The organism is Nocardia caishijiensis NBRC 108228 (assembly GCF_001612825.1).
Classification (GTDB): Bacteria; Actinomycetota; Actinomycetes; order Mycobacteriales; family Mycobacteriaceae; genus Nocardia; species Nocardia caishijiensis.
In genome coordinates this window covers 115,343-171,843 of sequence record NZ_BDBE01000040.1, presented here as the reverse complement: position 1 = coordinate 171,843, position 56,501 = coordinate 115,343, and the positions used below count along the sequence as shown (strand labels likewise).

Annotated in this window: 52 protein-coding genes and 2 pseudogenes (2 of these 54 running past the window's edge); 30 read left to right on the top strand and 24 right to left on the bottom strand. The window is 68.2% G+C overall.

The window, feature by feature from the left end:
- Positions 1–1,092, top strand: partial view of an AI-2E family transporter gene (locus NC7_RS23185; protein WP_067986609.1) — the 3' portion only. Its footprint begins 12 nt before the window's first position; 1,092 of the gene's 1,104 nt are visible here — the last part of the coding sequence; its start codon lies off the left edge, out of view; the stop codon is at positions 1,090–1,092.
- Positions 1,093–1,641: 549 nt separating this feature from the next.
- On the opposite strand, the gene NC7_RS23180 is transcribed toward NC7_RS23185, so the two are convergent.
- The 4 genes and pseudogenes from NC7_RS23180 to NC7_RS23165 form a co-directional block, all read right to left on the bottom strand.
- Positions 1,642–1,950: a hypothetical protein gene (locus NC7_RS23180; protein WP_067986607.1), complete on the bottom strand. Its 309-nt coding sequence runs from the start codon at positions 1,948–1,950 to the stop codon at positions 1,642–1,644.
- Between the two features lie 115 nt (positions 1,951–2,065).
- Positions 2,066–2,917, bottom strand: coding sequence for an NAD(+)/NADH kinase (locus NC7_RS23175; protein ID WP_067986605.1), 852 nt, complete (start codon positions 2,915–2,917; stop codon positions 2,066–2,068).
- On the bottom strand, positions 2,914–3,858 hold the full coding sequence (locus tag NC7_RS23170) for an SPFH domain-containing protein (RefSeq protein WP_067986602.1): 945 nt from the start codon (positions 3,856–3,858) through the stop codon (positions 2,914–2,916). Before NC7_RS23170 ends, NC7_RS23175 begins: the two co-directional genes overlap by 4 nt.
- A 64-nt stretch (positions 3,859–3,922) precedes the next feature.
- Positions 3,923–4,678 (bottom strand): annotated as a pseudogene (locus tag NC7_RS23165) (nitrate ABC transporter substrate-binding protein); the annotation flags it as partial.
- Between the two features lie 2 nt (positions 4,679–4,680).
- On the opposite strand from NC7_RS23165, the pseudogene NC7_RS23160 reads away from it, so the two are divergent.
- Positions 4,681–5,448, top strand: a pseudogene (locus tag NC7_RS23160) (isopenicillin N synthase family dioxygenase); the annotation flags it as partial.
- A gap of 38 nt (positions 5,449–5,486) precedes the next feature.
- On the opposite strand, the gene NC7_RS23155 reads toward NC7_RS23160, so the two are convergent.
- From NC7_RS23155 to NC7_RS23140, 4 genes are all read right to left on the bottom strand, one after another.
- On the bottom strand, positions 5,487–7,520 hold the full coding sequence (locus tag NC7_RS23155; protein WP_067986598.1) for an ATP-binding protein: 2,034 nt from the start codon (positions 7,518–7,520) through the stop codon (positions 5,487–5,489).
- A 37-nt stretch (positions 7,521–7,557) separates the two neighbouring features.
- Entirely contained in the window at positions 7,558–8,919 is a 1,362-nt protein-coding gene (locus tag NC7_RS23150) for an FAD-dependent oxidoreductase (protein WP_236573630.1), read from the bottom strand.
- Positions 8,920–9,030: 111 nt separating this feature from the next.
- The gene (locus tag NC7_RS23145) at positions 9,031–9,864 is read right to left on the bottom strand and encodes an SDR family oxidoreductase (protein WP_067986594.1); all 834 of its coding nucleotides are present in this window, start codon (positions 9,862–9,864) and stop codon (positions 9,031–9,033) included.
- A gap of 174 nt (positions 9,865–10,038) precedes the next feature.
- Positions 10,039–10,323, bottom strand: coding sequence for a hypothetical protein (locus NC7_RS23140; RefSeq protein ID WP_157102144.1), 285 nt, complete (start codon positions 10,321–10,323; stop codon positions 10,039–10,041).
- 241 nt (positions 10,324–10,564) lie between these two features.
- Between NC7_RS23140 and NC7_RS23135 the strand changes: the two genes are divergently transcribed.
- The 3 genes from NC7_RS23135 (at position 10,565) to NC7_RS23125 (ending at position 12,797) form a co-directional block, all read left to right on the top strand.
- Complete coding sequence (locus NC7_RS23135) at positions 10,565–11,011, top strand: NUDIX hydrolase (protein WP_067986590.1); 447 nt, start codon at positions 10,565–10,567, stop codon at positions 11,009–11,011.
- A gap of 216 nt (positions 11,012–11,227) precedes the next feature.
- Positions 11,228–12,109: a hypothetical protein gene (locus tag NC7_RS23130; RefSeq protein WP_067986588.1), complete on the top strand. Its 882-nt coding sequence runs from the start codon at positions 11,228–11,230 to the stop codon at positions 12,107–12,109.
- A 70-nt stretch (positions 12,110–12,179) separates the two neighbouring features.
- Positions 12,180–12,797: a TetR/AcrR family transcriptional regulator gene (locus NC7_RS23125; RefSeq protein ID WP_067986586.1), complete on the top strand. Its 618-nt coding sequence runs from the start codon at positions 12,180–12,182 to the stop codon at positions 12,795–12,797.
- Between the two features lie 61 nt (positions 12,798–12,858).
- Here the strand turns inward: NC7_RS23125 and NC7_RS23120 are convergent, their stop codons facing one another.
- Together NC7_RS23120 and NC7_RS23115 are read right to left on the bottom strand one after the other, a co-directional pair.
- Positions 12,859–13,500 carry a CoA transferase subunit B gene (locus NC7_RS23120; protein ID WP_067986584.1) on the bottom strand — a complete coding sequence of 214 codons (642 nt, stop codon included), beginning with the start codon at positions 13,498–13,500 and terminating at the stop codon, positions 12,859–12,861.
- On the bottom strand, positions 13,497–14,243 hold the full coding sequence (locus tag NC7_RS23115; protein ID WP_067986707.1) for a CoA transferase subunit A: 747 nt from the start codon (positions 14,241–14,243) through the stop codon (positions 13,497–13,499). The genes NC7_RS23120 and NC7_RS23115 overlap by 4 nt, the downstream gene beginning before the upstream one ends.
- Positions 14,244–14,486: 243 nt before the next feature.
- Here NC7_RS23115 and NC7_RS23110 point away from each other — a divergent pair, with 243 nt between their 5' ends.
- Positions 14,487–15,266 (top strand): IclR family transcriptional regulator domain-containing protein, encoded by a 780-nt coding sequence (locus NC7_RS23110; protein WP_067986582.1) that lies wholly within the window; start codon positions 14,487–14,489, stop codon positions 15,264–15,266.
- Between the two features lie 19 nt (positions 15,267–15,285).
- Positions 15,286–16,494 carry an acetyl-CoA C-acetyltransferase gene (locus tag NC7_RS23105; protein WP_067986580.1) on the top strand — a complete coding sequence of 403 codons (1,209 nt, stop codon included), beginning with the start codon at positions 15,286–15,288 and terminating at the stop codon, positions 16,492–16,494.
- 35 nt (positions 16,495–16,529) lie between these two features.
- Here NC7_RS23105 and NC7_RS23100 read toward each other — a convergent pair whose 3' ends face one another.
- Entirely contained in the window at positions 16,530–17,252 is a 723-nt protein-coding gene (locus NC7_RS23100) for a helix-turn-helix domain-containing protein (RefSeq protein ID WP_067986578.1), read from the bottom strand.
- A gap of 412 nt (positions 17,253–17,664) precedes the next feature.
- On the opposite strand from NC7_RS23100, the gene NC7_RS23095 reads away from it, so the two are divergent.
- The 7 genes from NC7_RS23095 to NC7_RS23065 all read left to right on the top strand — a co-directional run bounded on the left by NC7_RS23095 (position 17,665) and on the right by NC7_RS23065 (position 23,766).
- Positions 17,665–18,555, top strand: coding sequence for an NAD(P)-dependent oxidoreductase (locus tag NC7_RS23095; RefSeq protein ID WP_067986576.1), 891 nt, complete (start codon positions 17,665–17,667; stop codon positions 18,553–18,555).
- Positions 18,552–18,956 (top strand): nuclear transport factor 2 family protein, encoded by a 405-nt coding sequence (locus NC7_RS23090; RefSeq protein WP_067986574.1) that lies wholly within the window; start codon positions 18,552–18,554, stop codon positions 18,954–18,956. Before NC7_RS23095 ends, NC7_RS23090 begins: the two co-directional genes overlap by 4 nt.
- Entirely contained in the window at positions 18,953–20,029 is a 1,077-nt protein-coding gene (locus NC7_RS23085) for a maleylacetate reductase (RefSeq protein WP_067986571.1), read from the top strand. The genes NC7_RS23090 and NC7_RS23085 overlap by 4 nt, the downstream gene beginning before the upstream one ends.
- Positions 20,026–20,910 carry a hydroxyquinol 1,2-dioxygenase gene (locus NC7_RS23080; protein WP_067986569.1) on the top strand — a complete coding sequence of 295 codons (885 nt, stop codon included), beginning with the start codon at positions 20,026–20,028 and terminating at the stop codon, positions 20,908–20,910. Before NC7_RS23085 ends, NC7_RS23080 begins: the two co-directional genes overlap by 4 nt.
- 164 nt (positions 20,911–21,074) lie before the next feature.
- Positions 21,075–22,307, top strand: coding sequence for an MFS transporter (locus NC7_RS23075; RefSeq protein ID WP_067986567.1), 1,233 nt, complete (start codon positions 21,075–21,077; stop codon positions 22,305–22,307).
- A gap of 44 nt (positions 22,308–22,351) precedes the next feature.
- Positions 22,352–23,416, top strand: a complete 1,065-nt coding sequence (locus NC7_RS23070; RefSeq protein ID WP_067986705.1) for a zinc-dependent alcohol dehydrogenase — start codon at positions 22,352–22,354, stop codon at positions 23,414–23,416.
- Positions 23,413–23,766, top strand: a complete 354-nt coding sequence (locus tag NC7_RS23065) for a lysophospholipid acyltransferase family protein (protein WP_067986566.1) — start codon at positions 23,413–23,415, stop codon at positions 23,764–23,766. Before NC7_RS23070 ends, NC7_RS23065 begins: the two co-directional genes overlap by 4 nt.
- Positions 23,767–23,847: 81 nt before the next feature.
- Here NC7_RS23065 and NC7_RS23060 read toward each other — a convergent pair whose 3' ends face one another.
- A complete protein-coding gene (locus NC7_RS23060) occupies positions 23,848–24,405 on the bottom strand; it encodes a PadR family transcriptional regulator (RefSeq protein WP_067986563.1) in 558 nt (185 codons plus the stop codon).
- 118 nt (positions 24,406–24,523) lie between these two features.
- Between NC7_RS23060 and NC7_RS23055 the strand changes: the two genes are divergently transcribed.
- From NC7_RS23055 to NC7_RS23040, 4 genes are all read left to right on the top strand, one after another.
- On the top strand, positions 24,524–24,934 hold the full coding sequence (locus NC7_RS23055) for a nuclear transport factor 2 family protein (RefSeq protein WP_067986561.1): 411 nt from the start codon (positions 24,524–24,526) through the stop codon (positions 24,932–24,934).
- A complete protein-coding gene (locus NC7_RS23050; protein ID WP_067986560.1) occupies positions 24,931–26,418 on the top strand; it encodes a phytoene desaturase family protein in 1,488 nt (495 codons plus the stop codon). The genes NC7_RS23055 and NC7_RS23050 overlap by 4 nt, the downstream gene beginning before the upstream one ends.
- A gap of 17 nt (positions 26,419–26,435) precedes the next feature.
- Positions 26,436–27,572: a 2Fe-2S iron-sulfur cluster-binding protein gene (locus tag NC7_RS23045; protein ID WP_067986558.1), complete on the top strand. Its 1,137-nt coding sequence runs from the start codon at positions 26,436–26,438 to the stop codon at positions 27,570–27,572.
- 354 nt (positions 27,573–27,926) lie between these two features.
- On the top strand, positions 27,927–28,553 hold the full coding sequence (locus NC7_RS23040; RefSeq protein WP_159372897.1) for a DUF1345 domain-containing protein: 627 nt from the start codon (positions 27,927–27,929) through the stop codon (positions 28,551–28,553).
- 25 nt (positions 28,554–28,578) lie between these two features.
- Here the strand turns inward: NC7_RS23040 and NC7_RS23035 are convergent, their stop codons facing one another.
- The 3 genes from NC7_RS23035 to NC7_RS23025 all read right to left on the bottom strand — a co-directional run bounded on the left by NC7_RS23035 (position 28,579) and on the right by NC7_RS23025 (position 33,170).
- Entirely contained in the window at positions 28,579–30,792 is a 2,214-nt protein-coding gene (locus NC7_RS23035) for an MMPL family transporter (protein ID WP_067986554.1), read from the bottom strand.
- A 200-nt stretch (positions 30,793–30,992) separates the two neighbouring features.
- Entirely contained in the window at positions 30,993–32,342 is a 1,350-nt protein-coding gene (locus NC7_RS23030) for a flavin monoamine oxidase family protein (protein ID WP_067986552.1), read from the bottom strand.
- A gap of 177 nt (positions 32,343–32,519) precedes the next feature.
- Complete coding sequence (locus tag NC7_RS23025) at positions 32,520–33,170, bottom strand: TetR/AcrR family transcriptional regulator (protein WP_067986703.1); 651 nt, start codon at positions 33,168–33,170, stop codon at positions 32,520–32,522.
- Positions 33,171–33,280: 110 nt separating this feature from the next.
- Here NC7_RS23025 and NC7_RS23020 point away from each other — a divergent pair, with 110 nt between their 5' ends.
- The 3 genes from NC7_RS23020 (at position 33,281) to NC7_RS29335 (ending at position 36,594) form a co-directional block, all read left to right on the top strand.
- Entirely contained in the window at positions 33,281–34,636 is a 1,356-nt protein-coding gene (locus tag NC7_RS23020) for a flavin monoamine oxidase family protein (RefSeq protein ID WP_067986550.1), read from the top strand.
- A gap of 11 nt (positions 34,637–34,647) precedes the next feature.
- On the top strand, positions 34,648–36,351 hold the full coding sequence (locus tag NC7_RS23015) for an aldehyde dehydrogenase family protein (protein WP_067986548.1): 1,704 nt from the start codon (positions 34,648–34,650) through the stop codon (positions 36,349–36,351).
- A 99-nt stretch (positions 36,352–36,450) separates the two neighbouring features.
- On the top strand, positions 36,451–36,594 hold the full coding sequence (locus NC7_RS29335; RefSeq protein WP_157102143.1) for a hypothetical protein: 144 nt from the start codon (positions 36,451–36,453) through the stop codon (positions 36,592–36,594).
- A gap of 17 nt (positions 36,595–36,611) precedes the next feature.
- On the opposite strand, the gene NC7_RS23010 is transcribed toward NC7_RS29335, so the two are convergent.
- Positions 36,612–37,124 carry a MarR family winged helix-turn-helix transcriptional regulator gene (locus NC7_RS23010; RefSeq protein WP_067986546.1) on the bottom strand — a complete coding sequence of 171 codons (513 nt, stop codon included), beginning with the start codon at positions 37,122–37,124 and terminating at the stop codon, positions 36,612–36,614.
- Positions 37,125–37,215: 91 nt separating this feature from the next.
- Here NC7_RS23010 and NC7_RS23005 point away from each other — a divergent pair, with 91 nt between their 5' ends.
- From NC7_RS23005 to NC7_RS22990, 4 genes are all read left to right on the top strand, one after another.
- Complete coding sequence (locus NC7_RS23005) at positions 37,216–39,315, top strand: MMPL family transporter (protein WP_174550263.1); 2,100 nt, start codon at positions 37,216–37,218, stop codon at positions 39,313–39,315.
- 52 nt (positions 39,316–39,367) lie between these two features.
- On the top strand, positions 39,368–39,769 hold the full coding sequence (locus tag NC7_RS23000) for an ester cyclase (RefSeq protein ID WP_067986544.1): 402 nt from the start codon (positions 39,368–39,370) through the stop codon (positions 39,767–39,769).
- 233 nt (positions 39,770–40,002) lie between these two features.
- Positions 40,003–42,066, top strand: a complete 2,064-nt coding sequence (locus NC7_RS22995) for an AMP-binding protein (protein ID WP_067986542.1) — start codon at positions 40,003–40,005, stop codon at positions 42,064–42,066.
- A gap of 147 nt (positions 42,067–42,213) precedes the next feature.
- A complete protein-coding gene (locus tag NC7_RS22990) occupies positions 42,214–43,128 on the top strand; it encodes a LysR family transcriptional regulator (protein ID WP_067986541.1) in 915 nt (304 codons plus the stop codon).
- 20 nt (positions 43,129–43,148) lie between these two features.
- On the opposite strand, the gene NC7_RS22985 is transcribed toward NC7_RS22990, so the two are convergent.
- Genes NC7_RS22985 through NC7_RS22965 form a run of 5 tightly spaced genes read right to left on the bottom strand, consistent with a single transcriptional unit; the run spans position 43,149 to position 48,282 of the window.
- On the bottom strand, positions 43,149–43,961 hold the full coding sequence (locus tag NC7_RS22985; protein WP_067986538.1) for a carbohydrate ABC transporter permease: 813 nt from the start codon (positions 43,959–43,961) through the stop codon (positions 43,149–43,151).
- Entirely contained in the window at positions 43,951–44,901 is a 951-nt protein-coding gene (locus NC7_RS22980; protein ID WP_084458726.1) for a carbohydrate ABC transporter permease, read from the bottom strand. Before NC7_RS22980 ends, NC7_RS22985 begins: the two co-directional genes overlap by 11 nt.
- A gap of 1 nt (position 44,902) precedes the next feature.
- A complete protein-coding gene (locus NC7_RS22975) occupies positions 44,903–45,760 on the bottom strand; it encodes a metallophosphoesterase family protein (RefSeq protein ID WP_067986536.1) in 858 nt (285 codons plus the stop codon).
- On the bottom strand, positions 45,757–47,127 hold the full coding sequence (locus NC7_RS22970) for an ABC transporter substrate-binding protein (protein ID WP_084458725.1): 1,371 nt from the start codon (positions 47,125–47,127) through the stop codon (positions 45,757–45,759). The genes NC7_RS22975 and NC7_RS22970 overlap by 4 nt, the downstream gene beginning before the upstream one ends.
- Positions 47,128–47,157: 30 nt before the next feature.
- On the bottom strand, positions 47,158–48,282 hold the full coding sequence (locus NC7_RS22965; RefSeq protein WP_067986532.1) for an ABC transporter ATP-binding protein: 1,125 nt from the start codon (positions 48,280–48,282) through the stop codon (positions 47,158–47,160).
- Positions 48,283–48,480: 198 nt separating this feature from the next.
- Between NC7_RS22965 and NC7_RS22960 the strand changes: the two genes are divergently transcribed.
- Positions 48,481–49,176, top strand: a complete 696-nt coding sequence (locus tag NC7_RS22960) for a DUF8020 domain-containing protein (RefSeq protein ID WP_067986530.1) — start codon at positions 48,481–48,483, stop codon at positions 49,174–49,176.
- A gap of 96 nt (positions 49,177–49,272) precedes the next feature.
- Here the strand turns inward: NC7_RS22960 and NC7_RS22955 are convergent, their stop codons facing one another.
- Positions 49,273–49,728 (bottom strand): hypothetical protein, encoded by a 456-nt coding sequence (locus NC7_RS22955; RefSeq protein WP_067986528.1) that lies wholly within the window; start codon positions 49,726–49,728, stop codon positions 49,273–49,275.
- Positions 49,729–50,232: 504 nt separating this feature from the next.
- On the opposite strand from NC7_RS22955, the gene NC7_RS22950 reads away from it, so the two are divergent.
- Positions 50,233–51,177, top strand: a complete 945-nt coding sequence (locus NC7_RS22950; protein WP_157102142.1) for a hypothetical protein — start codon at positions 50,233–50,235, stop codon at positions 51,175–51,177.
- Here NC7_RS22950 and NC7_RS22945 read toward each other — a convergent pair.
- Together NC7_RS22945 and NC7_RS22940 are read right to left on the bottom strand one after the other, a co-directional pair.
- Positions 51,098–53,335, bottom strand: a complete 2,238-nt coding sequence (locus NC7_RS22945; protein WP_157102141.1) for a DUF8320 family protein — start codon at positions 53,333–53,335, stop codon at positions 51,098–51,100. The genes NC7_RS22950 and NC7_RS22945 overlap by 80 nt on opposite strands.
- On the bottom strand, positions 53,332–54,000 hold the full coding sequence (locus tag NC7_RS22940) for a response regulator (protein ID WP_067986522.1): 669 nt from the start codon (positions 53,998–54,000) through the stop codon (positions 53,332–53,334). The genes NC7_RS22945 and NC7_RS22940 overlap by 4 nt, the downstream gene beginning before the upstream one ends.
- A gap of 269 nt (positions 54,001–54,269) precedes the next feature.
- On the opposite strand from NC7_RS22940, the gene NC7_RS22935 reads away from it, so the two are divergent.
- The 3 genes in view from NC7_RS22935 to NC7_RS22925 are tightly spaced (at most 10 nt apart) and all read left to right on the top strand, a layout consistent with a single transcriptional unit that may run on beyond the window.
- The gene (locus tag NC7_RS22935) at positions 54,270–54,941 is read left to right on the top strand and encodes a 4Fe-4S single cluster domain-containing protein (protein ID WP_067986520.1); all 672 of its coding nucleotides are present in this window, start codon (positions 54,270–54,272) and stop codon (positions 54,939–54,941) included.
- On the top strand, positions 54,938–56,317 hold the full coding sequence (locus NC7_RS22930; protein ID WP_067986518.1) for a hypothetical protein: 1,380 nt from the start codon (positions 54,938–54,940) through the stop codon (positions 56,315–56,317). Before NC7_RS22935 ends, NC7_RS22930 begins: the two co-directional genes overlap by 4 nt.
- Before the next feature lie 10 nt (positions 56,318–56,327).
- A protein-coding gene (locus NC7_RS22925; RefSeq protein WP_067986516.1) for an AAA family ATPase crosses the window boundary here: on the top strand, positions 56,328–56,501 show its 5' portion. The gene runs 2,352 nt beyond the window's last position; only the first 174 of its 2,526 coding nucleotides appear in the window; the start codon lies at positions 56,328–56,330; its stop codon lies beyond the right edge, outside the window.

Below are 56,501 nucleotides of genomic sequence, written 5' to 3'. Positions count from 1 at the left end.
GGCACGGTCCGGCAGTTCCCCGGCGCGGCCGGTTGGTCGATTCCTCGCGGCCTCGTCGTGCTGTTGTCGATCGCCGCGATCATCATCTGCGTCGCGGGGCTCAAAGCCTTCGCCGGAGTCGTCGGTCCGACATTCCTGGCCTTGATGCTCACCATCGCGGTGCAACCGATCCAGACCCGCGTGCAGCAGCGTGGTGGCCCGGCCTGGCTCGGGATGCTGCTCGCCTTCGGCGCGGTGTTGCTCATCCTGGTGGGTTTCGGTGGGGCGCTTGTGCTTTCGGTCGCTCAGCTGGCCTCTCAATTGCCGCAGTACACCGGCCGTCTCGACGACCTGCTCGGCACGGTGCGCGGCTGGCTCGACGACGCCGGGCTCAGTCACGACCAGATCCAGAAGGCCTTGCAGGGCATCGATGTCGGCAAGCTCGTCGGGTTGCTCGACAACCTGCTCGGTGGGGTCGTCGGAGTGTTCTCGAATCTGTTCTTCGTGGTCGCGCTGTTGCTCTTCATGGCCGTCGACGGGATGACCATGCGTCCCCGGATGGCCGTGGTGGCCGCCGAACGGCCCGCCATCGCCCAGGCGCTCGGCAATTTCACCGCGGGCACCCGCAAATACCTGGTCGTGTCGACCGTCTTCGGCGCGATCGTCGCGGTGATCGACGGCGGTGCGCTGTGGCTCATGGGAGTGCCGCTGCCGGTGCTGTGGGCGCTGCTGTCGTTCATCACCAACTACATCCCGAACATCGGCTTCGTCATCGGCTTGGCCCCACCCGCCCTGCTGGCGCTGCTCGACAGCGGACCGGTCCTGATGGTGTGGGTGATCGTCGTGTACAGCGCGATCAACTTCGTCATCCAGTCGATCATCCAACCCAAATTCGTCGGTGACGCCGTAGGACTCAGCGTCACCATCACATTTCTGTCCCTGGTGTTCTGGGCCTGGGTACTCGGCGGCCTCGGCGCCATCCTCGCCGTCCCCCTGACCCTCTTGGTGAAAGCCCTCCTCCTCGACGTCGACCCCTCCACCCGCTGGGCGGACGTCCTGATCGGAGGCCCACTCCCGACGAAAAGGGACAAAGATGACGACCAACCCGGGTGAACCCAACCCGTTCGCCAGGGCACGGCCGTCGGGATCACGATGCTCGCGGCGATCCTGCTCCTGGTGGCGGGGATCATCAACCCCATCATCTGGGCCGTCGCCACTCGGCGGTCATACCGCATCTGAACATCAGGCCCGCTCGCCTGAAACGACGCCGAGCAGTCGTTCGATCTCCTCGTTCGGGTAGGGCGTGGTGCGGCTCGTCCGCTGGAACTCGAGCATGAACGCCGACATCGCGGCGGCGATCGGCGCGTAGCGGGTGATGATCGCCGCCTTTCCGCCGGGAGGTCGTGGTAGAACTGCGGCAGATCGAACAGATTCGCTGTCGACCGGACGTGCTCCGGCTGCCGTTCCAGATCGGTCAGAGGCACTCGCTTCACGAAAACCGGTGTCCCGGCCATGTCCAGCAGCGCCGCCTTTCCACCGATCCCGGTGCCGAGGGGCAAGGCCGCCTCGACGAGGTCGAGCAACGCGCGGTCGCTGTGGCGGGCCAGTGCTGTGGCGATCGTGTGGTGGGTGTGGAGGCGTTCCCTCTGCGACATCCGGGTGTCAGTCCCTTGCCTCGTCGTCCAGCCGTCTCCGTGCCTTGGTGGGATCGATGTAGAGACGAATACCCTTGTACACCACCGTATTCGGTGTGTCGTCGTCGTTGTCGGGGTCGCCGGAATCCGCCGGATCCGGCAGTTCCGCGCGTTCCTCGATCACCACCTGCGCCCGTGCCGCACCAGGATCGAACATCTCCTGGAACGGTCCGACGAACGATCCACCGAGTCCGAGATTCTTCGCCCGGACGGCCGCCCACCCGAACAATGCCAACGGACCGACGGTGGCGATCAACAGCAGCAAGTCCCCGCCCATCCCACGAGGGTAGCGACGCCGCGAGGAGCACCCCCGAGCTCGCGCCGAGAATCGGAACCGTGCTGCTCAGCCCATCGGCTGCGAGTTCGCTGTGTGCGAACCGATCCGGTGGGCGTCAACGCACGAGGCGCAGGCATGTGGTGGCGAGTCCCACGGTCAACCGCTGCCCCCAGCCGAGACGCAGAGCATCGTGCTCGATGCCGTCGCCGAAAGCCACCAGTCCGTCGGACTCCACGTCGACGGGCAACCCGTCGGCGGTGATCTCGCCTTCGGTGTGCGCGATCCCGGTGACCGGGGACGGCCAGGCTTCCCGCACGAACCACACGAGCCGACGTTCGGTCGGAGCGGGCAGGGACACAGTGCTTTTCCGTTCGCGGTGCACGGACAGACACCAACCTGTCGCACCCGTGCCGCTGCTCACGAGGATGCCCGAGGACGCCTGGCGCTCGTCGCGGAGGCGATAGCGGCTGGTCTGGTGGCTCGGATGGCCGAGGTAGATCTCGTTGAGCGCGCGCAGGGTCGCGCCGTCGTCCGTTCTCGCCTCGACCATCGTGCGCTCCTCGACCGTGTCGGTACTGCGCAGGAGTTCGGCCGCGTCGGTGGGGGAGTGCTCGGCGAGCACACCCGGTTCCGGGCCGATGCCGATCACGGGCTGGCCGTCGAGGTACTTGGCCACGTTCGCGACCAACCCGTCCTGCCCGACGATCACCACGATGTCCTCGGGGCCGAACAGGAACCGCGACAGGTCTTCTCGCTCGACCATGCCGCGACGCCAGTCCAGGGGAATCGCGGCACCGACCGCCCCGATCGCCGCCCGGGTCCGCCGGTCGCGCTCCGTCACTTCGTTGAGTGACCGGCCACGCGAGGCCAGGAAGAACTCCACCTGTCCGCGTGTGCCGTGCCGCGCCAGCAGTTCGGACAGCTCGGTTCGCCGATGTACCAGCACGATTCGGGGAGCCAGGCTCATCGGGTGAACCGTTGCAGGATCGGCGCGATCATGTCCGGGGTGAGGGTGAGGCTCCCGATTTCCGGCAGGTTGCCCGCGAGTTCCTTCGCCGCCAACGCGTAGAGCGTTTCCCTCGGGACATCCCGGTAGGCGTCCAGACGTGCCTTCTCGCCCGCGGCTCGAGCCTCGGCGAGCTTGCGGATCCCGTCGGCCTTGGCGTTGTCGGCGATCCGGCCCGCTCTGGCCTGGCTCTCGGCCTGCTCGAGCGCGTTCGCGCCACGCTGGACGAGCAGGAGCTCCTCGCGTTTCGCCAGCTCGATCTGGTTCTGCAGTTCGTTCTCGCTGATCGCGCGCTCCCGTTCGACGGCAAGCGCGCGCCGCTCGTAGGTCGCCCGGTCCGCTTCCTGCTGAACCTTTTCCCGGACGGTGGTCTGCAGCGCCTTCTCCATCGCCGCGTCCGGGCGGATCGCGACGACGCGAACATCGATGATCTCCAGCCCGATGTGCGCGGCGCTCACCCCGCGGGTGGCCTCCTTGACCTGGTCGACACCGGTGCGAATCGCGGTCTCGAGATCGAGGGTGGCGAGGATCCCGAGGGCGTGCTGCTGGGTGTTCTCGGTCAGCGTGTTCGCGATCTGGCTCAGCGGGTCCTGCCGCCAGGTTCCCGAGTCGGGGTCGATCGAGAAGTCGATTCGGGTCGTCGCGACGGCGGGATCGGTGCAGCGGTAGGTGACCGTCAGCTGGACCGTGACGTCCTGGTAGTCCCGCGTGCGGGCGTGGAAGAGCATCGGCAGCTCCCGGTCGTCCACCGGGACCTCGCTGAGCACCGCCGTGCCGGGTCGGAACCAGAAGCTCAGCCCCGTGCCGTCGTGCAGGACCTTGCCCTTGCGGACATGCCGGACGTGGATCGTCGGAGCTCCCCGCAGGTGCCGCAAACCGGGGTAGCTGGTGATATCGGCCATCGCCGCCTCCTCTGTTCTAGTCGTATAGACTATAACAGAGCCGGACCGCCGCCCCGGTGTGCGTCTACCGGACCTCGGTGCTGACGAATCGGTTGGTGTACAGCTCGTTCAGTGGCAGCGGACGGGGTAGGCGTGGCGCGCCGTCGGCTTCGAGAAGTGCGGCGATGTCGTCGCTGATCGGTTGGATCCTGGTCAGGTCGTAACTGCCGTACACGCCGTCGGGGCCGGGGGCGATCACCTCCTTGTCGGCTAGCAGGCGCGCCGAGTACGCGGCCTCGCCCTCGCTGTACGGGGTGAACGGCATGTCGCGGTCCACCCAATCCACGATGGTGGCGTTGACGGCGTCCGGGCCGGTCACGTAGTTCTTGCCGGTCCGCTGGATCCTCGGGACCACCTTGCTCAAACACGGCGCCAGGTCCTCGAGCGCGTCCGCGCGGACCGTGACGTTGGAGGCGTACGCGTCGTAACCGGCGTCCTTGACCATCGCGTAGGCCACCGGCTTGTTCCAGTGCGGTGTCTCGTGTTCATAGGTGTAGGGCTCGGAATTGGCGAAGCCCTGCTGGGCGATCGCGGGATCGCCGACGAACCGGGCCGGTGCGCCGTCGTAGCTGGTGTCGAGTTGCGACGATTTCAGCAGGCCCTTGGCGACGAGCCACTGCGGGAAGATCTGATCCTTGGAGACCACGACGGTGGGCATGGCCGGGTTGTACTGCAGCAGCGGGGTCACGCCGACGACGCGCTGTTCGGGTGCGGCCGCGATGAGCTGATCGCCGTGTACGAGGCCGAGGTGTATTCCGTTGTCGGTGTACATCTTCGAGGGGCGCCGAAGCCGCCCGTGCCGATGCCGCTCGCGAACTCGACACCGCCTGCGGCAGTGTCGGTTTCGTGCAGATCGTCGGACACGGCATCGATCCCTCGGTGGTCACCGGGTTGACCGACCCCGCCAACACCTGGCCGGAAATCGTTCCCGACTTCCGCACCGCGGTCGAGTCCTGGTTCGGTGCGGCCCGCACCGTGTCGCGGGCGCTGCTCGTCGCCTGCTGTGACGCTTTGGGTTTGGCGCCGGGACATTTCGACACCATGACCGATCACTTCATCGATGCGCTGAAAATGAACAACTACGCCCTCCCCGACGGCGAGATCGACGTCGCCGAGGAGCTGACCGGAATGGGCGCGCACACCGACTTCGGCATCCTGACGCCGACCAGGTGCCTGGCCTGCAAGTGCTCGATCAGGACGGCGAGTGGCACGATGTCCAGCGCCCGTCGACGGCGCCCTGCTGGTCAACCTGGGCGACGCGATGGCACGGTGGACCAACGGCCGCTGGCGTTCGACCGTCCACCGGGTGAACCCGCCAGTCGTCGAGGACGCATCCTGCGCCGCCGCTTCGCGGCGTTCTTCTTCGACGGCAACCACGACGCCGTCATCGAAACCCTGCCCGGCTGCGCACACCCCGACCGACCGGGTTACCCGCCGATCACCGTCGCCGACGACATCAACGCGAAACTGGCAGGCATGAAATCCGGCATCGCTCCGCAGGGCACCGCCGACCGGGAGGCCGCGCGCGTGCTCGCCGCGACCGGCGGGTGAGATTCACTCGGTGATGCCCCTGAACAACCGAGGCCCGATCACTCGGGGGCCGACGGTCGCGCACCGTAGAGCTCGCGTTCCCACAGTTCGGCCACCACCCGCTCGATTGCCTGGGTGAGGTGGCGCCGATAGGTCGAGAAAGGGAGCCCGAGCACTTCGGCCGCGCGCTCCTGGGTGGGGGCCGGTCGGAAGTAGGTGCGGTCGAGGACTCGGTGCAGTTTGGCGCCGCGGGGGTCGGCGCGCAGGGTCTCGACCACGTCGGTGATCAGATCGCGCAGGCCGTCACCGGACGCCGACCGTGCGCGCACGACCCGGGATCGGTGCAGCGGATTGCGGTCGAGGCGGCCACCGTTCTTCCATTCGCGCAGCGCCGCACGGACCGCGTCGGTGAATTCCTGGTGGGAGAGAACCAGTTCGGGCTCAGGCGGCTCGGGGCGGGGCAGCGGTGGACCGACGACACGGTCGTTGGTCAGCTCGAGCCAGGCCGCGATCCCGACCCGGCGCCAGTCGTGGGCATAGACCGCGTAGCGCCGCCCACCGACCGTGTAGGCGGTGGCATGGTGGAAGTCGATGTGGCGCATGAACGGTTCCCAGGACTCGGACTCCGCGAACGCGCCGATGAAGTCCCAGGCGGCGCCCCGCTGCGACAGCCACGCATGGGTGGAGAAGGCGGTCACCGTGTTCATCGTCGGCGACGGCAGCTGATCGGCCTCCGCGTCGACGAGGAAGCGTCCGGCGTACACCGGCTCGTCGGGCCTGGTCCGTCCGTAGCGGCAGGCGTGGTCCCACATGCCGCGGGTTCCCGGGTCCGCGGCGAGGTCGGCCTCGGTCGCCTCGTGCAGGGCCAGGCGGCAGAAGAACCCGATCGGGGTGCTGCCCGAGCCGCGCACGGCGACGAACCGATCGGGCTGACGGGCGAGCCAGAAGTCGACCAGCTCGGCCTGTTCGGGTCCCTGGTGGCGCTTCGTCATCGCCAGGACCGCTTCCCGGTCGGTCGGCCGGAACCGATCGGGGAAGGCGCGGCCGAAACTCGACCAGTCCCAGTAGCCCGAGATCGTCGGGTTGTGCCGGTGCAGGAACACCAGATCCGCGACCGACGGCGCGTCGTGTGCGGCACTGTCGAGCCGCCCGAGCAGATGCGCACGCACCCGCTGATGGATGTCGAGGTAGGAACTCGGATCACGCCAGCGCAGGTCGGCGTCGAGCACATCGCGGGCGATGTCGTGCGGAGCGAGCCCGAGCGGGCCCTGCTCGATGATCGCCAGCCCACGCAGCCACGCGAACACGTCGGCGCAGTCGGGTTCGCCGAGCGCGGCGCGCAGCAGCGCCTCGGTGGTGTGACGGACATGGGCGCACACTTCGAGCGCGGCCCGATGACGTGGGCCTGGAACGGAATCGACGAACCGTTCCAGCAGTGCTCGCACCGCGTCGGGTGCCTCGAGCAGGCTCGCGGGCAGCTGCGCCGAGGTCTGGCGCACGACGTCGACGAGCAACGACAGCGCCAGGGGATGACCGTGGGTGAGGGTGAGTATTCGTTCGTGGGCGTCCTCGGCGACACCGGCCGCGCACAGATAGGCGCGTGCGTCGTCGGGCGCGAGATTGCGCAGGGACAGCACCCGCAGCAGTTCCTGCCAGCCGGAATCGGCCGTCCAAGCCGCTGCCGGTTGGTTGCGTCCCGCGACGACGACGAGTGCGCGAGTGGGCAGGCCGGGTAGGAAGTCCGCGCGCAGCCAGTCCTCGATCGGGGTCAGGCGTTCGAAGGTGTCGACGAACAGGACGAATTCGTTGTCGCCCGGGTCGAGGGCGCGGTGGAACGTCTCGGGCGCCGGGTCCGAGGTACGACCGTCGATCCAGGCCGTTCGGACACCGGCGGTCTCGGCGATCTCTCGGAGTTCGGTGAGCAGCGCGGTTTTGCCGATGCCACCCGGACCGTGCAGGAACAGCACGGTGAAGGGTGGTTCCTCGGCGGCGAGCGCGGTGCGGAACAACTCCACTTCGCCGGTGCGACCGACGAACCGGCGCCGTCGGGCCGCGCGCAGCCGGTCGGCGACAGTGGGTGGCGGTGTCGTCATCGCCCTTGTGTATCAGTTCCGCCGCCGCGCGGGCGGATCATCGGGCGAGCGCGGCGGGGACCGGCTCGGTGGCGGTTCGGCGGCGGGGTCGGAACACGGTGCGCGCGAGGACATCCGGCCGCAGCAGCGCGGTCGGCGCGTCGACGAACGCCGACACCCGCAGGAACCGCGCGGCCACCACCGGATCGTGCTCGCCGACCGCGAGCAGCCGCCGGACGTACCGGTTCAGCAGTCGGACCCGCAGCGGGCGCGAGCCCTCGACCGACGGCTGCGTCAGGTCCTGGCCGACGGCGAGTTGCCAGGCGACCTCTACCGGCCGGGCCGCAGCCAGGAAGTAGCGGCGTTCGAGCTCGTCGCCGCCGGTGCGCAGTGACTCGCGCAGGGCCATCGCGGCGAGCGCAGTCACCGACATACCCTGGGCGTAGATCGGATTGAAGCCGCACAGCGCGTCGCCGAGCGCGATCAGTCCGCGCGGCAGGCGGGTCGACCGGTCGTAGCGGCGCCGACGATTGGCCTCGTAGCGGTAGGTGGCCACCGGTGTGAGCGGCTCCGCGCCCCGCAAGGCCACCACGACGTGGGGCGGAGCGAATCCGGTGACGGCGTCGACCATCGCCTCGAAAGTATTGCCGGGGTGATGATCTCGATAGCCCGTCGCGGTGAACACCCAGGTGTCGTCCTCGGTGGCCAGCAGCGCCATGCCGGTCGGTCGGTCGGGAGTCGGGCCGATGAGCACGATCTTCTCCGGTTCGGTGCCCGGCCGTAGCCGCAGTCGCGTGCTGGAATAGCCGACCTGCACGGCCACCGAGTCCTCGGCGGGTGCGTCGTATCCGAGCTCGGTGAGCCAGGCCGGGACCCGGGTGCCCCGGCCCATCGCGTCGACCACCAGGTCGGCGGCCAGGAATTCCTCGGCGCTGCCCGGTATCCGGGCGGTCACCCGCACTCCGGCGATGCGGCCGCCCGGCCGATCCGACACCAAGCCGACCACATCGCGGCCACCGGTGATCCGTACCGCCGCGGTCGCGGCGACCCGCTCCCGGATCCGGTCCTCCAGATGTGGCCGCGTCGGCAGGTAGGTGAGCACCCGCGGCTCGGCGGCCGCCGAGAGCCGGTGGCCCGCGATCGAGAAGTAGAACTCGGTGTAGTCGGCGATCACCTTCGTCCCGTGCGCGGCCAGCTCGGCGAGAAGCCCGGGAAACAGCGTCTCCAGCGCCTGCGACCCGCTGGGCAGCAACGCGTGGACATGGCGGGCCTGCGGCACGCCCCGGCGAAAACCGGGCCCGGACTCGAGCCCGTCCCGTTCCACCACGGTGACGCGGTCGAAGGACTCCGACAACACCCGCGCGGCGAGCAACCCGCCCAGACTCGCACCGAGCACGACCGCGTGTTCACCTCTGCGCACCACCGCGCACCTCCTGACATCTCGGCGACGGCGGTCAGCATGCGGCCCGGAAGTGCTCGGTCACCAGCCCATTTCACTGCTCGGTTCGATCACCCCGGCCAGGGACGGCGCTCACCGGAAATCGGTGATGTTCGCCTCGACCCAGTGCGCGAAGGTCCTGGCAGCCGATCCCGTCAGCTGTTCGACGGTGTCGTGGACCTCGAGCAGCGACTCCTCGACGTCACCGCCGGTCACGTCCAAGACGGCGTCGGCGGCGTCTTCGCCGAACACCGCGACCATGCCCGGACGTGCTCGATCCCGGGAGATCTCGATGAACTCGATATCCCGGTCGAGTGCCGCGGCGATGGTCGCCACCTGCTGCCGCGCACTGATCGGTGCCGGGCCGGTGAGGACGTACCGTCGCCCCCGATGGCCCGGCTCGGTCAGCGCGACCCGGGCGACCGAGGCGATGTCGGCGGGATGGATCGTCGGCAATGCGGTATCGGCGAAGGGCGCCGTCACCCGCTGCCCCGCTCTGATGGCGGACGCCCACATGAGCGCGTTGGAGGCGAATTGGGTCGGGCGCAGGATGGTCCAGTCCATGCCACTGGCCTCGAGCAACTTCTCGACCGCTGCCTTGTCGGCGGCGGGACCGAGATGGGGGTGGGTCTGCACGGTGATCGACGAGACCAGCACGACGTGCTCGACCCCGGCCCGGCGGGCGCGCTCGATGAGCTGTACGTCCGGTCCGAGTTGCGGCACCAGGAACATCGATCGCACCCCGTCCAGGGCGGCCGTGAATATGGAGATGTCGGTGAGATCGACCTCGGCCGTCTCGACTTCCGTGGGAAATCGCGCCGCGGCGGCGTCGCGGGTGAGGGCTCTGACCGGCCCGGCGCCCGACGTCGCCAACTCCCGCACCAACGAGCGTCCGATATTGCCGGTGGCACCCGTAACCAGAATCATGTGCTTGTCCTCGCGTGTGGTCGACTGGAAAGCCTCACGCTAAAACCTGAATCGAGGTCGAGGTCAAGCTCGATCGGCGGGTATCGCTCAGATGACGCCGAGGGGCGGCATGGCGTCCGTCTGATAGCTGCCCGGCATGCCGTAGTCGTCGGCGGTGGCCAGGCAGCGATGCGGTCATCGACGTGTGCGCGTACGGCTCCCGAAGAGGTTGCTCAGCTTCGACTTCCGGTTGTCCGTGCGAGAACGCAGGGCGGCATCGGCGAGGTCGGCGAGATCGTCGGCCAGTGCCCGGGCCTCCGCGGTCACGTCACGGCGGGCGCCGTCGGCGACCCGGCCGATCCCTCGCCCTCGGACACGCGCCGCTACCCGGGCTTCCTTGGCGAACTCGGTGACGGCGCGCACGTCCTGTCGCAGCTGCTCGCGCAAGCCGCTGACCGCATCTGAATAACGAGACCCCATCGTCCGTCCTGCCTGTCTTCATTTGAGTGAACACTTGTGCACTGATGTGTATCAGCTTATCCGCCGAACGCTGGTACCGGCAACCGGCGTGCCGGTGGCGACGCCCGCTCGAAAAAGGTCGCGTTCGCGCTGTTCTCGGTGTGGTTCGCCGCGCCACGGGGCAGCTCTGGGAGTACCGTGATCACCTGCGGCTGTGTCGAATCCGTCGACGGCAGGCGTCGGACGAAAGTCGGTGTGGCCCATGGTCTCTGCGTCGGAGTTGGAAGAGTTGGCCCGCCGGGCCGAAGTTGATGGAACCGCACCGAGAGTCGGCGCGATCATCGATCGCGCCGGACAGGTGCTGCTCCTCGAACGTCACGACAGTGGTCCCCGCAAGGCCCCGCTCAAACTTCCCGGCGCCACGGTGAAGCGCGGTGAATCCCTCGGGGAGGCCCTCGTGCGCGGCGTGCGCGAGGAGACCGGACTCGTCGTCACCGAGATCAGCCATCATGTCGGCGATTTCGACTACCTGTCGCCCGATGCGCGCCCCGTCCGTCGTCTCCATTTCGCGGTGACAGTCGCGGCGTTCGAACCCATCCACCTGTCCGCCCACGCCCGCTATGTCTGGGCCCCGCTCGACGGCGAGTTGGCGGTGACGTCCTCCATTCGCGCCATCCTCGGCGCTTACCGCAACCTCGCGGACCACTGACCGGCGGCTGGGTGACATCGGTGGGGTGGTGACCGGGTCCGGCGCTCCTTCGGTGTAAACGCAAAAATTTGTAGCGTTAATCACGCGCAATCCGTTGACAACGGGTCGGCCGTAACTGATCCTATGTTAACGCAACAAATACTTGCGTTTTCGATGCTCGGTTCGACGTCGTACGGACGTCGCCCCGGAGCAAGCACCCGAAAGGAACATCGGTCGATGCTGACCAGAAGAAGCTTCATCGCCAGTGCTGCCGGGGCCGCCGCAGCGGCTGTCTCCGTCGGAACGGGAATCGCCTTCGCCGATCCCGCTGCCCCGATCGCGGGGCCGGGACTGCGCACCTTCATCAATGGAACCGCTGTCGATCACGCGAAGATCGTCGAGTGGGAGCGGCGCAGGCTGTCGGTGGTGGCCGCGCGGTTGCGCAAGGACTACGTCGGGCTGCTGACCGGCGAGCTCGACTCGCTGCTCGCCCGCTTCGAAACCGTCGTCGGCGTCAACGACCTCGCCGCCGCCCGGGCGACCCTGGCGCAGGCCCGGGTGGTGATCGGACCCGACGGACTGCGAGAGCTGCTCGCCGGTGAACTCGTGGCGTCCGAAGCCGCCGCCCGCACGGCCATCGCCGCCTCCGGTGGTCGCTGGCAGTACGCGATCACCGAGATCGCCAGCGACCGGGGCACCGCGCAGGGCTTTCTGGACTGGTTCGATCGTGCCCGGGTGAACGACGACCGCGCGGTGTGGACCGACGCGTGCCCGGACCACTACATCATCGCCACCCTGCCCGACGGCCGCCAGGAGGTCATCGAGGTCACCGGCGGAGCCATGCTGGCCAGCCAGTTCTTCGTCGACTACACCGACACCGCCGGAGTGATGGTCCCGGCGGACCCGGCCTATCCGCTGACCGCCGCCGGGGTGGCGTCGCTGACCGACGGATTCGTGATCGGTGGAGTCCGCCACCAGTTCCGCGACGAGCCAGGCGGTGGCTTCCGCAGCCAGCTCAAGGTGGCCTTCCCGGCCTCGCTGCTGGGGCTGTACATCGCCGAACACCAGTGGCACCTCGGTGTCGAATTCGGCAACTGGATCGCGGCCTACCTGCGCTGACCGACCATCTCGGCCGGAGAGTGCGCCCGCCCATTGGGCTCGAGCCGGGTTGTCGAGTAGAACTTGGTCCATGGACCAGAGTGGAGCCGAGGGCAGCGCGTCGACCGAGGTGCCCCCCGGGCCGCGCAAGCGGACCGGGGGGCGTTCGGCGCGGGTGCGGAAGTCGGTGCTGACCGCGACGCTCGAACAGGTCACCGAGCACGGCATCGAGGGCCTGACCATCGGTGACGTCGCCGCCCGTGCCGGAGTCGCGGAAACGACGATCTACCGACGCTGGGGCACCCGCACGGCACTGATCGCCGACGCGGTCAGCGAACTGGCCGCCACCGGAAACCCCGCTCCCGACACCGGTGCACTCCGCACCGATCTGCGGGTGCTCGCCGAGCAGGTCGCGCACTTGATCTCGAATCCGGGGATCGCGCGGCTGGTCGGCACGACGATCGCGCTGTCCACCGACCCCGAGGTCGACGCGGCGCGACGCCGGTTCTGGAACGACCGTTTCGAGAAGAGTTCCCACATCATCACGAAAGCGATCGAACGCGGCGAGCTCGCCGCGCACGTGGACCCCCGTGAGGTACTCGAAACACTCTCGGCGCCCCTGTATTTCCGCATTCTCGTAGGCGAGAAGCCGATCGACGACGCCTTCATCGCGCGCTGCATCGACGACACGCTGACCCTGCACACGTGATCGCCACGCACTGTCGTGTCGGTGCCCTCGCCCCCTTCCCGAGGGCACCGACACGACGGTGTCATCGGGCCGACGCGACGGTGTAGTCGGCGCCGGTGGCCGCCCGGACCTCGGATTCACTGACACCCGGTGCCGTTTCGACCAGAGTCAGCCCCTGCGCGTCGACATCGAACACCGCCATGTCGGTGATGATGCGATGCACGCAGCGCATTCCGGTCAGCGGCAATGTGCACTGCTCGACGATCTTCGGTTCCCCGGCGCGCGAGCGGTGTTCCATCATCACGATGACCTTGTCGGCCCCGTGGACCAAGTCCATCGCCCCGCCCATGCCCTTCACCATCTTTCCCGGCACCATCCAGTTCGCGAGATCTCCGGTGGCGCTGACCTGCATGGCACCGAGCACGGCGACATCGACGCAGCCACCGCGGATCATCCCGAAGGACTGGGCGGAGTCGAAGTAGGAGGCACCCGGCAGCACGGTGATCGTCTCCTTGCCCGCGTTGATCAGTTCGGGATCGACGTCGTCCTCGGTGGGGTACGGGCCGACCCCGAGAACTCCGTTCTCCGAATGCAGCACGACGGTCACGTCCTCGGGCAGATGGTTCGGCACGAGCGTCGGCATGCCGATGCCGAGATTCACGTATTGGCCGTCGCGGAGCTCGGCCGCTACGCGTGCGGCGAGCTCGTGGCGTGTCCATGTCATGCCCGGACCGTCCTGTTCTCGATGCCGACCTCCACCTTGCCGACTCGCACCACACGCTGGACATGGATGCCCGGAGTGTGGACTTCGTCGGGGTCGAGCTCGCCAGGTTCCACCAGTGTCTCGACCTGCGCGATCGTGATCCGGCCCGCGGTCGCGGCGGGTGGGTTGAAGTTGCGGGCGGTACGCCGGTACACGAGGTTGCCGTGTCGGTCGCCCTTCCAGGCGTGGACCAGGGCGAAGTCGGTGACGATCGCGTGCTCGAGCACGTAGGGCACGCCGTCGAAGACGCGGGTCTCCTTCGGCGGGCTCGCGAGCGCGATCCCACCGGCTCCGTCGTAGCGCAGCGGGAGGCCACCGTCGGCGACCTGGGTGCCGACGCCCGCCGGTGTGTAGAAGGCCGGGATCCCCGCGCCACCGGCCCGCATCCGCTCGGCGAGCGTTCCCTGTGGGGTGAGCTCCACTTCCAGTTCGCCAGCGAGGAACTGGCGCGCGAACTCCGCGTTCGACCCGACGTAGGAGCTGGTGGTGCGCCGAATGCGCTTGGCTTCCAGCAGGATTCCCAAGCCGAAGCCCGAAGTCCCGCAGTTGTTGCTCACGACCTCGAGGTCGGTCGCACCGTGCGCGAGTACGGCTTCGATGAGTACCTGGGGTACGCCGACCAGGCCGAACCCGCCGACGGCGAACGACGCGCCGTCGAAAACATCGGCGACGGCCTCGGCGGCCGTCGGAATGACTTTGTCCAACACTCCTACGATGCTAGCGGGTGTGTTCGTATTACGCACCTGTGTTCGCATAGCGAACAATTGCGATCGACGGCGACTTTGTCCTAGGGTGTTCGACAGACGAACATGCGTTCGCGATGTGAACGCCCTTCTTGGTATGGGCCGTCGACAGTCGCGGCATAGCCTCGGGGCCGGTCCGGTGATCCGACGTGCGCCGCGGGGCGCACGGCACCGGACCGACCAGGAGAAGGAGCTACCGCAGCCATGACAGAACCCTCGCCGGACCACGTGCAGTCCCTCGGGCGCGGCTTGGCCGTGATCCGATCCTTCGACGCCGAGCACCCTCGCCGCACCCTCAGCGAGGTCGCCCAGGCCACCGACCTGACGCGCGCCACCGCGCGGCGATTCCTGCTCACCCTGGTCGAACTCGGCTACATGCGCACCGACGGCGCGCGGTTCTGGCTCACGCCCCGCGTGCTCGAGCTCGGCTACAGCTTCCTGTCCAGCCTGAGCCTGCCCGACCTGGCCGGACCGCACCTGGAGGCGTTGGCCGAGAAGGTCCGCGAGTCGACGTCGGTCTCGATCCTCGACGGCGCCGACATCGTCTACGTCGCCCGGGTGCCCGTGAGCCGCATCATGACCGTCTCGATCAATATCGGCACCCGGTTTCCCGCCTTCGCCACGTCGATGGGCCGGGTGCTGCTGGCCGACCTCGACGCCGCAGCATTGTCGGAGTACCTGGCATCGATCGAACTGACCTCGCTCACCGACGCCACCATCACCACTGAGCGGCAACTGCGCTCCGAACTGGCACGGGTGCGCGCCGACGGCTTCTGCCTCGTCGACCAGGAACTCGAGGAAGGCCTGCGCTCGATGGCCGCACCCATTCGTGACCAGCACGGCACCGCCGTCGCGGCGGTGAACATCTCGACCCACGCCGCCCGCTATCCGCTGCGCGAAGTCCACGACCGTCTGATCCCCGCCCTGCTCGAGACCAGTGCCGCGATCGAGCACGACCTGTCCCGGATCCGATCCAACACCTGACGTCCACAAGGAATGAGCCATGCCCGAAGCTGTCATCTGCGAACCCCTGCGCACCCCGGTGGGCCGATTCGGCGGGGTGTTCAAGGACATCCCACCCCAGCGACTCGCCGCGACGGTGATCACCGAACTGATCGCGCGCACCGGGCTCTCCGCAGGGGCGATCGACGACGTCGTCCTCGGACAGTCCGCACCCAACGGTGAGGCACCGGCGATCGGCCGCGTCGCCGCCCTCGACGCGGGCCTCGGTGTCGAGGTGCCCGGTGTCCAGGTGGACCGTCGCTGCGGTTCGGGTCTGCAGGCCGTGCTGCAGGCCTGCATGCAGGTGCGAACCGGGGGCAGTGATCTCGTGCTGGCGGGCGGGGTGGAGTCCATGAGCCGAACCGAGTTCTACACCGAGGACATCCGCTGGGGGGTGCGCGGCGACGGCCCGGTGCTGCACGATCGTCTCGCCCGCGCGCGGATCACCGCGGGCGGCGAGAACTTCCCCGTCGACGGCGGCATGATCGAAACCGCGGAGAACCTGCGCGCCCGCTACCGCATCAGCCGCGCCGACCAGGACGCTCTCGCCGTCCGATCGCACCAGCTGGCCGTCGCCGCGCAACGCGACGGGCGCTTCGCCGACGAGATGGTGCCGGTGGCCGTGCCGCAGCGCACCGGCGAGTCGCTGTCGGTGCGCGTCGACGAGCATCCACGGGCCGACACCGACCTCGCCTCGCTGTCGCGGTTGCGTCCGATCCGGGCGAAGCTGGATCCCGAATCGACGGTGACAGCGGGCAATTCCAGTGGTCAGAACGACGGTGCCGCGCTCTGCGTCGTGACGACACCTCGGCGGGCGCAGGAGCTCGGCCTGCGTCCCCTCGCGCGTCTGGTCTCCTGGTCGCTCGCCGGTGTCGCACCCGCGACCATGGGTCTGGGGCCGGTCCCCGCCACCGAGAAGGCGCTGGCCCGTGTAGGACTCACGCTCGACGACATGGATGTCATCGAGCTCAACGAAGCCTTCGCCGCGCAGGCGCTTGCCGTCTTGCGAACGTGGAAGGTCGAACCCGACGATCCGCGCGTCAACCCCAACGGCTCCGGGATCTCCCTCGGTCACCCCGTCGGCGCCACCGGTGCCCGCATCCTGGCCACACTGTCGCGCGAACTGTCACGCCGCGAAGCCCGGTACGGCCTCGAAACGATGTGCATCGGTGGGGGACAGGGGCTGGCGGCCGTCTTCGAACGCCTCTGAACCGCACCGGGTCCGGCCGCGCGACGCCGCGTGGTTCAGGCGTCGCCGCCGGACCTGCCGGTTCCTGGCCGGAGCGCACCGGCCCCGAGGAGATCCAGTGCGTCCACGGCATTGCTCACCCGCACCGGTGACCCGGTGCCGATCTCGCCGAGTTGCGCGGCGACCCAGGCCCGGCTCGGCCCCGTCTCGTGGCGGCCCGTCACGAACCACACGCCGCGCGCGGGCTGGTCGGATCGGTTGACGTACATGTGCGGACGGGTGGAGTCGAAGCACAGCGAGTCACCCGCGGTGATCGTGTGCTTGTCGAAGTCGAGGAGCAGGGTGAGTTCTCCGGTGAACAGGTAGGCGTACTCGGTTCCGGAGTGGCGCATGGGCATTCGGTCCACCGAGCTGGCCGCACCGGGCTCGTAGGTCACCAGCAGGGCGTCCACTCCGGCGTCCGGATCGATCGCCAGTCGTTCCCAGCGCACCCCGTTGGCCATCTCTAGCACCGGGTTGTCGGTGCCGCGCTGCACCACGCCGACGGGAGCGGCGGCGGGTTCGACGGCGCGGGCGTGCCCGATGCCGAGCAATTCGTCGAGGGAGACCTCGAGATGGCTGACCAGGGCGTAGAGGGCGCTCACCGAGGGCTGGGATTTGCTGTTCTCGATCTGGGACAGCTGGCTGGCGGAGATTCCCGCTGCCGCCGCCACCGCGCGCAGACTCCACCCCCGCTGCAGGCGTGCCTGCTTCAAGGCGGGCCCGATCCTGTCCTGCATCAGCGCTCCTCTGCCCGGTTTGCCACGGATTTCAACATCAGTGAACACTACTTGTTCGCTTCTGATGAACGTTACTCCGCGTCTGGTCCGCGCTCGCCCAGCTTGTGACGCGCACCGTGCTCATTGCCTGGTGGCACGCGATTTCTGATGAGTTTTCGGCAATTCCACGTCTAGTGGCGAAGGGGTGGTCACCTTCCTCCGATTGGTGGATCTGTTGAGTTGTGGTTGACATCACCCGCTCAATGTTCAATGATACTGAACACATCGGCCGGGGTGTTCACCCCGCTTCCCGTCATCGAGGACGAAGGAGACTCGTGTATCTCTCGACTACGCGACGCAGCCAGACCTGTCCGCCGCCACCGAACGCGGCCGCTCACCATCTGCGGGCGGGGACCACGGTGCGGGGTCGGTCGTGCTGATCGGATTCGCCGGTCTCGGCCGCATGGGCACGCCGATGGCCGCACATCTCGCCGCGGCCGGGCACACCGTCCTCGCCTACGATCCCGCCACCGCGCAGGCGCCGGAATCGGTGACGCTCGTCGACACCCCGCAGGCGTTGGCGGCGACCGACCTGTCGATCAGCATGCTGCCCGACGGGGCGGTCACCCGTGCCGTGATCCTGGAGGGTCTGAGCGCGGTGGTGCCCGGCCACCTGCACATCGTCATGGGCACCGTCGGCCCGGAGGTCGTGCGTGAACTCGCCGCGCTCTCCTGGCTCGAGGTGATCGACGCGCCGGTGTCCGGCAGTGTGTCGATGGCCGAGGCCGCGACCATCACGACCATGGTCGGCGCCACTCTCACACAGTTCGAGCTCGCCCGGCCGGTCCTGGCGGCGATGACCGCCGCCCAGTTCCATGCCGGTCCGGTCGGTTCGGGGTCGACGGCCAAGCTCGCGGTCAACACGGTACTGGCGGGATTGAGTCAAGCTGTGGCAGAGGGACTTCTGCTCGCCGAAGCCGGTGCGCTGGATCCGGCCACCTTCTACGGGATCCTGGCCGACAGCGCGGCGGGCGCGCCGTACGTCGGCTACAAGCGGCAGGCCTACCTGGCACCCCACACCACCCCGGTCGCCGCCCCGGTCTCGCTCATCCGCAAGGACCTGGGACTCGCCCTGGAACTGGCACACCGCCACAGCCTGACCCTGCCCGGCGCCGAAGCCGCGCTCACCGTTCTCGACGACGCCGTCGCCGACGGGTTGGCCCAGGCCGACATGGCCGAGGTCCTCACCGCGCTGCGCCGCCGAAACGCCACGGCGCTCACCGAGATCGTTTCCCCCGCACCGCAGACAGGAGCACTCTCATGACCGGCGACACGCTCGCTACCGCCGAGATCGAATCGACCATCCGGGCACTCGAGAACGCACGCTACGCCGCGGTGTCGGCCGGTGATGTCGAAGCCTTCGCCGCTACCGCGCACCCCGAGTTGCTCTACACCCACTCCAACGGCGAGGTCGACACCCTCGACAGCTACCTCGACAAGCTCCGTCGCGGCCACTACGTCTATCACCGCATCGACCACCCGGTCCATCGCATCGTCGTGGCGGGGGAGACGGTGGTGGTGGCGGGGGAGATGCACGCCGACATCACCGCGGGCGGGGTCCGCAAGCGATTGGCCAACCGCGCCCAGGCCATCTGGGTGCGTGAGGACCAGTGCTGGTTGCTGCTGGCCTACGCGCCCACCGTGATCCCGGGGGAGTCGCGATGACCATGTTCACCTACGACGGTCTGCCCGGTCGGGTCGTCTTCGGCGCGGGTGTGGCCCGCGAAAGGCTGCTCGGCGAGGTGGATCTGCTCGGCGCGCGGCGCGTTCTTGTCATCGCCGGTGACACCGAGAGCGAGATCGCGACCCGGCTGTGCGCTCCGTTCGCCGACCGGGTCGCCGCGACCTTCACCCAGGTCAGGCCACACGTCCCGGTCGAGGTCGCCGAACTCGCCCGCAAGGCCTCGTCGGAGGCCGACGCCGATCTGGTGCTGTCGGTGGGCGGCGGATCGACCACGGGCACCGCCAAAGCCGTCGCCCTCACGACCGGATTGCCGGTGCTCGCCGTCCCGACCACCTACGCGGGGTCGGAGGTCACGCCCGTGTGGGGGATGACCGATCGCGGGCGCAAGACCACCGGCACCGATCGTCGGGTGCTCCCCAAAACCGTTGTCTACGACGCGGAATTGACGGTCACCCTGCCGGTCGACCTCTCGGTCGCCAGCGGTCTCAATGCCGTTGCGCACTGTGTGGAAGCCTTCTGGGCGCCGCGCCGGAGCCCCGTCGCCAGCGCGATGGCCGAAGACGGCATCCGCCACCTCGTCGCCGGTCTGACCACCGTCACCGGCGATCCGACCGGTCCGGTCGGCCGAGGTGAACTGTTGCTCGGCGCCTATCTCGCGGGTTCGGCCTTCGCCGTGGCGGGTTCGGGTCTGCACCACAAGATCTGTCACGTCCTCGGCGGAGCCTTCGATCTGCCGCACGCGCAGACCCACGCGATCGTCTTGCCCCACGTCCTGGCCTACAACGCGCCCCACGCCACCGAGGCCTGCGCGCGGATCGCCCGGGCGCTCGGCCGCACGGATATCGTCACCGCCCTGCGCGAACTCGGTGCCGGGCTCGGCGTTCCGCCGGACCTACGGGCGCTCGGCCTGAACGAATCCGACATCGACACCGTGCTCGCGGAGATCGTCGCCATCGCCCCGCCCGACAATCCGACGCCGGTGACGGAGGAAGGGCTGCGCACCATCCTGCACGCCGCCTGGGCGGGCACCGACCCGATGGGGCCGACACCGTGAACACCGACCACACCGCGCTCACCGACCGGGAGCACGCCGTCACCACCGAGGTGCTCGACAGTTTCGAGGCCACGCCCGACCCACGGCTGCGCGAGGTGATGCGGAGTCTTGTCCGGCATCTGCACGCGTTCGCCCGCGACATCCGGCTCACCCAGGACGAGTGGGACGCCGGGATCGAATTCCTCACCCGCGCGGGGCATATCACCGACAGCAAGCGGCAGGAGTTCATCCTGCTCTCCGATGTTCTCGGGTTGTCCGTGTTGACCGTCGCCATCAACGAACCCGACGCGGCCGGTGCCACCGAGTCGACGGTGTTCGGCCCGTTCTTCGTCGCCGACGCCCCCGAGATACCGCTGGGCGGCGATATCGCCCAGGGTGCCGGTGGAGTGCCGTGCCACGTCTCCGGACAGGTCCGCTCGGTGACGGGCGAGCCCGTCGAGGGCGCCCGCATCGAGGTGTGGGAGGCCGACGACGACGGCTTCTACGACGTGCAGTACCCCGACGACCGCACCGCGGGACGGGGCTGGTTGCGTTCCGGGGCGCACGGCGGATACCGGTTCTGGTCGGTGCTGCCCGCGCCCTATCCCATCCCGCACGACGGCCCGGTCGGTGACCTGTTGGCCGCGACCGCCCGAGGCCCGATGCGTCCGGCGCATCTGCACTTCCTGGTCACCGCACCGGGCTTCCGGCCACTGATCACCCACATCTTCCTCGCCGGGGACCCCTACCTCGACCGCGACGCCGTATTCGGTGTGAAACCGGGCCTCGTCGTAGAACCGGCGCACCACACCGACACCGCCGCCCCCGACGGGTCCCACCCGGAGGGCAGCTGGGCCGCCATCACTTTCGACGTGGTGCTGGCACCCGACGATCGCCGCTGACCGGTACGTCGGCATCAATCATCCGGCGGTCGGTACACCCCGGACACACACGACCGGACCATTCGGTTCCGGCCAGGACGGTACAGCCACGGCTCGGTACCGGACGCACCCTTGATCACCGCTGCCCGGGCACGTCCCCAGCAGCTCACACTGGAGGTACAACGATGCGACGGACACGTTGGATCGTGCTCGGCGGGTGTTTTCTCGCCTACCTGTTCGATGCCCTGGAGATCGTCCTGTTGTCCATGGCGCTACCGAGCATCCGCACCGACATGAGTCTGACGATCACCCAGGGCGGCCTGCTCGCCACCGCCACCCTGGTCGGTATCGGCGTCAGCAGCGTGCTCGGCGGCTACATCGCCGACAACTTCGGGCGGAAGAAGGCGCTGCTCGCATCGTTGGCCACCTTCGGTGCCTTCACGGCCGCGATCGCGGTGGTCCCGAGCTTCGAAGTCTTTCTGCTGCTGCGGTTCCTGGCCGGGATCGGGCTCGGCGCGGTGTGGAGCGTGGTCTCGGCGTATGTGGTGGAGACCTGGCCGGAGCAGCATCGTGGCCGCGCCGCGGCATTCGTCATCAGCGCCTTCCCCGCCGGTGGCGCGATGGCCGCGACGATCTCCGGCTGGTTCCTGCCGGATTGGCGCCTGATGTTCCTGGTCGCGGGCACCGCGGTGGTGCTGCCCCTCGCCATCGTGGCGATCTTCTTCGCGGAATCCGCCAGCTGGGCGGCCGAAAAAGCGGAGGGCGCGGGTGAGGTCGTCTCCGTCCGCGACGTCCTCGGCTCGTCGCTGCGCCGCCGCACCCTGCTCGGTACCGCGATGGCGGCACTGGCGCTGTTCGGGTACTGGGGCGCGATGACGTGGCTGCCCACGTACCTGACCACCGAGCGCGGACTCGCCTCCACCTCCGTCGCGCTCTTCGTCACCATGGTGAACGTCGGTATGTTCCTCGGCTACAACGGATTCGGATTCTTGGCCGACCACATCGGCAGACACCGCACGATCGTCATCACGCTGGTCGGGGTGGCGCTGACGCTGCCGATCTACGCGCTCACCACCCAGGAGACCGCCCTGTTGTGGATGGGCCCGCTGTTCGGCGCGTTCACCGCCTTCTTCGGCCTGTTCGGTTCCTACCTCGGCGAGCTGTATCCGACCAGGGCGCGCGCCACCGGTGCCGGGTTCTGCTTCAACGTCGGACGCGGTGTCTCGGCGCTGGCCCCGTTCGCCCTCGCGGGGCTGGCCGCCGGTATCGGCTTCCAGGGCGGGCTCATCGTGTGCGCGGGCTTCTTCGGCCTCGCGGCCGTGGTCGCCCTGCTGCTGCCCCGGAGCAGTACCACCGCCGATGCCGTTGTCTCCCCGCCCCTTTCCGATCCACGCGACGGCGCGGCCGCGACCGTGTGATCGCCGCCGTCCTGTTCCCCCTTCCGACCAAGAAAGACGCTGCCGTGCCATCGACCATGCGAGCCGCCCTCTACCACGGTCCCCGCGACATCCGGATCGACGACGTCGCCGTCCCGATTCCCGCGCCGGGCGAGGTCCTGGTCCGAGTGCTGCGCTCGGGTATCTGTGGGACCGACGCGGGCGAATGGACCACCGGGCCGAAAGTCTTTCCGGTGCACCATCGCCACCCGCTCAGCGGGCACCTCGGCCCGATCATCCCCGGGCACGAGTTCGTCGGCGAGATCGCGGAAGCCGCAGGCGATTCCGATTACCGTGCGGGCGAGATCGTCGCCAGCGGGGCGGGCATCTGGTGCGGTGCGTGCCGTCGTTGCTTCGAGGGCCGCCCCAACAAATGCGTGGCCTACCGCACGCTCGGCCTCAACGTGCACGGCGGGATGGCCGAATACGTCGCGGTTCCGGCCAAGACCTTGCGCCGGGTACCCACCGGTCTCGCGATCGATCACGCCGCGCTGGCTCAGCCGCTGGCCGTCGGTATTCACGCAGCGCGTCGTGCCGGAACGCAAGCGCGGGACCGTGTCGTCGTCATCGGGGCGGGGGCGATCGGCTCGTTCGTCCTGGCCGGGCTGCGCTACCTGTGCGATGTCGACATCACCGTCGTCGACATCGCACAGGCCCGCCTCGACCGCGCCGAACGCCTCGGCGCCGACCGCACCCTGATCGCGTCCGACTCGCTGGTCGGCGATATCGCTGATGTCCTCGACGGCCATCGTCCCGACGTCGTCATCGAGGCCAGCGGCGCACCGGGGCAACTGGCGGCGGCCCTGGCGATGGTCGCCGACGGTGGCCGCGTCGAAGCCGTCGGCATCCCCGAGCGCAAACCCGAGCTCGACCTGCACTCGATGATCTTCCGCGAGATCACGCTCGAAACCACCCTGGCCCACGTCTGCGACACCGACTTGCCCGCCGCGCTGCGAATCCTGGCCGCCGAGCCCCAGCTCGGTGTCGAATTCGCCGAGCCCGCGGTGGGATTGGCCGAGCTCGGCCCGTCGCTGGACCGGCTCTCGGCGGGCGGGGTCGAGGGAAAGATCCTCGTCGACCCGGCAGCATGACACCCCGCGTCGACCGCCGTGGAGAGAGCCGGTCGGTCAGGCGCGGCGTCGACGTCGGCCGGAGGCCGCATTTCCTCGCCGAACGGGAAGTGTTCGAGGGGTTCCCGGGCGTGGTGATGCGGGCCGTCGAGCAGATCCCGGTCGATCGCGCGAGCGATCCGGGCGAAGCCTTCCGGGCGGCGTCGGCGGCCCTGCGGTCAGGGCGGGTGGTCGTGATCATGCCCGAGGGCACCATCACGCGCGACCCCGCCGGAATGCCCGGACCGATGAAGACCGGCGCCGCCCGCCTCGCGAAGGCCAACCCAGGCGTTCCCGTCGTCCCGACGACGACATCACCGTCGGAGCGTTGACCTCGATGATCGCCGAGCGGTTGGCCGCTGGCGTGGCCCAGTTGCGGGAAGCCGCGCTGATCGATCGGTGATCGGCGCCGTCTACGCGGCGATTCGACGGTCCAGCACCGTCAGGGCGAAGTCGGCCCACCGAATGTTCTCCTGCTCGAACGAGATTCCGCGCATCAGCGTCAGGTAGGGCCCCACGCGCTCGACTTCTTCGAGATAGGCCTGCTCGGAGCGTCCGGCGAGCAGACGTGCGCGCAGGCGTTCGTAGCGGGCGAGTTTGGCGACGCACCATTCCCGCCGTTCGGCGATCGCGGCGCGCACCGTCGGTGCGGTGTCGGATCGGACGGCCTGGACCTTGACCATCATCTCGTCGCGGATGGCCGTCGGCTTCGACGTGGCGTCGATGAATGCGACCAGGGCGGCGTGCCCGGCCTCGGTGATCGAGTGCAGGCGCTTGTTGGGTCGGCGCTCCTGCCGCACGACACGGGTCTCGATCAGGCCGTCGGCGGACATGCGGTCCAGCTCGCGATACAGCTGCTGAGGTGTGGCGATCCAGAAATTGGCCAGCGACGCGTCGAATCCCTTGGCCAGGTCGTAGCCGGAGGCCTCGCCTTCGAGGAGGGCGGCCAGGATCGCGTTGCGGAGTGCCATATCGGAATTCTATCAGTCCGGGTTATTCAACTTGGTGACCATTCCACTATGGACAGTGGCACGTGAGGTCGATAGTGTTCGAGTCGTCTAGTCAACAAGTTCACTATGAGAGGCAGTCATGCACCCCTTCCGAGCAGCTGTGGAAGCCCGCGATGCGGCCGCGATCGAGGCCCTGCTGGCCGAGAATGTCGTGTTCACCAGCCCCGTCGCCTTCAAGCCCTACCCGGGCAAGGCGATCACCGCCGCGATCCTGCGGGCGGTCCTTCGGGTGTTCGAGGACTTCCGCTACGTCCGCGAGATCGGCGACGATCGCGACCACGCGTTGGTCTTCGAAGCGACGGTGAACGGCAAGAAGCTCACCGGCTGCGACTTCCTGCACTTCGACGAGCAGGGACGCATCGACGACTTCATGGTGATGGTGCGCCCGCTGTCGGCCGCGCAGGCGCTGGCCGAGCGGATGGGCGAGCAGTTCGAACGGATCAAGGCCGAGGCCACCGCCGACATCCAGCGGCAGGCGGCCGGGGCGTGAACGACTACGACGCGATCGTCGTCGGTGCGGGCAATGCGGGCCTGACCGCCGCGGCCACCCTGCAGCGAGCCGGTGTCCGCACGCTGCTGTTGGAGCGGCACAACGTGCCCGGTGGCTGCGGAACCTCCTTCCGCCGTGGCCGTTTCGAGTTCGAGGTCGCCCTGCATCAGCTGTCCGGCGTCGGTGTCGACGGACAGCCGATGTCGTTGCGCGAGGGCCTGTTCACTCAGCTCGGGATCGAGGACAAGCTCGAGTTCGTCCAGGAACACGACCTGTACCGGGCCGTGGTCCCCGGCGAGCTCGATGTGACCCTGCCCGCGGACTGGGACGGCGCGATCGCCGCGCTCGAGGACCAGTTCCCCGGCAACCGTGACCGCGTGGCGAAGTTCTTCGACCTGCTGAAGACCATCACGTTCTGGCAGATCGCGGCGATGCGCGGCATGCCCGCCGAGCAGATCGACCCGGTGCTGTTCCGCTACGGCCTGCGTTCGGTGCGGAGTGTGCTCGACGAGTTCTTCGACGACGACCGGATCAAGCTCGCGCTCGGCATGTACTGGACCTACCTCGGTCAGCCGCCCTCGAAGCTGCTGTTCCAGGACTTGGCGTTGACCTTGTTCGCCTACCTCGAATTCAAGCCATGGCATGTGCGCGGCGGCTCGCAGGCGATGTCGACCGCCATCCTCGACAGCTTCCTGGGCGCGGGCGGCGAAGTGCGGTTCAACACCGGCGTCGCGGCGATCCTCGCCCAGGACGGCCGGGTACTGGGTGTCCGGCTGGACGACGGCACCGAGATCACCGCTCCCGAGGTGGTTTCCAACGCGTCGTTACCGACCACCTACGGCATGCTGCGCGGGATCGATCTGCCCGATGCCGTACGCACCGACCTGGCTTCGCGGCGCATCGGTGTGTCCGGATTCGTGCTGCACATGGGCCTGGACGCCACGCCCGCCGAACTCGGCTTCACCACGAGTACGACCTTCGTCAACCGCGACACCGACGACGACCGCACCTACGAGTCGTGGCGCTCGTTGGAAGCGGCGCGTGGAATCTGCGTCAGCTCCTACGATGTCGCGCCGATCGGCTTCGCGCCGTCAGGGGCCACCCACGTGAGCCTGATGACGTTGCAGTACGCCGACATCTGGCGCGGAATCGACCCCGCCGACTACGCGCGCGCCAAGTTCGCCTACGCCGAGACCCTGCTCGACCTGTGCGAAACGGTCACTCCGGGGATCCGGGACGCGATCGAAGAAGTCGACGTGGCCACTCCGCTGACCATGATGCGCTACCTCGGTCACCCCGGCGGTGCCATCTACGGCTACGACCAGGACGCCGCCGAGGGCTGGCTGTTCCGCAACAGCGAACGCGAAACCCATGTTCCCGGACTGCATCTGGCCGGTTCCTGGGCCGGAATCGGCGGCTTCCAACCCACCCTCGAAGCTGGGGCCCGCGTGGCCCGACGGCTGCTGCGCCGTACGGCCGCCTGACACCGAAGGACAGATCGATGCCTCATCCCCTCGCCGAACGATTCGACGGCGGCTCCGCCATCGTGGAGTTCATCGCCGACCGTGATCCCGACACCCGCGATCACGCGGCCGAGACCCGCGCCACCATCGACACCTACCACCCCTCCCGGTTGACGCTCGTGGTGAACGAGATCATCACCGAGACCGCGACGACCAAGACCTTCCGGTTGACCGGCGGCGACGGCGCGGCCCTGCCACCATTTCTGGCGGGCCAGTACGTCAACGTCTTCATCGACGGCACCAGCCGCCCCTACGCCATCTCCTCGAGCCCGACCACCCGCGACCACTACGACCTGACCGTGCGACGGGTGCCCGGCGGTCGGATCAGCAACCTGCTCATCGACACCCTCGACATCGGCGCCGAGCTGACCACGAGTGGCCCGATGGGCACGTTCCACCACAACCCGCTCTTCCACGGCGAGGACCTGGTGTTCCTCGCCGGTGGCTCCGGTGTCGCCCCCGCGATGAGCATGATCCGTGAGCTCGCCGAACAAGGCGGAACCCGGACCTTCCATCTGATCTACGGCTCCCGCGACGCCGCCGACATCATCTTCCTCGACGAACTCGACGCGCTCGAGGCCGCACACCCGGGTCTCGATGTCGACCACGTCATCGCCGAGCCCGACGCGAGCCGGCCCGGCGCGACCGGCTTCCTGACCGCGGACACGATCACCGGCCTGGCCGGAAACCTGGACGGACGGATGGTCTATGTCTGTGGTCCCCAAGCGCTCTACCCCTACGCGTTGTCACAACTGACCGAACTGGGCCACCCGCGCAAGCGCATCCGGTTCGAAGCCAACGGCGCGCCCGCGGACCCCACCGCGCAGTCACACTGGCCCACCGGCGTCGACGCCGAGGACGAGGTGACCGTGACGGTGGGCGGACGGTCCTTCCGCACACCACGCCGACGCCCGCTGCTGGATGCGCTGGAAGACAACGGCATTCGCCCCGAAGCCGCCTGCCGCTCCGGCGAGTGCAGTCTGTGCCGGGTCCGGGTGTGCAAGGGGCGGGTCCACACCGCCGAGGAAGCCAAGCTGCGACTCTCCGACGAGACCTTCGGCTACACCCACTCCTGTGTCGCCTACCCGATCACCGATGTGGAAATCGAATTGTGAGCCCGCGTCGGACGACGTCCCTGCCAACGATCCTCCGCCGACGGCCGCACCGCCAAACGACCCCGACTGCGCACCGTCGACACAGGGAACGCCCCGAACCCCTGCCACTGATGCGCTCCCGATGATGGTGCCCTCGTCGAGCGCGTTCGCCCGTCTCGACGACGCTCGTCACGATTCCCCAGAGATTTCACGGCCCCGGTCATCGGAGCGCGGGCCCTGTGCCCCGCGTTCGGCGCATTCCGGTGGTCGGCCGGGCGCGTCGACCGGCATCGTCGGCGCGGGTCGAATCTACGATGCCCGCAGGGCGGGGCGGTTCGACCACGCACGGCCGCCTCCAGCCGGTGGGAAGGAGTCGTGGCTGTGCACAGCCCGAGGGTGATCGCGAGTCGAGTTCTCGAGGCGGGTCTGGTGGTGGTCGGTGTCGCCGCGTTGTGGGTGCAGGAGCCGCGCGGGTGGCTGTTGGGCTGGAGCGTTCTCGCCGCGGCGTACATCGGCGGGTGGCTGGTGGTGTTGCTCCGAAACCGCGACGCCGACGACCCGGCGGAGTGGCTGGACGCGATCCCCGACAGCTGGACCGCGCTCGCGTTGACGATGGTCACCAGCACGGTCGGACTGGTCGCCGTCCTGTCGATCGTGGCAGGCGATGCCGACGACGACCACGCGGTGCCAACCGACGTCCTCGCGGTGGTGGTGGCGCTGCTGGCCTGGTTCCTGTTGCACCTCGGTTTCGCCGAACAGTACGCCCGCAGCTACCACCGTCGGCGGTCGGACGAACCACTGTCGTTCCCCGGAACTCGACGGCCGAATCTGCTGGACTTCGCCTATTTCTCCTTCACCATCGGCGTCTCGTTCGCCGTCTCCGACGTCACGGCCCGCACCAGGCACATCCGCGCGCAGATTCTGCTCCACTCGGTGATCGGCTTCTTCTACAACGTCGCGGTCATCGGCATCGCGGTCGACGTCGTCAAAGGGACGCGGTGACACCGAGCCGGGCGGCCACGGCGTGTCAGCGCACCGAGCCGACCGGCTGAACCCTCTCGGCTCGCCGTGGTCGCTCGTCGGCGAGGACCGGCTCGGACAGTCCGACCTTCTGCTGGAGTCGCTTGGCCCACTTGGGAGCCCACCAGCAGTCGTCGCCGAGCAGCTTCATGACGGCGGGCACGAGCAGCATGCGCAGGATCGTCGCGTCGATGAACAGCGCCGCGATCATGCCGTAGGCGATGTACTGCATCATCACCAGATCGGAGAACGCGAACGCGCCGGTGACGACCAGCAGGATGAGCGCGGCGGCGGTGATGATGCGCCCCGTCTGCGCGGTGCCCGCGCGGATCGCCTCGGTGGTCGTGGCACCGTGGGCGCGCGCCTCGACCATGCGGGACAGCAGGAAGACCTCGTAATCGGTCGACAGCCCGTAGATCACCGCGATGATCAGCATCAGCACCGGCGCGCTGATCGGCTGCGGCGTGAAGTTCAGTACCCCGGCGCCGTGACCGTCGATGAAGATCCAGGTCAGGATGCCGAGCGTGGAACCGAGCCCGAGGGCGTTCATCAGTGCCGCCTTGATCGGCAGCACTAGTGAACCGAAGGTGAGGAACATCAGCACGGTGGTGACCAGCAGGACAAGCGCGATCATCAACGGCATCCGGTCGAGCAGGCCGTCGATGCTGTCGGCCATGATCGCGGGCTGACCCGCGACATACATCCGCACCCCGTCGGGCACGTCGATCGCGCGCAGGTAGTCGATCGTCGGCTCGGCGTCGCCGGTCGGATCGACCAGCGTGGCCGAGGTGCGGTACACCGCCGGGTCGTTGGAGCCGGTGTTGCTCGGCACACCGAACTGGCCGACGAGCCCCGGCGCCTGGTTGGCCTGCTTCCACACCCCGCCGATGGCCGTGGTGTTCTCACCGACGAAGACCAGTTGGATCGGGTCGGTCTTCTTCAGCGGGAACACCTCGTAGAAGTGTTCGAGAGCGAGTCGGGTGCTGTTGTCGGGCGGCAGGTACTTCTCGTTGATACCGCCGAAGGCCAGGTTCTTGATCGGGATGATCAGCAGCAGCAGGCCGACGACGACGGCCACGGCGACCTTCAAGGGGTGGCGCATCACCCAGCGGGGCAGCCTGCCCCAGAGGCCGCGTTCGACCTCCTCGGCGGTCCTGGTCTTGCGGAACCGTTTGATGCCGAGCATGTCCACTCGCGGTCCGAGCACGGCCAGCATCGCGGGCAGGATCGTCACCGCGGTCAGCGCGGCGAGCGATACGGTCGCGATGGTGCCGTAGGCGACCGAACGCAGAAAGCCCTGGGGGAACAGCAGGATGCCGCCGAGGCTGGCGACGATCATCGTCGCCGACGAGACGACGGTACGTCCGGCCGTCATCACCGTGCGCCGCACCGCCGTGGGTGTGTCGTAGCCGTCGGCCAGTTCCTCACGGAACCGGCTGACGATGAACAGCGCGAAGTCGATGGCCAGACCGAGACCGATCATCGACACCACGGCGGAAACGAACGAGTTCACCTCGGTGAAGTTCGTGATCGCCATGACGATGCCGTTGGCGCCGAAGATGGTGAGCCCACCGATGATCAGCGGCAGCGCGGCGGCGACGACGCCACCGAAGATGAAGAACAGCAGCACCGCCACCGCGGGAATCGCGAGCAGTTCCATGCGGTGCACGTCGGTGGCAATGGTGTCGTTGAGGGTGCCGCCGATGGCTTGGAGGCCCGAGACTTCCACGTCGACGCCCTCGATGTGGAAGGCATCGCTGACCGCCCGATAGCTGCGCAGCAGATCGGTGTCGTTGTCACCGACGAGGGCCACCGAGGCGAACGCGTGCTGCTTGTCGGCCGAACCGAACACCGACGGCACCGCGGCCGCGTCGCCCACTCGCCAGTAGGCGCCGTTGATCTTGTCGATCTCGTTCGGATGTTCGGCCAGCGCCCGGTTCAGGCTGTGGACGACCGTGTCGCTGAACGCCGGATCATCGATCGTCTTTCCCTCGGGAGCGTTGTACAGCACGATGACATCGGCGCTGTGGTCGCGCCCGAACGCCTGATCGGCGATCCGCGACCCCTGTGCTGATTCGGAGCCGGGGTCGTCCCACCCGCTGGAGGTGAGGTGGTCGGACACGCCGAGCCCGTACCCGCTCAGCCCCAGCAACGCGGCCCCGACAACCGCGATGACGACGAAACGCCATCGATGAACCAGGTGGCCCCAACGGTTGAACAAGTAACGACTCCTCTGTCCGGTACGCCACCGACGATTCCAGGCGAACCTGAGGATCCGCTGACAGTCGCGCGCAGCGCTACCGGCGACTACCAGCGCGATGTGCCATCACTGGCCGACGCCGCGACATCGGGTGACCGGTCGGCGCGAGCGGTGCCGACGAGCCTCGAACGTTCGCGGTGAGTGCGTCGGATGGTCACCGTTCACTCACCCGGGTCCGCGTCGGATCCGGTGAGGCGTCGCCACACTTCCTCGGCCGCGCGCTCACCGGATTCGATGGCCCCTTCGATGTAACCGGCATGCTCGCGGGCGGTTTCGGTACCCGCCCAGTGCAAGTGCCCGATCGGGGTCGAGGTGAAGGGGAAGTAGCCGTCGTCGGCGCCGATGTCCGGAAGGGCCGAGTAGCCACCACCGACGTGTTCGTCCAGGTGCCATGCCTTCTCGTGCCAGCCTCGGGGTTCGAGGATCTCGGTGCCCAGATGGTGCACGAGCGGGTCGAGCACCGCCGCGCGGCGGGCCTCGATGCCGTGTCGATCGAGCTCGCGCGCCTCGGGACCGGCGACGAGAACGCAGAGGTGACCCGGCCCGTCAGGCGCGGAGGTGTCGAAGACGGCCATGCCGGGCTCGGCGAGCACCATCGATTCGGCATGGCCGTGCTCGCGCCAGAACGGGCGGTCGTAGACCGCGATCGCCTTGTAGACCGACCCCATATAGGTGTTGTCCTGCAGGCGGATTCGTTCACCGGGCAGCGGGGGCCGGTGCTCGATGCGTGCGGCCACCGGCGCGGCGACGGTGACGATCACTTTCGCGGCGCGGTGGACACCGGATGACGAGTGGATCGTGACGCCGGTGTCGTCGCGATCCAGCGCCGTGACCTCGCTGTCGAACACGACTCGGTCGCCGAGTTCGGCGGCGAGCCGCTCTGCGAGCGTGCCCACACCCTCCACCACCAGGCTTTCCTGTGCGCCGCCGGCGGTGGAGAGCATCGGCAGGAGTCCGCCCTGATAGCGGATCGCCGCGAGGAAGGCGTGCATCGAATAGCGATCGAGATCGGCGGTGCTGGAGGTCGAGGCGAGGACCTCGAGCAGGCGTCGAGCGCGGCGATTCGGGACATGACGCAGACAGGCCGCCACACTGTGTTTCTTCCATGCGCGCGGTGCTCCCAGTCGCGACGCCGCTTCGCAGCACAGCAGTGCGGCCGCGGTGGCGATCACCGATGGTGTCGAGTTCCGAATCGAGACGTCGCCGTCGATGAGCGTCGGGACGGTCGGGGTGCGCATCGCGAAGACGGTGACACCCAGCTGGGTGGCCAATGACGCGAGCCGGTGGTGCCCGCGACCGATCCACTGGCCGCCGAGGTCGACGCGTGACCCGAGGACGGTGGTCTCGGCCAGCACCCGTCCACCGGGACGCGACCCGGATTCGAGGACGATCACGTCCACGCCGTGGGCGCGCAGCCGCCGGGCGGCGATCAGCCCGGCCATCCCGGCGCCGATCACCGCCACCGAGGCTGTGTGGACCGGCTGTGTGGGTTGATCGGTGGATCGAGTCATGCCGCCTCACTCCAAAAGCGTGAACCAGGATCTGCCCGACCGGCGGCGCTCGGACAGCTGCCGGTCTCCGTCGGTGAGCCCTCGCGACCCGAGGGTAGCCGTAGAGTCAGTCGAACGTATGAATCGACGATAGGACGTGATTCCACATCGCGCAATAGGCGGATGGCGGCGGTGCGGCTACCGCGTGTTGGTGGGCGTCGTGCCGGGACGGCGTGTTCTGCGGACGACCGGCTGGGGGTCGGCGAACAGGATCAGCATGTCCACCGCGAGGTTCAGGTCGTGGCGGGCGCGATCGGCATCGGGGTCGGCCACGTGCTGCAGGATCAAGCCGTCGATCTGGGCGAGAGCCAGTCGCCCCAGAGTGTCGAAGCCGATCGCGCACCGTTCGTCGGCGGCACGGGCCGCCTGCTCGCAGAACTCGGTGACCACCGCGCCGTACCGCTCGTACTGCAGTCGTGCCAGATCGGTCGCGCCCTCGGTGCGCAGCGAATACGTCATCAGTTCGTACTGCATGATCTGCAGTCCGATCCGGCTGTCCACCAGCTTCTCCCAGAAACTCGTCACACCTTCGCGGAGTGCGTGTTCGACACCCCTGTCGAGTTCGAGGCGCGACCGCAGCGCCCGCGAGATCTCCTCGATCACGGTGGTGATCACCGCGCGCAGCAATTTGTCCTTGGTGGGAAACACGTACTGCAGCGTCCCGAGAGGGATCCCGGCCTCCGCGGCCACGGCGCGCAAGGTGGTCGCGGGGACTCCCACGTCGCTGAGCACCTGCACGGCCGCCGCGACGATCTGGTCCTCGCGCTCGGACGCTTTGACGTAGACCACGGACCACTCCTCGCACGACCGGTACACGAATTTTCCGACAACTGTTGCACACCCGGTATGTGCGACCTATCTTACAGTCATACAACCGACTGAATTCGCGAAGGATCGGCATGACTGAAGTGGATGTTGTGGTGGTGGGAGCGGGCCTTGCCGGGTTGACCGCGGCGCGGGCACTGAGAGCCGAGGGGCGCACGGTCCGCGTGCTCGAAGCGCGAGATCGCGTCGCCGGACGGACCGCGGGCGGCACGCTCGCGAACGGGGTCGCGGTCGAACTGGGTGGACAGTGGATCGGGCGGACCCAAACCGAGGTCCTCGGTCTCGTCGAGGAGCTCGGCTTGACGACCTTCCCGACCTTCGACACCGGTCAGGGGGTGACCCGCTACCGGGGGACGGTCACCCGCTACGACGACGTGACCTTCGGCCTCTCGTTCGAAGCAGCCCTGGAGGCGGGCCGTCTACAGCTCGAGCTCGAGAAGCTCGCCGCCACCATCTCGTTGTCGGCGCCCTGGACCTCACCGAAGGCGGCCGAGCTCGACCGTCGAACCCTGGACGAGTGGTTGCGCGCGAACACCGACAACGCTGAGGCGCTCGCGTTCTGGGCCACCGTGGTGCCCGCGCTGTTCTCCGCGGAGGCCTCGGAGATGTCGCTGCTGCACTTCCTGTTCTACGTCAAGTCCGGCGGCATGCTCGACATCCTCGTCGGGGTCGCGGGCGGGGCCCAAGAGCTGCGGGTCGAGGGTGGCACACACCAGATCTGCGAACGGCTCGCCGCCGAACTAGGCGAGGAGGTCGTCACGCTGAACGCGGCGGTCCGTTCGATCACCCACGACGAGAACGGCGTCCGCGTCGATTTCGCCGACCAGGTGGTCACGGCGCGGTATGTCATCGTGACGATCCCACCGACGCTGGCCGGGCGGCTGGACTACCGGCCCGCGCTGCCGGGAGCACGCGACGGGCTCACCCAGCAGATCCCGATGGGGTCGGTCATCAAGGTCCAGATCGCCTATCCGACTCCGTTCTGGCGGGAAGCCGGACTCAGTGGTTTCGCTTTCGACCTCGACGACGCTCTCAGCGTCGTGCTCGACAATTCCCCGTCGGACGGGTCGTGCGGTGTGCTCGTCGCGTTCTTCGAGGGTGCGCACGCGCGGGTCGCGGCCGGTTGGAGCATCGGTGAACGTCGGGCCGCGGCGGTCGCGAGCCTGACGGAACTGTTCGGACCCCAGGCCGCGGAGCCCCTCGATTACCTCGAATTGAACTGGATGGACGAGGAATTCAGTCGTGGTTGCTACGGCGGCCGACTCGGGGCCGGGGTGTGGACGCAGTACGGCGCGGCGCTGTCGGCACCGATCGGCCGCATCCACTGGGCGGGCGCGGAGACAGCGCAGGTCTGGAACGGCTACATGGACGGCGCGGTCAGGTCCGGCCGCCGCGCCGCGGCCGAAGTACTCGATCGTATGGATTCCTGAGGAGGCTCGACATGACGACATCACAACCGGGCGTGAGTGATCCGCCGGTGAGCAGCGCCGTCGCGCGGCTACGGCTGGGTGAGCGGACCTGGGCGGGTCTGTCGCTGCGGGACCGCATCGACCTGCTCGACGCACTGTCGGCGTCGACGTGGCAGCACGCCGAGGAGTGGGTGGACATCGCCTGCGGGATCAAAGGTCTCGCGGCCGATTCCCCACTGGTGGGCGAGGAATGGATCAGCGGACCCTATGCGATGCTCAGCGGCATCGGCGCGTTGTCGCAGTCGCTGACCGCGTTGCTGGAAGACCGCAGCCCGCTCGACGGGTTCGTACTGTCGTCCGCGCCCGGCGACCGGACCGCGATCCAGGTGTTGCCGCACACCGTCTTCGACCGGCTGCTGCTGCACGGATTCTCGGCCGAGGTGTGGTCGCAGCCGGGAGTGTCGGCGGGGGAATTGCGCGACAGCGCGGGCCTGGCCCAACGCCGTCCTGCCGAAACCGGTGGCGTCGGGGTGGTGCTCGGCGCGGGCAACGTCCTCTCGATCGCGCCGCTGGACACCCTGTATGAACTGTTCGCCCACAACCGGGTCGTGTTGCTGAAGCTGAACCCGCTCACCGATCCGATGCTGCCGGTGTTCGAGCAGATCTTCGCCCGCTTCATCCAGCCCGGTCTGGTCGAGATCGTCACCGGCGGTGTGGATGTCGGGCAGGCCGCGGTGAATCATCCCGACATCGGGCACGTCCACATCACCGGCAGTGTGCGATCACACGATGCCATCGTGTTCGGGCCAGGCGCCGACGGTGCCGCCCGCAGGGAACGCGCCGAACCGCTGCTGACCAAGCCGATCAGCAGCGAACTGGGTGGGGTGTGCCCGACGATCGTCGTGCCGGGAAGGTGGTCGGCACGCGATCTGGCCTATCAGGCCGAACACGTCGTCACCCAGAAGCTGCACAACAACGGCTACAACTGCGTGGCGTCGCAGGTGGTCGTGATCAGCAGCGACTGGGCGCAGAAGGACGAGTTCCTGGCGGCGCTGCGCGTGGCGTTCGCGAACGCGCCCTCGCGCATGCCCTATTACCCGGGAAGCGAAGACCGTCGTGCCAAAGCCGTTGCCGACCATCCCGGTGCCGAACGCCGGGCGGACCGGGTCCTGCTGACCGACCTCGCCGACAAGGATGTCGCCTTCACCGAGGAATACTTCGGGCCCGTGCTCGCCGTCGCGCAGGTGCCCGGGCAGGGGGCGCGATTCCTCACCGCCGCGGTCGAGTTCGCCAACGAGCAGCTGACTGGAACCCTTGGTGCCAATATCGTCGTCCACCCGCGCACCCTGCGGCAGCTGGGCTCCGGTTTCGACGAGATCGTCGCCGACCTGCGCTACGGAACAATCGGCATCAACGCCTGGACCGCCGTCGGCTACCTCACCGCCCGCGCCACCTGGGGCGCGTTTCCCGGCCACCCGATCCACGACGCGCAGAGCGGAATCGGGGTGGTGCACAACGCGGTCCTGCTCGATCACACGGAGCGAACCGTCGTCCACGGCCCGTTCCGTCCGTTCCCGCGCTCGGTCGTCCGCGGTGAGTTCACCCTCGCCCCACGGCCACCGTGGTTCGTCACCAACCGGACCGCGGCCCGTACCGGCCGCCGCCTCGCCGAGTTCGCGGCCGCCCCGAGCTGGGGGAAGCTTCCGGCGATATTCCTCTCGGCGCTGCGCGGTTGACGGCGGCCACGTTCCGCATCGCGCGAGCCGCATGATCGTTGCGGGGCAGCGCATCTCGGCATCTTGTGTGATCTGCCTCGCACCAGGAAGATCGACCGCATGCGGATCGCGCTCATGCTCCTCGGCCTCGCCGCTCTCGGCACCGTCCTGCTCATCGACAACTGGCACCCGGTGCGCGCCGCGGCCTATGTCGCGGGCTGGCTGGTCGTCGCCGCCATCCTGATCAGGTTCGCCCGGCGGTAGGGCGCGGTGTGGTCCGCTCAGCGGTCGGGTCGGGTGGGTAATTCGCTGTAGAAATCGCGCAGTGCGCTGGTGATCGCGACGAATACGCGGTGGGCTGCCTCGAGGTCGGCGGCGGGCAGCTCGGCCATCGCCGCCCGGGTGCGGGTGCTGAGCGGGCCGAAGAAACCGGCTGCCACGGACATGCCGTGGTCGGTGTAGCCCAGGTGCACACGCCTGCGGTCGGTGGCGTCGGGTACTCGCTCGAGATGGCCGGATTCGATCATCCGCTCGACCAGGTACGTGACCGCGGGCGCGGATACCCCCATCAGCGCGCTCAACCGGCCCGCGGTGACGGGTGTGCCTTCGGCCTGTGCGGTCGCGACATGCATCAGGGCACGGAAGTCATTGGGGCGCAGGTCGTTCGAGCGGGCGAAGACGTGACCGATCTGTTCGGAGATCGCGGTCAGCGCCCGCAGGTCGCGGGCGATCTCGGTCTCCAGCTCCGACCGATCGCGGGCCGGGTCGGTGTTCTCGGTGTTCTGGTCGCCCACGCGTGTCTCCTCTCGATCCGCCTGTGAGCTTAGCCGCCTCGGAGGCTCGACATTGTCAGATAGTTAAGTTTCTGAAATAGTTGTCGGCGTGATGCGACGCGATGACAGGCAGGGATGGGACCGGTTCGCCCGAGTGGTGACCGGGCGGCGATCGTGGGCGCTGCTACTGGCGGTGTTCGTGGCCGCCGTGGCCGTGATCGCGTTCACCGGCAGCAACGAGAGCGCCGGGCAGGCGCCGGTGTCGCTGCCGTCGTCGGCGGAATCCGCCCGGGCCGCCGCGGCCGCCGACGAGTTCCCCGGCGCGGACGAAGCCGCCGCGATCCTGGTGGCCACGCGCACCGACGACGGCGTGCTCACCCCGTCCGACCTGGCCGCTGTGGACGCCGCGCTCACCCGGGCCGAGGTGCCCACGTCGAACGGGCCGCGTGTCGTCGCGGCCCCCGACGGTCGCGCAGCCATCGCCCAGATCCCGGTTTCGGTGGACCTGAACGGGTTCGCGCTCACCGATCGCATCGACGAACTGCGCACCACCGTCGCCACGGACCTGCCCGAACCACTGCGCGTGCAGGTGACCGGCGGCCCCGCCTTCGGCGCCGATATCGCCGACTCCTTCTCCGGCGCCAACACCCTGCTGCTGATCGTCACCGCACTCATGGTGATGGTCCTGCTGATCCTGACCTACCGCTCACCGGTGCTCTGGCTCGTCCCACTGACGGTCGTCGGCCTCGCCGACCGTGTCGCCACCAGCGTCGGCACCGCACTGGCCCAGCTCACCGGCCTCACCTTCGACGGCTCCACCTCGGGTATCACCAGTGTTCTCGTCTTCGGCGCGGGCACCAACTACGCCCTGCTGCTCGTCTCCCGCTACCGCGACGAACTGCATCGCCACGACGACCATCGCGACGCGCTGCGCGCCGCCGTGCGCCATGCCGCGCCCGCGATTCTGGCCAGCAATGTCACCGTCGTGCTCGCCCTGCTCACCCTGCTGCTGGCGGCGCTGCCGAACACCCGCAGCCTCGGCGCGTTCGCCGCGGCCGGACTTCTCGTCGCGTTGGTCTTCGTCCTGCTCGCCCTGCCCCCGGCGCTGGCACTGTGCGGACGAAAAGTCTTCTGGCCGTTCGTGCCGCAAGCGGACGGTCGCGATCCGGCCGAACACGGCGTGTGGGCGCACGTCGCGACGCGCGTCGTGCGCCGCCCGGCCCTCGTCGCCGGTGCCGCGTCGGCGGTCCTCGTCGTCTTCGCCACCGGTCTCGCGACCACCGACATCGGTTTGTCGCGCACCGAGCAGTTCCGGGTGGACGCCGAATCCGTCGACGGACTGCGGACCTTGGCCGCGCACTTTCCCTCCGGCTCCGCCGACCCCGCCGTGGTGATCGCCCGCACGGAAACCGCGTCGTCGGTGCAGACCGAACTCGACGCGGTGCCCGGGATCTCGCGGGCCACCCCGACCGGAACCTCCGACTCCGGTACCACCCGGTGGTCGGTCGTCCTGGACGCGGAACCCGGCTCGGCCGAGGCATTCACCACGGTGGAGGCGATGCGGTCGACACTCGACGCGGTCCCGAACGCCGAGGCGCTCGTCGGTGGTTCCGATGCCGAAGCCCTCGATATCCGTGACGCCGCGCGTCGGGACCAAGCGCTGGTCATCCCGCTGATCCTGGTTGTCGTGCTGCTGGTGTTGCTCGCCTTGCTGCGCGCCGCCCCGGCGGCCGTGCTGCTCGTCGGCGTCACGGTCCTGAGCGCGCTCGCCGCCCTGGGCGCTGGCAGTTGGATCAGCGGCACCGTTTTCGGGTTCCCGGCGCTGGACACCAATGTGCCCCTGTTCGGTTTCCTGTTCCTGGTCGCACTCGGCGTGGACTACACGATCTTCCTGGTGACCAGGGCGCGCGAGGAAGCGGGCACCCACGGCACCACCCAGGGCATGGTCCGTGCGGTCGCCTCCACCGGCGCGGTGATCACCAGCGCGGGCGCGGTGCTGGCGGCGGTGTTCTGCGTCCTCGGCGTGCTGCCGCTGATCACGCTCACCCAGCTCGGCATCGTCGTCGGCATCGGCATCCTGCTCGACACCTTCGTCGTCCGAACCCTGGTGGTCCCCGCCCTGTTCGAGCTCCTCGGCGACACGGTCTGGTGGCCGACCACACCCGCCCGACGCGACGATGCGACGAAGGATCGGACGGCTGCGGCCTACTGATCGGCACTAGCATCGGGTGCGAGCGAACCGAGGTGGCGGGAGGGTGCGGCACATGGGTGACAACGACCTGGGGGAGCGGTACCGGCGCTACATCGGGCTGTGCAACGCACGACGATTCGCGGAACTGCGGGAGTTCGTGGCGCCGGAGGTGATCGCGTCCGAGACCGCGCGAGGCGTCGACGAGTACATCGCCGGAATCGAGGCGGTGGTCACCGGCTTCCCCGACTACCACTGGGACCTGCGGCACCTGCTCGTCGACGGCACGTGGCTCGCCGCCCGACTGCTCGGCACCGGCACCCACACGGGCCCGTTCCGTGGACTCGCCGCCACGGGCCGTGCCGTCCGCGTCCAGGAGCTGGCGATGTACCGCACCCACACAGGGATGATCACGCGGTGTTGGGGCGATCTCGGATCGACGCTGCGCGACGAACTGGTCTCCGGCACCGCCCGCTGACGGGCTGGTCGGCGTACCCCAATTCGGGCCGATCGGCGATTGGCAGTGTTCACAGCTGGTACGTGGGGCGTTCGGTTCCTGTGCCAGCATTCGGACAATCTCTCGTTCGGCCACGCGCGGGTGCGTAACCATGACTTCTGGTGCAGTGCCTGACGAAGGGCGCCGTCGCGGCATCGGTGCCGCGACGCGTTGGCACTTCCCGGCAGCGTGGCCGGACCGAGAGAGGCGCAGAGATGTCGAGTGATGTCGTGGATGTGACCGCGGATTTCGCCGTTGCGAGACAAGCGTTGTGGGAGGTGCTGCTGGAACCGCAGAGCTATCCGCGCCTCTGGTCGGGCATCGGCGGATGCGAACGGGTGACCGATCCCGACGGGGACACGCTGTGGCAGGTCCGCATCGGCGACCCCGAAGTCGGTGTGCGCACCGTCGTGCTGTCGCTGCGGATCGGTCGCTGGTACGAGAGTTTCGAACTGCACAATCCGGAGTCGGGCAGCTTCGCCCTGATCCGGCTCGCCGGTGACCAGCAGCGAACAAGCGTGAGCGTCACCGTCTTCGCCGCGCCGCGCCTGCATCCGGTGCTGGCGCAGGCGCGCGACGCCGAGACGGTCCGGTGGATCAGGGCCGGGTTGCGCCGCGCGGCCGATGTGGTGCGTGGGGCGCGGACCTCGGTGGTGGGAAACGGCGACCGCGCGCCGATCCGCCGCAAGTCCGAACTCGTGCGCTGGGTGGTGAACTCCGGGTTGGTCGCGCCGCCGGTGACCTCCGCGCGGCAACTGCGGTCGCTGTACCGGTGGGGTTTCAATCTGGCGGGTGGCTATGCGGCGGGCGCCGCGCACAGCCCCGACCAGCTCGCCCTGATCGACCCGGCGAGCACGGCCACCTTCGCCGAAACCGACAAGCGCACGACCGCGCTGGCGGGGGCGATGTACGAGGTGGGCTTGCGTGCGGGCGACGCCATCGGCCTGCTCGCTGCCAACCACTGCGGCATGGTCGAGACGATGGTCGCGGCGGGCAAGCTCGGCGTCGACGTGGCACTGCTGAACGCCGGGTTGTCGGGCAGGCGGATCGAGGAGATCGTGCAGCGGCACCGGCTCTCGGCGTTGTTCGTCGACACCGAGCTGAACCATCTCGTGCAGTATCTGCACAAGGGCATCCCGCGCTTCGTCACCGACGATCTGCCAGCGGACCCGACCCGGATCACCATCGAGGATCTGATCGCCATGGGCCACACGAAGTTTCCGGTGCCGACGGTGCCGGGGTGTCAGATCGTGCTCACATCGGGAACCAGCGGCACCCCGAAAGGCGCGCGGCGCCCACACGCGAAGGGATTCGACACCCTGGTCGCGCTGCTGTCGCGGATTCCGATCGAGGTGGGCAGCACGATGATGATCCCCGCGCCGCTGTTCCACACCTGGGGCCTGTCGGCACTGCAGCTGAGCACCGCGGTGCGCGCCACCGTCGTGCTGGCGCAAGGCTTCGACGCCGAGGAATGCCTGCGCCAGATCACCGAACACCGGGTGAACACGCTGATCGCGGTGCCGACGATGGTGCAGCGCCTGGTGGACCTGCCCGACGAGGTGCGCGCCCGCTACGACCTGAGCAGTCTGCGGCATGTCGTCAGTTGCGGCGCCCCGCTGGTCGCGGCGACCGTGGATCGCTTCCTGCGGGATTACGGTGACGTGCTCTACAACCTCTACGGTTCCACCGAGGTCTCCTGGGCCAGTGTGGCAGCGCCGGAGGACCTGCGTGCCGCCCCGACCACGGCGGGCAGGCCGCCGCTCGGCACCCGGATCGCGATCCTCGGCGCCGACGACAACCAACCGGTACCGATCGGGGTGACCGGTCGGATCTTCGTCGGCAACCACATGCTGTTCGACGGCTACGTCAACGACACGCCACCCGAGGAAGCCGACGGCATGCTGAACACGGGTGATCTGGGCTACCTCGACGCGGAGGGCAGGTTGTTCGTGGCGGGACGCGACGACGAGATGATCATCTCCGGCGGCGAGAACGTCTTCCCGCGCCCGGTCGAAGAGGCACTGTCGTATCTGCCGCAGGTCAGCGATGTCGCGGTGATCGGGGTGTCGGACCGCGAATTCGGGCAGCGGCTGGCCGCGTTCCTGGTCAAACACGAAGGCTCCAGCCTCGATCCGGGGATGGTGCGTACCTATATCCGCCATCGGCTCAGCCGCTTCTCGGTCCCTCGCGATGTCACCTTTCTCAACTCGTTGCCCCGAGGCGAAACGGGCAAGGTGCTCAAGCGGCTGCTCGTCGATCCCGCGGGCTTCGCCGACTGACCGGACGACCGAGCGGTCCGCGACGCGGCGGTCGTGGGCGAGGGGTTCACGCACCGGCAACGCGCACGGCGATCGCGCAACAGCCGGAATTCACGGCCGGTTATCCGCCCTCGATACCGTGGCGGTATTCGGAAGGAGCCCGGCGCCATGGAATTCCGACACCTCGTTTCGTTCATCACCATCGCCGAAGAGTTGCACTTCGGGCGCGCAGCGCAGCGCCTTCATCTCACTCAGCCGAGTCTCAGCGCTCAGCTGCAGAAGCTGGAGAAGTCGCTGGGCGTGCGACTGGTCGCCCGCAACTCCCACGAGGTGCGGCTGACACCGGCGGGGCGGGAGTTCGAACTCCAGGCCCGCCAGATCGTCGCCCACCTCGATCGTGCCGCCCGATCCGCCAAAGCGACCGCCGAGGGTCGCATCGGCAGTCTCAATGTCGGCTACAACCTGCCCGCCAGCAGACATGTGCTGCCCGATGCCCTGTCGAGGATGACCGAACTCCACCCCGACATCGTGGTGTCCTTATGGGAGAAGCGCACCGGACCACAGTTGGCGGGCCTGGCCGACGGCTCACTCGACCTGGCCCTGGTCTACGGCCATCCGAGCACGGCCGATTTCCGGTACCGGCGGCTGCTGCACCGGGTGCCACTGGTGGCCGTGGTCGGCCGTCGCCATCGCTGGGCCGACCGTCCCGGTGTCCCCTTCGCCGAGTTGCAGAACCAGGATTGCGTGCTGTTCGACCGGGAACAGTGCCCGGCGATGTACGACGAGATCCTGCGGTCGGCGGCGGCAACGCGAATCTCGCTCAACATCAAGCACACAGCCGACGACCCCGGTGCCACCGCGCACATGGTGTCGGTCCGCCCGGTCGTCGGTTTCGCCTCGCTGCCCCGGGCCGTGTCGATGGGCATGGGGGCGACGGGCAGCAGTTCGGTCGCGGTGAAACTGTTCGATCCGATTCCGACACTGGATGTGTACGCGGTGTGGCGTGCCGAGGAATCCAACCCCGCGGTCTCACTGTTTCTCGAGTGCGTCGACTCGGCGGATCTCGGTGCGTTGACCGCCTGAACCGCCCGAGGCCCGGCGGCTCACTTCAATCCCGACCGAACGAAGGCGTTGACGATGTGGCGCTGCAACACCAGGTAGAGCAGCAACACCGGCAGGCACGCCAGACTGGCCAGGGCCATCATCGGGCCCCACTGGTCGCCCTCGGTGCCCATGAAACTGCGCAGACCCAACTGCAGGACATCGTTGGACTGCCGCAGAACCACCGCGGGCCAGAAGTATTCGTTCCAGGCGTTGATGAACAGCAGGATGCCGAGAGCGGCCAGGGCGGGCCGCAGGTTGGGGACAACCACGGTCCACAGGATCGCCCACGACGAACGGCCGTCGATCTTGGCCGCCGCGATCAGTTCTTTGGGGAACGCGGCCATGTGCTGGCGCAACAACAGCACCGCCAGCGCCGAACACAGGGTGGGCAGCACGACACCGATCAGCGTGTTGATCAACCCCATCCGGTTGAGCAGGATGTAGTTGGGCAACATGGTGACCTGGAAGGGCACCAGCCAGACGCCGACGAACGCCAGATACATCACCCGCCGCAGTGGAAAGGTGTACATCGCGAACGCGTACGAGGCCAGCAGCGCGATCAACAGTTGCCCACTCGCGGACAGGATCGCCACGATGAACGTGTTGACGATGAGCCCGGTGACATCGACCTTCTGCGCGGCGTCGAGATAACTGTCCACCGAGAGCGGCCACGGGATCGGGGCGAGCGAACTGACGTCCTGCGGCCTGCGCAGCGCCGTCGCGAACAACCAATAGATCGGGAACACACACACCAGCGACGTCCCGGCGAGCAGCAGATGGCTGCCCGCCAGGCGAAGTCGGTCAATCATCATGGACGGCAACCTTTTCCGAGATCCAGACCAGGAGTGCGGCCAGCAGGCCGAATCCGACGAACAACAGCACACCCGCCGCGGCGCTGAGCCCGGCGTCGAAGGTGTGGAAGGCGTAGTCCCAGAGCAGGTAGTAGATGTTCGTGGTGGCCTGAGCCGGTCCACCCTGGGTCATCGAGTCGATCAGCGGGAACGACAGCGTCGGCGAGAGCAGCACCGTGGTGAGCACCAGGAACATCACCGTCGGCGAGAGCAACGGCAGGGTGATCCAGCGCCGGATCTGCCCTGGTGTCGCCCCGTCGACCTGCGCGGCCTCGCGGTAGTCACCGCTGATCCCGGCCAGCCCCGCCCACACCACCAGCACCGCGAACCCGAGCAGTTGCCAGGCCGTGATCAGTACGATCACCGCCTGCGCGGTGCCCGCGTCGTAGACCCAGTTGTGGCCGGTGCCGATCAGCTGGTCGACGAACCCGGAGCCGGGGTGCAACAGCCACCGCCACACCGCCGCCGCCGCGACCGGCGCGATGAGGAACGGCGCGAAAACCAGTGCCTGATAGACGGTGCGCGCTCGTCCGTGCACGCGCCTGCTCGCCAGCGCGATGAGCACCGGCAGCACCACGGTGAACGGCAACAGACCCAGGATCAGGGTCGCGGTGCGGCCCAGGGACCCCCAGAACGCCGGAAGGTCGAGCAACCGGGTGTAGTTGTCGGCCCCGACCGGCGTCATGGGCGAGGTCGGCAACAGGTTCCACGACACCGTGGACAACTGCACCGCCTGCCCGAGCGGCTGATAGGTCCACACCACCAGGAGCAACAGGGCCGGAGCCAGATACAGATAGGGCGCGAGGAATCGGGCCACCGCGCGTCGGGTGATCCGGCGGCGCGGACCCGGTGCCGGGGCCGCCGCGCGCGCCGGGTCCTGCCGGTCGTCGAGGACGAACATGTCACCGCGTCTCCGCGGCGATCGCCGCCAACTGCGCGAGCACCTCGGCTTCGGGCCGGTCGTAGACCGGCGCGGCCGGGGTGAGCTCGATCGCGGTGGCCAGCACACTCGATGCCACGAGATCGATACGGCTGTAGCCGAATCCGGTGAACCCGCGATGCCTGCCGACCGGAGCCATCGGGTCGATGCGGTACGACAGTGCCGGGCCGATCCACACCGGAATCCCGGCCAGCGCCGCGGCGCCGGTGAGATGGTTGTGCCCGCACAAGATCATCCGCACATCGCTGCCCGTCAACGCATCGGCGAGACGGTCGGCATCCTCGAGTTTGAGAAAGTCGGTGGTGGCCAGGGGAGAGGGCACCGGCGGGTGATGCAGGACCAGGAGGGTGCCGCGCGGCGCGTCCGTGCGCAGTTGCTCGGTGAGCCAGGCCAGCTGCGCCTGTTCGAGCCTGCCCTCGTGGCGGTGCGGGGTGGTGCTGTCGAGGGCGACGATGCGCAGCCCGCCCACCTCGACGCAGTGGTCGTGGGGCACCTCGGTGTCCACCGAACCGGGAGCCGAGTCGAGTAGCTGTTCGCCGAAGGCGGCCCGTTCGTCGTGATTGCCCATCACATAGACGATCTCGGCGCCGAGCTCGGCCGCGACCGGCTCGACGGCGGCGCGCAGGCGCCGGTATGCCTCGGGTGACCCGTTGTCGGCGAGGTCACCCGAAAGCACCAGGGCGTCCACGGACCGCCCGGACGCCCGCAGGTCGGTGAGTGCCCGCAGCAGATTCGCATCCGTGTCCACCACGCCGTGGACGAGCTCACCGGTCGGGCGCAGATGGAGATCGGTGAGCTGCACGATCGTCATCTCGCTCATGCGGTCGGGAGGAGTTCGGCGCCCTCGGTGCGCGCGGCGGTCAGCGTGGCCTGCGGATCCCGGTTCTGGAACACGACCGCTTCGACCGCGTCCATCATGCCGTCCCGTACCTGCAGATAGTTGTTGCCGGGCATGGACACCCACGGCTCCATCCGCGCGAGCTGTTCGACGTTGGGCTTCAGCAAAGGGTTCGCCGCGGCCCAGTTCTTCAGCCCGTCGGCGTCCTCGAGCAACCCGGTGCGCAGCGGCAGGTAGCCGATGTTCTGTGCGATCTTCGTGTAGGACTGCTCGCTGGTGAGGAACTTGATCAGCTCCCAGGAGGCCCGCTGCCTGGCCGGGTCCTCGGACAGGATGTGCAGGCCCGCACCGGAGTTGGTCGGCACCGTCGGGGTGTTGCCGAAGGCGGGCATCGGCGCCGAACGCAGATCCCACTTGTCCTTGGCTCCCTTGACGAACATGCCCTGGATGGCGCTGGTCTCGAGCAACATTCCCACTTCACCGCGAGTGAAGGCCTCATACCCCTGCTTCTGGTTCAACCTGGGCATGCTGCCGTTGTTCACCAGGTCCTGCGCCATCTTCGTCACCTCGACGGCGGGCGCTTGATCGTAGGTGAGTGTGCGGCGGTCCTCGGAGATCACGCGGCCGCCGTTGGAACGCACCAGCGACTGGAAACACCAGTCCTTGGCGGTCTTGGTCAGGCAATCGATGTACACCCCGCCCTTGCCGGTGCGGTCGGCGATGGTCTTGGCGGCCGTGGCGACCTCGGCCCAGGTGGCGGGCGGCTTGTCGGTGTCGAGCCCGGCCTCGGTGAACAATGAGGCGTTCAGGTACAGCACCGGGGTGGAGAAGACGAACGGCACACCGTAGGTGTGGCCGTCCCAGTCGTCGAGGGTGCGGGCGCGGGGTGCGTAGCCGTGTTCGGCGCCGTCGAAGTTGCGGGCGACCTCCTCGGCGCCGACGAGGGTGTCCAGTGGTTTGGCACGCAACTGATCGACGGTGAAGTTCAGGTCGCTGAAGCCGAGCTGGGCGACATCGGGCGGGTCGCCCGCCACCAGCTGGTTCTGGATGCTCGAGATGGTGTCGGTGGCGGGGTTGGGACTGTTCCCCTGCGGCTTCTGCGCGGTGACCTCGATGTTCGGGTACTTCTTGCCGAACTCTGCGATGAGGTCGTTGAACGTGTCCGTCCAGGCGCCCGCGAGGCCGTAGTTGTAGGACTCGAAGGTGATCGAAACCTGCTGACCGGGCGACAGTTCCGGGATCCGGCCGGTCGCCGTGGTGTCCGAGGACACGGTGCTGCCCAGGCCGCAGCCACTCAGCACGACGGCGGTGGTGACCACCACGCCCAGAACGGGCAGGGTGCGTTTCATGACGGTTCTCCTCAATGGTCGTGCGGGAATTCAGGGGACGGGTACCGAGTGCGCGGCGTTCGCCGAATCCAGCTGGGGCGCTTGCCACCTGAGGCGTAACCCGGTGTCGGGGTCGAACAAGTGGATGTCGGCGGGATCCACCCGCGCGGCGACGCGCTCGCCCACCCGGACTCCCGCCGGGCGCGCGACCCGCGCGCACAGGCTGGTCGCGCCCGCGTCGATGTGCACCAACTCCTCGCTGCCGAGGTTCTCGACCAGGCGGATGGTGCCGCGCACAGCAGTCGCGGCGGCGTCGAGACGCAGCCGTTCGGGGCGGATGCCCGCGATGACCGGAGTCCGCGCCGGAAGATCGCCTGTGATGTCGAGCGCGGCATCGATCCCGTCGCCGGTGATCCGCAACCGGCCCTCGGTCGCGGTCACGACGGCGGGGAACAGATTCATCGATGGTGAGCCGAGGAATCCGGCGACGAAGGTGGAGCGCGGCTGGTCGTAGAGCTCGGCCGGGGTACCGCACTGCGCGACCCTGCCCTGGTCGAGCAGTGCGACCCGGGACGCCATCGTCATCGCCTCCACCTGGTCGTGGGTGACGTAGAGGAAGGTGGTGCCGAGACGTTCGTGCAGCCCGATCAGTTCCGCGCGCGTCGCGCTGCGCAACTTGGCGTCGAGATTGGACAGCGGCTCGTCCATGAGAAAAGCGCCCGGATCGCGAACCATGGCACGCGCCAACGCCACTCGCTGCCGCTGACCCCCGGACAGCGCACCCGGCCTGCGTTCGAGCAGGGCCGACAACTCCAGGGTGGCCGACACCTGCGCGACCCGCCGTTCGATCTCGACGCGCGGCCTGCGCCGGGCCCGCAACGGGAACCCGATGTTCTTCGCCACCGACAGGTGCGGGTAGAGCGCGTAGCTCTGGAACACCATCGCCACGTCCCGACGCTGCGGCGGTGCGTCGGTGACATCGGTGCCGTCCACCAGGATCCGGCCCTCGCTCGGCTGCTCGAGCCCCGCGATCATCCGCAACAGAGTGGACTTGCCGCACCCGCTCGGCCCGAGCAACACCATGAACTCGCCGTCGGCGATGTCGAGGCTCACCTCGCGCACCGCGTAGTCGGTGTCGAACTTCTTCGACACCGCATCGATCTGCAGTCGTGCCACGTCTCTCCTTCGGCCCGGGGCGGATTCGGCTCCACCCCTGGAGTCATGAGGTCAGTGTCGGGGCCGGGTCGGGGTGCGAGCCGGGGCGATAGGCGATGTCGATCGGTCCAATCGACTCGGCCCGACCACGGCGCGTACCGAGCGGACGTCGATCACGGTGATCGCGACGGAGAACCCGATGAGAGAGAAAGAAACACGATGAGGAAATCTTCTGCGGCCGCGGTACTGCTCGCCGTCGCGATCGGCGTCACCGTGGGCGTCACCGGTCCGGCGACCGCGCAGGACGCCGCGCCGGTCCACTTCACCGCCGAGGAGGTGAACGGCACCTCGGTCATCACCACCGACGCCGGTTCCCTGATCGCCGAAGACAGTGCCTTCAAGGTGAAGGCACCCGACGGCACCACGATCGCGGCCACTCCCTTGACCTTCCGCCTCGACGATTTCGAGCTGCCGATCACGGCGGACATCTCCGGCAACACCGCCGTGCTGACTCCCCGGCTCGACCCCGCCGAGGCCGTCTACAAGCCGGTCGCCCTGCCCTACGAGGACCAGGCACCCTGGAAGTCCGAATACGACCGCGAGGTCGCCGCCTGGAGCCGCCTGACCAGCACCATCTCGATGGGTGCCACCCTCGGAGTCCTGGTCGGTGGTATCGGCGGCGCCGCCGTCGGGTGCGTCCTCGGCGGCCTCGCCGGCGCCGCCATCGCCTCGGCGACCATCGTCGGCCTCTTCGGTGCCTTCCTCCCCGCCGCCGGACTCGGCTGCGTCAGCGGCATCCTCGCCGTCGGCGCCCTCGGCGCCCTGGCAGGCCAAATCCTGATCGCCGCCCCGGTCGCGGTCGGCGCCGCGATCCAGTACTTCACCACCATCAACCAGCCGATGCCCAAGAAGTAGGTGAGCGCCGACCCGATGTAGTTCGCAGGGACACCGAGCCCCGCCCGATCAGCTGATCGGGCGGGGCTCGAATGTGAACAGCTGAATCGTGTCGGACTACACGCAGTCCCAGGTCTTGTCGGCGTCGAAGTTGCCTCGTGCGGTGGTGCCCGGATGGTTGCGGTCGCAGTACGCCTGGACGTCGAGGTCGCCGAGCTCCTGTTCGATGACCTGGCCTTCGATGCCGGGTGGGATGCTCAGCGACTTGCTCATCGTGGTTTCGACGCAGTAGTACCCGTACGGGGTGGCTCGATTGGGGTTGTGGTATTCGTCGGCGCTGCGAGATCCCGGCGTGGTCACCTGCTGTTGGACATCGTCGACGTGACGAAGCTTGACCGACTGCTTGCCGTATTGCTGCTTGCACGCCTCGGACAGATCGACGCGATGGGTCGCCGCTTGGGCGACCGAAGGAGCGATCGTCGATACGGCGAGCGTCAACATCGCGGCGGCGACCACGGTGACAGCTACCTTTCCAGCGGCAGCGACAGGCTTGGTGAATGAGACTTCGGACATGGCAGGTGGTCTCCCGTCGGAGTGAGGCTGAGCTGCCTCGAGCAGAGGTGCCTTGTGGCACCACTCATCTATACGGACGGAATACACGGGAAACGAGTCACCACTTTTCGGTGACATCGGTGGGTGCGGTGCGTCTTCGGACAGCTGGCCGATATCAGGTCCGGCGAGGTCCACCGGTGATGACACCGAAAAGTGAGTCTGTCGGCGATGCCGATCGGCGGCGCACACTCGGATCCGTGCCGGGCCCTCGGCACGATCTCCGGTGAAAGAGGTTGTGATGTCGTTTGTTTCGAAGTTCTTGCGTGGTGTGTGCCCCCGGTGCAACGGCACGGGTGGTCACAGTGACTTCGGGAACTGGGTGAATTGCGGTGCCTGCAACGGGACCGGTCAGAAATAGCCGACGGATAGGACACGTCGGCGGGCCGCCGGATACCAGCGGCGGTCCGCCGACCAGGCAGCAGCCCACCGTGGACGAGCGATCGGTCCGGCTGAATGGAGGAGGAAGTGGACACACCCTACGAGTCGTCAGTCACCGAAGCCGCGGCCATTCGAGATCTGGCTCGTCAGGTCGCGTCCGGTCACGGGGGAGTCCACGCGGGTTCGCCGCGGCACGGCTGGGTACTGGGAACTGTTGTCGACGAAGGCGCCCGAGACTTTCGGTACGGCCCGTCCAGTTGGGAAGCCGGGTCGGTCTATGTGCTGCGAGCCGACGGCGCACTGATGTGGTCGCCGTTCTGGGTATCGAGCCCCTCGGTGCCCCTCGATGTCGATGTGGTCTCCGCACTGGATCGTGAGCTTCAACCGCTGCCGGACAGTAAATTGTCAGATCTGGACCGGCCGAACCTGGCTGACTACGAGATCAGCCATCGGGACGAAGCGGGGGTCCGATTCGAGCTGGGCAGGCGGTATCAGGTCGTGGCTCAGGCCAGAGGCGAGATGATCGTGCGGGCACTGCGCGCCGTCGACACCCCGGCGCGGACGTTGGACAACACCACAGTTCGCCGTCGGGCACGACAGGCGGCTCGATCGAATCGGCGGGAACGTCCACTGCGGATTCTCGGCACAACGCTTGGTTTGTTGCTCTTGGCGGTGCCGGTGTGGGCGTTGACTCCGGTTGTCGCGTATGTGATGGCGTCGATGTTTCCGGGCCTGTACCCGACATTCTTCTGGGCGGGGAAGAACCGGGAGGGCGATCTGTACGTCCTGTTGGCGATGCTGTTACCCAGCATGGTTCTGGGGTTGGGGGCGATAGGGTTGGCCTTGCCTTATCGGGATGGCGAGGAAGTGATCTCTCCTGCGGCGATCACCGGGTTTGCGGGGGGCCTGGTGGTGTTGCTGTATCAGGCCTGCTCCGGGACCGGTGGGCAGTTCAGCTGGTTTTGGCCGCCGCTGTCGGCCATGGTCGCGCACCTGGGTCTCGGGATCCACCGACGGCTGCGGAACCGGTGAAGGTGGCGGTTCCGTTGGCCGGGATGCTGATTCGGCGTGTGCCTCCCTGGCCTCTGACCAGAATGGTCGCGGCGATCGGTCGGCCCGTGGGCTGAACCCGGACGGTGAGTTCTCCTGATGCGGCGGTGGTGAGCTCGGCGGCGAGGGTGGCCAGAATGTGGGCTCGGGTGGTTGGGGCGTGGTCGGTGCTCTGTTGATCGTCGTAGAGAAGAACATCCACGCCGCGTCGGCGGGCATCGTCCAGGATGGGGCGAAGAGCGGGGTCGGCGAGGATTCCGCCGCGGAGTTCGTCGCGCAGGCAGGCTTCGAGCAGGGCGAACGATCCGCGTTCGGCGTCGCTGAACTCCGCGGGGTCGGCGATGCGTGACAGCAGCGGTGCGGTGCGGGCGTCGAACAGCGCCAACTGCGCCGCCCGTTCGGCGAGCGCGGCTCGTGCTGACGTGGTGCGGATGACCAATTGCCGGTTGAGTTCACGGAGTTCGACGATCGCAGCCAGGCGTGGCCGCACGAGCCAGGCGAAGACCATGCAGCCGACCAAGGGTGCGAAGTCCGCGATACGCGTGATCATCAGAGCACCCCAGCCGACGAGGTCGGCACCCACCCATCCTGTGCATCCGACGACAACGATGGCTTGACCGGTCCAGGCGGCGGCCGGTCGACCCCGCAGAAGCAATAGCGCATAGATCGCGGCGGTCGCCGACGCAGGCCACAGTTGTTCCGCGGTAGGCAACTTCGGCAGCTCTGTCAATGCGAGGACGGCACCGATCGGGCCGAGTATCACTGCTGAGGTTGCCCAACGGGGTATCGGGTCGGCTGGTGCGGCCAGGAAAACGAGGATCATCGAGGCGAACAGCACCAGGGCGGTGACGCTCGCCCACCCCGGACGGCTGTGCAGGCTCATCAAGGCCAGCGCACTGATCGCCGCGAGATAGGTGACGGCGACACCGGCCGCCGCGGCCGTTCGGATCCCGAGGAACTGACGGATGTCGGGTGTCGCCGGACGTGGACGCCGCCACCGAAGCGTCACGGTGGTGCCCTTGCCCGGCGCGGAATCGAGACCGGCCGCGCAACCGGGAATATCGCGGATCCGGTCGAGGCTGCCGCGCAAGCCGTATCGAGCGGAATGTGTGCTCGTAGTGTCGAAGCCGCGGCCGTCATCCCGGATGGTCACGATCACGCGCCGGGTATCGGCCTCGATTCGCGCACGGATCCTGGTGCCCGGCGGGTTGTGTGCGCGAGCGTTTCGCACGGCCTCACGGGCTCCGTCGGCGAGCGCGATGACTGCCTCGGCGCGGGCTTGTCCGTCCCGGCAGCGCAGGGACATCTCGACCTTTCCGCCGTCTTCGACGGCCGCGCGGAGGATCTCGACGGCGTGCTGGTTTCCGTAGAGCCGATCGTCACCGACCAGCGGAGTGGTGGAGATGCGGGTGATCGCCTGGGCGGCTCGACGTTGCAGATGGGGGCTGTGGGGGAGACTGGTCGCGGCGAGCAAGGTCGAGAGCACTTCGTTGTGGATCAGGGTGTTGTGGGTCCTGCGTTGTGCCGCCCGCGCCTCCAGTGCCGCGGTGTCGTCGCCGAAACGGTCTGTCACCTCGCGAGCGTGATCGAGGGCGGCGGCGGTGCGGAGTCCTTCGAGGATCATCGCCACGAACACCAGTGAGAACCCGAGTGAATAGGTGAGTTCGAGACCGAACGCGAAGTTGATCGCGGTCGCCCGGTGCTGGTTGATCTGTTGCACAGCGGTCGTCGCGATGAGCAGATAGGCGACCGTGGACAACGGTGACCATGCCAACGCGGCGGTCATGGCCGCGAGTCCGGGAACAAAGGACAACCACATCGATCCCGGCAGCGCGAGGCCGTTCCATGCCACGGGCCACAGCGCGACGATCACGAGGAATGCCACCGCGACGGTGCTCGCTACCAGTTCGATGGAGCGTACCGACCCGGAACGCGCACACCAGGCCAGTCCTGCGGCAGGAACGACGAATACAGCGAGCACGGCGGCGGGTGTCCACCACACAGCGGAATAGGCGGCGTCACCGGCGACACGGCCGGACAGCATCACCGCATACAAGGCGTCGCTGAGGGCGATCAGCAGCGCGAGCCTGCGCATGACCTGTTCGCGATTGTCGCCTTCGCGAGCAGTGATCGGTGTCATCGACGTCGCGGGCGCCACCACGGGCGGGGGGCGTATCCATCGCGTTGTGCCGCGGTCCGCAGCAGCGCCCGGGAGTGGACGGGCGTCCCCGCCTCGAGGTATTTCGCGCGGATCCGCCGCAAGTAGAGGTTCACCGTGTTGACACTGATGCCCATCAACGCGGCCACGTCCTCGGCGCACTCCCCAGCCGCGTACAGGGCCAAGGCTTCCTCCTCCCGTGGGGCGAGTGCGGGTCGCTTCGGGTCGGAGTCCAACGCGGCGGCCCAATCGATCGTCGCGAGGGGTTGCCCCTGTGCGGCGGCGCGCACCGCGCCGCGGATCACTCCTGGCGGCTCCGACTTTCGCAGAACCGAGACCGCACCGGCCCGCGCGGCCTCTCGGATGAGGTCCGGTCGATCACCCGCGGTCAGCACCAAGACGTTCGGTACACCCGCCGCGCGCAGTGTTGCCAGGTTTTCGATCGGTCCGGAACCGTCGGGTAGTGACAGGTCGAGCACCACCAAGTCGAGCGGACCCGCGCCTTCCAGCATTCGCGGCACCGTCGATCCGACCGCCACCAGCACGACGGATGGATCGGGAGAAAGGGCGTGGCGTAGGCCGTCGATCAGAAGTTCGTGATCCTCGACGACCCCTACCCGCAGTTGCTCCCGCGTCACCTCCGTCATCGTTCGATTCTCGCAGCGAGGACGCCGAATGGACCTGCGAATCCGCACCTGCGGCACGTGGTCTGCTCGGCGCTGCCCCCGACATTCGGCGGTGGTCAGTACTTATGACCTTGTGCCACAAGCGTTTCGGCAACCAGGACGGATGCGATGGTTGCGAAGGATGTCGGTCGAACGTAGTACAGCGCGTAGCCGCCGAGCGTCGTAGGCTACCCGCAGTAAGGGGCGGCGTTCTATGAAAGTGATTGTGCGAGGGGGGTTTTGTGAGCACGATGGTGAACCTCGCGGCGACGGCTGTCGCGACGGATTCTCTCGGTCCGGGACGCCGTGGCGTGGTGTGGGTGCAAGGGTGTCCGTTGAACTGCCGGGGTTGCGTGGCACCTGATTGGATTCCTGTCGAACCCAACAGTCTCGTCACACCCGAAGCCCTCGCCACGCGGCTTCTGGCCATGCCCGGCATCGGTGGCCTGACCTTGAGCGGTGGGGAGCCCATGCTGCAGGCAGCCGGTCTGGCCGAGGTCGTGCGGCGGGTGCGTGCGGTTCGTGATCTCGACACCATCTGCTTCACCGGATTCACGCTCGCGCGCCTGCGTAGGAATCCCCCCGCACCGCTGGTCGAGGAACTGCTCGCTGAGATCGACGTGCTCGTCGACGGGCCCTACGTGGCTGCTCGTGACACCGGGCGAGGGCTGCGCGGCAGCGACAACCAGGTCGTCAACCACCTCACCGACCGCTTGCGGGAGAGCGACTACAACTTCGCGGATCGACCGAGAACCGCGGAACTCCACGTCGACGAGCGGTCGGTGACACTGGTCGGCCTGCCACCACCCGGGCTGCTCGCCGCTCTCGACACGGCCCGAGCCCGGCATGCGCGCGGATCATCGTCCGCACCAACTGCCCCCGATTCAGGCGGGCACGAATTCGGTAGTGAGGTACTGGGGTGAGTGGACGCAAGCAGATCTATGTGGACGAGTCCGAATGGAACCGATTGCAGGCGCAAGCGCGAGAGCTGGGCCGGGTCAACCGTGATCTGCCGGGGCTCCTCGACCGGGTGCGTGAGCAGACCGAGCACACCGCGCGCCGTGCGGTGGCGGAGATGACGCAGCGGCAGGCCGGATTCGAGGCCGCCGTCGCAACACTGAGCGCGGAAATGCGCGACAGCGAAATGCGCTCGGATCAGCGACTGCGCACCACCTCGAACGACATCATGAATCGATTGCGGGAGCAGGACACACAGCTGCGCGCGGAAAGCGCGCAGGCATTGCGGGCGCACCGGACGGCTTTCGAACGCGCGCTGGCCGAGGAAAACGCCGAGCGCCGGGCGCAATTCGACGCGATCGATGCCGCGTTGACCGGCGTGCGGGAAGACAACGCGCGGGCGGCAGCACTCACAACCAGCAGCCTCGCGGACGCCGACGTCTTGCGCACTCAAGTCCTCGCCTACCCCCACGAACGTTTCTGCCCAGGTCGGCTGGCGAGCCTCGATGCCGATCGCGCCGACCTCGTCGCCGCGATCGACAGCGGTGCTCCGCCCGGATACCTGCTCGGCTCCGCGCGAGCGCTCGTCCGGCAGATGAGCGAATTGCGCTCGCAACTGGCCGTGCTCGATGCGCAATGGCGAGCGTGCCGGTATGCGGCCGAGCGAGGGCTCGTGCAGCTGCAGCAGGTCGTCGAGGGCAACGCCACCATCGACACGGCTGCGACGTTCGGGGTCGAATCACCCCTGGCACCCGACGTCGACCACTGGTCCGAGGGCAGGCTGGCACAACTCGACGACGAGGTGGCCGAGCTCCTGGCCAAGGTTCGCGACGACGCCGCGCCCCTGTCGATCGAGGAATTGGACGCGGTGGTCGAGACGGTGATCCCCGAACTCGACCAGCGACTGGACGCTACCGTCGAAGCGGCCGTGGTCGCGGTGCGCGCTTCCCAGATGCGTGCCAACCTCGCCGAGTTGATCGCCGACACGCTCGACAACGACCATCAGTATCAGGTCATGAGCGAGGCGGACGCCGGGTACGTCGACGCCGACCAGCGCCGCGCCTTTCTCGCCCGCACGATCAATGTGACCACCGGCAACGAGGTCGTCATCGAGATCATTCCCAACGCCGACGTCACGCGCGCGCCACTGGTCGAGATCCACAGTTTCGACGGCGAGGCCGCCGAGGAAGAACGGCTGGCCCGCATCGATTCGATTCACGACAGCGTGCACGAACGGACGGGCATCGACTTGCGTTCGACAACGGTCGCGGCCGAACCGGATCTGTCGCGCCGCGATGTCGCGGCACTGGTGAAGAATCCGATGAGCAGGTCACTTGACTGAACACGCCCCGATGACACTCGCTGCTGATCTCGCACTGCCCGAACGTGTGCGCGGTGCTCGCGCGCCACGGGTCGGTGAAGTGTTCTGGATCATGCACGGCCCCGGCGTGACCGATGTGTTCGCCGGTGCCGACCTGTGTGTGCGCGGCTGCGAAGAAGCAATCTGGGAAGTGCTGCGCGGCAGT

What these genes read in the sequence shown, in the direction of transcription:
- NC7_RS23180 (WP_067986607.1), bottom strand. Translation starts at nt 1,950, where the DNA reads ATGGGCGGGGACTTGCTGCTGTTGATCGCCACCGTCGGTCCGTTGGCA.
- NC7_RS23175 (WP_067986605.1), bottom strand. Translation starts at nt 2,917, where the DNA reads ATGAGCCTGGCTCCCCGAATCGTGCTGGTACATCGGCGAACCGAGCTG.
- NC7_RS23170 (WP_067986602.1), bottom strand. Translation starts at nt 3,858, where the DNA reads ATGGCCGATATCACCAGCTACCCCGGTTTGCGGCACCTGCGGGGAGCT.
- NC7_RS23155 (WP_067986598.1), bottom strand. Translation starts at nt 7,520, where the DNA reads ATGACGACACCGCCACCCACTGTCGCCGACCGGCTGCGCGCGGCCCGA.
- NC7_RS23145 (WP_067986594.1), bottom strand. Translation starts at nt 9,864, where the DNA reads ATGATTCTGGTTACGGGTGCCACCGGCAATATCGGACGCTCGTTGGTG.
- NC7_RS23140 (WP_157102144.1), bottom strand. Translation starts at nt 10,323, where the DNA reads ATGGGGTCTCGTTATTCAGATGCGGTCAGCGGCTTGCGCGAGCAGCTG.
- NC7_RS23135 (WP_067986590.1), top strand. Translation starts at nt 10,565, where the DNA reads ATGGTCTCTGCGTCGGAGTTGGAAGAGTTGGCCCGCCGGGCCGAAGTT.
- NC7_RS23130 (WP_067986588.1), top strand. Translation starts at nt 11,228, where the DNA reads ATGCTGACCAGAAGAAGCTTCATCGCCAGTGCTGCCGGGGCCGCCGCA.
- NC7_RS23125 (WP_067986586.1), top strand. Translation starts at nt 12,180, where the DNA reads ATGGACCAGAGTGGAGCCGAGGGCAGCGCGTCGACCGAGGTGCCCCCC.
- NC7_RS23120 (WP_067986584.1), bottom strand. Translation starts at nt 13,500, where the DNA reads ATGACATGGACACGCCACGAGCTCGCCGCACGCGTAGCGGCCGAGCTC.
- NC7_RS23110 (WP_067986582.1), top strand. Translation starts at nt 14,487, where the DNA reads ATGACAGAACCCTCGCCGGACCACGTGCAGTCCCTCGGGCGCGGCTTG.
- NC7_RS23105 (WP_067986580.1), top strand. Translation starts at nt 15,286, where the DNA reads ATGCCCGAAGCTGTCATCTGCGAACCCCTGCGCACCCCGGTGGGCCGA.
- NC7_RS23100 (WP_067986578.1), bottom strand. Translation starts at nt 17,252, where the DNA reads ATGCAGGACAGGATCGGGCCCGCCTTGAAGCAGGCACGCCTGCAGCGG.
- NC7_RS23090 (WP_067986574.1), top strand. Translation starts at nt 18,552, where the DNA reads ATGACCGGCGACACGCTCGCTACCGCCGAGATCGAATCGACCATCCGG.
- NC7_RS23085 (WP_067986571.1), top strand. Translation starts at nt 18,953, where the DNA reads ATGACCATGTTCACCTACGACGGTCTGCCCGGTCGGGTCGTCTTCGGC.
- NC7_RS23075 (WP_067986567.1), top strand. Translation starts at nt 21,075, where the DNA reads ATGCGACGGACACGTTGGATCGTGCTCGGCGGGTGTTTTCTCGCCTAC.
- NC7_RS23065 (WP_067986566.1), top strand. Translation starts at nt 23,413, where the DNA reads ATGACACCCCGCGTCGACCGCCGTGGAGAGAGCCGGTCGGTCAGGCGC.
- NC7_RS23060 (WP_067986563.1), bottom strand. Translation starts at nt 24,405, where the DNA reads ATGGCACTCCGCAACGCGATCCTGGCCGCCCTCCTCGAAGGCGAGGCC.
- NC7_RS23055 (WP_067986561.1), top strand. Translation starts at nt 24,524, where the DNA reads ATGCACCCCTTCCGAGCAGCTGTGGAAGCCCGCGATGCGGCCGCGATC.
- NC7_RS23045 (WP_067986558.1), top strand. Translation starts at nt 26,436, where the DNA reads ATGCCTCATCCCCTCGCCGAACGATTCGACGGCGGCTCCGCCATCGTG.
- NC7_RS23030 (WP_067986552.1), bottom strand. Translation starts at nt 32,342, where the DNA reads ATGACTCGATCCACCGATCAACCCACACAGCCGGTCCACACAGCCTCG.
- NC7_RS23020 (WP_067986550.1), top strand. Translation starts at nt 33,281, where the DNA reads ATGACTGAAGTGGATGTTGTGGTGGTGGGAGCGGGCCTTGCCGGGTTG.
- NC7_RS23015 (WP_067986548.1), top strand. Translation starts at nt 34,648, where the DNA reads ATGACGACATCACAACCGGGCGTGAGTGATCCGCCGGTGAGCAGCGCC.
- NC7_RS29335 (WP_157102143.1), top strand. Translation starts at nt 36,451, where the DNA reads ATGCGGATCGCGCTCATGCTCCTCGGCCTCGCCGCTCTCGGCACCGTC.
- NC7_RS23005 (WP_174550263.1), top strand. Translation starts at nt 37,216, where the DNA reads ATGCGACGCGATGACAGGCAGGGATGGGACCGGTTCGCCCGAGTGGTG.
- NC7_RS23000 (WP_067986544.1), top strand. Translation starts at nt 39,368, where the DNA reads ATGGGTGACAACGACCTGGGGGAGCGGTACCGGCGCTACATCGGGCTG.
- NC7_RS22995 (WP_067986542.1), top strand. Translation starts at nt 40,003, where the DNA reads ATGTCGAGTGATGTCGTGGATGTGACCGCGGATTTCGCCGTTGCGAGA.
- NC7_RS22990 (WP_067986541.1), top strand. Translation starts at nt 42,214, where the DNA reads ATGGAATTCCGACACCTCGTTTCGTTCATCACCATCGCCGAAGAGTTG.
- NC7_RS22985 (WP_067986538.1), bottom strand. Translation starts at nt 43,961, where the DNA reads ATGATGATTGACCGACTTCGCCTGGCGGGCAGCCATCTGCTGCTCGCC.
- NC7_RS22980 (WP_084458726.1), bottom strand. Translation starts at nt 44,901, where the DNA reads ATGTTCGTCCTCGACGACCGGCAGGACCCGGCGCGCGCGGCGGCCCCG.
- NC7_RS22975 (WP_067986536.1), bottom strand. Translation starts at nt 45,760, where the DNA reads ATGAGCGAGATGACGATCGTGCAGCTCACCGATCTCCATCTGCGCCCG.
- NC7_RS22970 (WP_084458725.1), bottom strand. Translation starts at nt 47,127, where the DNA reads ATGAAACGCACCCTGCCCGTTCTGGGCGTGGTGGTCACCACCGCCGTC.
- NC7_RS22960 (WP_067986530.1), top strand. Translation starts at nt 48,481, where the DNA reads ATGAGGAAATCTTCTGCGGCCGCGGTACTGCTCGCCGTCGCGATCGGC.
- NC7_RS22955 (WP_067986528.1), bottom strand. Translation starts at nt 49,728, where the DNA reads ATGTCCGAAGTCTCATTCACCAAGCCTGTCGCTGCCGCTGGAAAGGTA.
- NC7_RS22945 (WP_157102141.1), bottom strand. Translation starts at nt 53,335, where the DNA reads ATGACACCGATCACTGCTCGCGAAGGCGACAATCGCGAACAGGTCATG.
- NC7_RS22940 (WP_067986522.1), bottom strand. Translation starts at nt 54,000, where the DNA reads ATGACGGAGGTGACGCGGGAGCAACTGCGGGTAGGGGTCGTCGAGGAT.
- NC7_RS22935 (WP_067986520.1), top strand. Translation starts at nt 54,270, where the DNA reads ATGGTGAACCTCGCGGCGACGGCTGTCGCGACGGATTCTCTCGGTCCG.